The following is a 55354-nucleotide window of genomic DNA, read 5'->3' as shown; positions in this document are numbered from 1 at the left end:
GCAATGTCACCTGTCCCTGGAGGTAAATCTAATAATAAATAATCTAATTCTCCCCATTCAACTTCTGTAAAGAAGCTTGTCAACATTTTACCAAGCATGGGGCCACGCCAGATAACTGGTGAATTATCCTCAACAAAGAATCCCATTGAGATTACTTTAACCCCTAATCTTTCTACAGGAATAATACGTTCTCCTTGTACCGTAGGACGCTGTGTAATCCCCATCATATCCGGAACGCTAAATCCGTAAATATCAGCGTCAATTAAACCTACTTTTTTTCCTAAACGTGCTAGAGATATCGCTAAATTTACAGAAACCGTTGATTTCCCTACGCCACCCTTACCACTCGCAACTGCGATAAATTGCGGAGGGTTAAGACTCGTAAGTAAGTTACCATCGTTCTTTTGCTCAGCGCGAAATGGTGCTAATTCTTCAGGAGTAAATTCAATAAAGCGAATTCCTACTGTTGCAGCACCAATTTCTTTTAGTTTTTCAACGATAGTTGATTGTAATGAAAGTTGTTCGCTCGTACCTGTTTTAGCTACAGCAACTTTTACACTAATATGCTTTTTCTCTTCTTTGATTGAAATTTCTTTAATTGCATCTGTTTCGTTTAATGATCTGTTTAAAAATGGATCTACAATTTCCCCTACTGCATCTTTTACCTGTTGTTCCGTAAGCATATTCCCACCACCATGTTAAAAGTCATTTTCCACTTTTAGTATACCATACTCTAATACATACAAGGTTACATGTTACCCTATTTTGCTTTTTCACCTGCAAAATAGCGACTTACTCCTTCATAGATAGATTCTGATACCTTTTGCTGATACTTTTCAGTTTCTAACAGCTCACGTTCAGAAGGATTGGATAAAAACCCGACTTCAACTAAGGCACCCGGTGGATCTGCATGCTTTAATAAGTAGAGAGTTTGCATGACTTTAGCTTCTCTTGTTGTGTTCTCTAGGTTTGCTTTTAGTTCATTTTGAATTAACTTCGCTACTTGTTCATTCTCTTTTAAAGAACCATGGTAAAACGTTTGAGCACCTCTCCAAGCTGGAGATGGAATAGCATTAAGATGTATGGTTAAATACAAATCTGCATTTGATTCATTAATGATATCAAGTCGCTTTTTTAAATCTTCAACCTTACGCCTGCTATATCCTTTTGTTTCTTTTTTAGCTAAATCCTTGTCTGTTTCTCGCGTCAATATCACTAAAGCACCTTGTTCTTGAAGGTAATCTCTGAGTTCAAGTGACATTTTTAACGTAATATCTTTTTCCAACGTTTCTTTTCCACCAACAGCTCCACCGTCAGGACCTCCATGACCAGGGTCAATTACAATGATTTTCCCGCTTAGAGGCAAAGAGAAAGAGCCTGACGATATCTTGGTACCAAATTGATATTGAATGATAAATGCAATAACAACAAACGCTAATAGCCCGCTTATAATTTTTACTTTAGACAAAAAATCCCCTCCCATTCCCACATACCTATTTACTTCTATATGGGACAAGGGGGCAATTTATGATTATTTTTCAACTAAGGCGAAGACGATGTCTACGAATACCCGTTTCGTATCCTTCATTCCACCACTCTTCTACATAAGACTGGCACAGATAATAAAGGCTGTCCTTAGAAACTTCATTTGAAGCGGAACATAGTACTTCAAATAGCGTGTCTGCTAACAGTTTCTCTTCATTTACACTGCGCAGCTTTGATTGTTCTGCTGTTTCTCCCCAAGTGAAAAACTTACTTGTTCTTGCTCCTAGCAAAAACGATTCGATAGCAATATCCATACAGTACTCTTCAACGTGGTATTCGCTCATCACATGCCACTGAAAAATAGGTCGGAATGTTTTATCAGCTTTTCTGTGTAGTTCCTCAATGGACAAATCTCGTAAGATTTTGCGCTCATACTTCATTTCTTTTTCGTATCGCTTCTCTTTAAACGTGTTCGCTTCATACATAAATATGCAAGACTCCTTTTTCTCATATTGTCTACACAACCTGTAATCTCATTCATTAAAAGCTAAGACAATATAAAAAAACCCTCGGTCTTTGAGACCAAGGGCTGAAACGATAATAGAAATTAACGTTTTGAGAACTGAGGTGCACGACGAGCGCCTTTAAGACCGTATTTTTTACGTTCTTTCATACGAGCGTCACGAGTTAATAGGCCAGCGCGTTTTAATGTTACGCGGTATTCTGGATCAGCTTCTAATAAAGCACGAGAAATACCGTGACGGATAGCACCAGCTTGACCTGCGTAACCTCCACCATCAACGTTTACAAATACGTCATAGTTACCTACAGTTTCAGTTAAAGCAAGTGGTTGCTTTACTACTTCACGTAGTGCAGCGAATGGGATGTACTCTTCGATTTCACGACCGTTAATTACAACGCGACCGTTACCTGGTACTAAACGTACACGAGCAACAGAGCTTTTACGACGACCAGTTCCATAATATTGTACCTGTGCCAAGATAATAACCTCCTTATTAATTATCCGCGAAGTTCGTAAACTTCTGGTTTTTGAGCTTCATGTGGATGTGTGTTACCAGCATATACATGAAGTTTTTTGAACATTTGACGACCTAAGCTACCTTTTGGAAGCATGCCTTTGATTGCTAATTCAAGCATTTTTTCAGAGTAGTTAGTACGCATTTCTAATGCTGTACGTTGCTTTAAACCACCTGGGTGCATGCTGTGACGGTAGTAAATCTTGTCAGTTAATTTCTTACCTGTTAATTCGATTTTCTCAGCATTGATAAGGATAACGTTATCACCAGTATCAACGTGGGGTGTAAAAGTTGGTTTATGTTTACCGCGTAAGATAGATGCTACTTCACTAGCAAGACGACCTAAAGTTTTACCTTCAGCATCAACAACATACCATTTACGCTCTACTTCGTTTGCTTTCGCCATGAAAGTTGTACGCATGAGTTTCCCTCCTAATTTTCATCAATAATAAAATTATTTCAACCTTATATTTCAACACGATTAATTTCCGGGGCTAACCGTGGGGTTAAAATACATACCATATGATATATTATATGTTTACACTACTAATGTCAAGAAAATGTTACACCAGGTTTAGTTGTCATAGAAAACTTGCCACAAATAGAGCCCTTCCGCCGGAGCTGTTTTCCCCGCTAAAGGCCGTGATTTGCTCTCTAATACTGCTTTTATATCAACAGGATCTATTTTACCTTGTCCTACATCTAACAATGTACCAACAAGAATACGTACCATATTGTATAAGAAGCCATTTCCCTTAAACGTAAGTACAAGTTGGTTACCCTCTTCGACCAAATCTATATTATAGATTGTCCGCACCTTATCTTCCACTTCTGTTTTTGCAGAACAAAAACTCGTAAAATCATGAGTGCCGATGAGATAATGACTTGCTTCTTTCATCTTCATGTAATCAAGCTTATAAGGATAGTGGTATGCATAATAACGAGTGAAAGGATTGCGATTTTCCTGCCTATCAATATAATAACGATACTCTTTCGCCTTCACATTGAAACGAGCGTGAAACTCAGAATCGACTTCACTTACATACTTAATTACAATATCATCTGGGAGCATTGAATTCAATGCTTTTTTCCACTTATTGAGTGGAATATTTAGGTCTGTATCAAAGTGAATAACTTGACCTTCAGCATGAACCTGTGCATCCGTTCGACCAGATGCATAAATGGTTATTTTCCTTTTATGCATCTGTGTTAAAACCTTCTCTATTTCACTTTGAACTGTTCGTTTCTCCGGCTGTACCTGATACCCAGCAAAAAGAGAACCATCATACGCCACGATACATTTTAAGCGTTTCATTTTTTTCACCAAACCAGTTTAATTTCGAATAAATAATAGACCCACGGCTAAACAAACGAGCGTAATCAGCATAATGGTATCAGCTGCTCCCCAGGTTAGCTGTCGATACTTTGTACGCCCTTCTCCCCCTCTATATCCTCTAGCCTCCATTGCAATGGCTAGCTCTTCAGCTCGCTTAAACGAGCCAATAAAAAGTGGGACAAGCAACGGAACTACTGCTTTTAGTCGATCCATAATAGGTCCGCTACTAAAGTCGACACCACGAGCTGTTTGAGCCTTAATAATTTTATCTGTTTCATCCATTAAAGTAGGAATAAAGCGTAATGATATAGACATCATTAATGCTAGTTCATGAACAGGGAATTTTAGCTTCTTTAAAGGGCCTAGTAAACTCTCAATACCATCTGTTACTTGAATTGGCGTTGTTGTTAACGTCAGCAAAGTGGTAATTAAGATTAAAAATAAAAAGCGCAGAGATATTAATAACCCTTGAATAACTCCACCTTGATGGACAGATAAGAAGCCTAATTCAAGCAAGACAGGTCCTTCTTTAGTCATAATGATATGCAAGATAAACGTAATAATAATAATCCATATAACCGGCTTTAAGCCTCGTAGGATAAATGAAAATGGAACCTTGCTCATAAAGACCAACAGGGCTGTATAGGCTCCTAGTAACACATAACCACCTGCATTATTAGCCAGGAAAACGATTAGGATATAAGCAAATACGAGTAAAAGCTTAGCTCGAGGGTCCATTCTATGAACAACTGACTCCCCCGGGACATACTTCCCTATAATCATGGAATTCATCATGGCTTCTCACCCTTTAACATTAATCCTTGTACCTGCTGAATAACCTCTTGAAAAGTGAGGGGAACCTGATTATCTCTACGCTTGAATTTTTCTTGTAGCTTTAAGGAGAAACGAAGCGTCTCAGGAACCTGTAGTCCGTATTCATTTAATTTCTCATATTGACTGAATACTTCTTTAGGCGTACCTTTAATAGCAATAGTTCCTTTATTCATAACCAAGACTTCATCTGCATACATTGCAGCATCTTCCATGCTATGAGTAACCAGAATTGTTGTAAGGCCCTTTTCTTTATGAAGCGTATAAAGCATATCCATAATCTCTTTTCGACCTCTTGGATCTAAACCTGCTGTTGGTTCATCTAAAACAAGAACTTCAGGTTCCATTGCTAAAATTCCAGCAATAGCTACCCTTCTCATTTGCCCTCCACTCAAATCAAATGGAGAACGCTGCAACATATCTTGTGATAGGCCTACTAATTCAATTAGCTCTCTTGCTTTTTTCTGTGAATCTTCCAAGCTTGCTCCGTAATTCATTGGCCCAAAGCATATATCCTTCTCAATTGTTTCTTCAAACAGCTGATGCTCTGGAAACTGAAAAACGACTCCTACCTTTTGACGAATCGGCTTTAATTGCTTTTCCTTACGGTTAGATTCTATGGTACGAGCTCCGATTGTAATGGAGCCAGACGTAGGCTTTAAGAGAGCATTTAGATGCTGAATAACCGTTGATTTACCAGAACCCGTATGCCCGATTACTGCTAGAAACGTCCCAGATTTAATAGTGAGGTTTAAATCATGGAGCGCCATGCGTTCAAAAGGAGTATTTAGTTGATAACGATGCTCTACGTCTTTGAATATAATGTCCATAGTTCGTTCACCAAGTCCTCATCCGTTAAATGAATTTTTGATAGCGGAATGCCTAAAGATGCAATCTTTTCACTTAGCTTCACTGAAAATGGTAAGTCCAAGCCAATTCTCGTTAACTCAGAGCCTAAAGCAAAAATTTCCCTAGGTTCTCCACTCGCAAAAACTTTTCCTTTGTTTAAAACAATTACACGATCAGCCATAGCTACCTCATCTAAATCATGAGTAATGGAAATAACCGTGAGTTTTTTTTCTTCTTTTAATTTTCGAACAGTTTCAAGTACTTCGGTTCTACCTATCGGATCTAACATTGAAGTAGCTTCATCTAAAACAATAATATCTGGCTGGACTGCTATAATACCTGCAATAGCCACACGCTGCTTTTGGCCTCCAGATAAGGAATGTGGCTCTTGATTAACATAATCGCTCATATTGACGAGCTGAAGAGCTTCAGGAATACGCTGAGCCATTACCTCGTATGGAATACCGTTATTCTCTAAGCCAAATGCAATATCGTCTTGTACAGTAGAGCCTACAAATTGGTTATCAGGGTTTTGAAACACCATTCCAATCTGTTTACGAATTTCCCAGATAGTATCAGCATCAAGAAACGTATCCATCACTTTAACACATCCAGATTCCGGAAGAATCAAACCATTTAAAATTTTTGCCAGCGTTGATTTACCCGAGCCATTATGCCCCGCAATTGCCAACCATTCACCTTTATAAGCAGAGAAACTAATTTGATCGAGTGTTAGATCATCATTTGACTCATAGCGAAAACATAAATTCTTTACTTCAAGTGATGTCTCTTTCAACGTAACGATCCCTCTAATCTTTACTCTTCATATAAAAAGGTTGAAGAGTTAATGGTATAAAAAAAGGGCAACGACTAGTTTCAAACTGTCTCGCCCTTTTCCACATGTATAAATTATTAAACTAATTCAATGATAACGACTGGAGCACCGTCACCACGGCGTGGTCCAACTTTTAAGATACGAGTGTAACCGCCTTGGCGATCTTCATATCGAGTAGCGATATCGCTGAATAGTTTTTGTAATGCGCTTTGGTTAGCTTCTTCGTTAGCTACTTCATTACGGATGTAAGCTGCAGCTTGACGACGAGCATGTAAATCTCCACGTTTACCTAAAGTAATCATTTTTTCAACAGTTGAACGTAACTCTTTAGCGCGAGCTTCAGTAGTTTGGATACGCTCGTTGATGATTAAATCAGTTGTTAAATCACGAAGAAGCGCCTTACGTTGTGCGCTTGTACGACCTAATTTACGGTAAGACATGTGAGGTCCCCTCCTTTGTTAAGTAGTTAAACAGATTAATAAGATATCAATCGTCTTTACGTAAGCCTAAGCCCAGCTCTTCAAGTTTAGCTTTCACTTCTTCTAAAGATTTGCGGCCTAAGTTACGAACTTTCATCATATCTTCTTCTGTTTTGTTAGCAAGCTCTTGTACAGTGTTAATGCCTGCACGTTTTAAGCAGTTATAAGATCGAACAGATAAATCTAGTTCCTCGATAGTCATCTCAAGAACTTTTTCTTTCTGATCTTCTTCTTTTTCTACCATAATCTCTGCTTTTTGGGCTTCATCAGTTAAGTTAACAAAGATGTTTAAGTGCTCAGTTAAGATCTTTGCACCTAAAGCTACTGCTTTTTCTGGCTCGATGCTTCCATCAGTCCATACATCAAGTGTTAACTTATCATAATTCGTCATTTGCCCCACACGAGTATTTTCTACATAATACGAAACACGCGTAACAGGAGTATAAATAGAATCAATTGGAAGAACTCCAATTGGTTGGTCTTCACGCTTGTTTGCATCGGCAGGATTATAACCTCGACCAGTGCGAGCAGTTAGTCTCATACGGAAATGAGCATCTGATTCAAGTGTAGCAATATGAAGATCTGGATTTAGAACTTCAATATCACTATCTGCTTGAATATCAGCAGCCGTGACAGTACCAGGACCTTTAACATCAATCTCAAGAGTTTTCTCTTCATCAGAGTAAATCTTTAACGCCAATTTCTTAACGTTTAAAATGATGTTTGTTACATCTTCAACAACCCCAGGGACTGTTGAGAATTCATGTAATACACCTTCAATTTGAATAGATGTTACAGCTGCACCAGGGAGTGAGGATAATAGGATACGACGTAAGGAGTTACCCAAAGTAGTACCATATCCACGCTCAAGTGGTTCGACGACGAATTTACCGTACTTTCTATCATCGCTGATTTCTACCGTTTCGATTTTTGGCTTTTCAATCTCTATCATAATAAACCCTCCTTCAAAACGTCGAAACCTCGGCTAGACTGAGTCTTCTCAAGGCCTAACCGAAATTCCCTATTAGACAGTTCCCGAATGTGCACAACAAATGAAAAAACATTTCGTTGCATGAATAAATTCTATACCATCATCATTATCGACAATTGTACAGAATCTATACATATTAATTATACACGACGACGTTTTGGCGGACGGCATCCGTTATGAGGAACAGGAGTAACATCTTTAATAGCTGTTACTTCTAAACCTGCAGCTTGAAGAGCACGGATAGCAGCTTCACGACCTGCACCAGGTCCTTTTACTGTTACTTCTAAAGTTTTCATACCATTGTCCATTGATACTTTAGCAGCTGTTTCAGCAGCCATTTGAGCAGCAAATGGAGTAGATTTACGAGAACCTCTGAAGCCAAGTGCACCTGCACTAGACCAAGCGATCGCATTACCGTGAACATCTGTAATAGTTACGATAGTGTTGTTGAACGTAGAACGAATGTGAGCAACACCAGATTCAATATTCTTTTTCACGCGACGTTTACGTGTATTAGTTTTACGTGCCATCTGTTAATGACCTCCCTTACTAATTATTTCTTCTTGTTCGCTACAGTACGGCGTGGGCCTTTACGTGTACGAGCATTGTTTTTACTGTTTTGACCACGAACTGGTAAACTACGACGGTGGCGGATACCACGGTATGAACCAATCTCAATTAAACGTTTGATGTTTAAAGAAACTTCACGACGAAGATCGCCTTCTACTTTATAGCTATCTAAAATATCACGAATTTTACCTAATTCTTCTTCTGTTAAGTCACGAACGCGAGTATCTTCAGAAACTCCAGCTTCAGCTAGAACTTTTTCAGCAGTTGGACGACCAATACCGAAAATGTATGTTAAAGAAACGACTACGCGTTTGTCACGAGGAATATCAACACCAGCAATACGTGCCATGTGAACAGTGCACCTCCTTATGATTAACCTTGTTTTTGTTTATGCTTAGGGTTTTCACAAATTACCATTACTTTCCCTTTTCTGCGGATTACTTTACATTTTTCGCAGATCGGCTTTACCGATGGTCTGACTTTCATGTTTCATACCTCCTTGATAGTACGGAGTGCATAGGTTTTATTTGAAACGGTACGTAATTCTACCGCGAGTTAAATCGTATGGTGATAATTCTACAGTTACTTTGTCACCAGGTAAAATGCGAATGAAGTGCATACGAATCTTACCAGATACATGAGCAAGTACTGTATGACCATTTTCTAATTCTACCTTGAACATTGCATTAGGTAAAGTCTCTAGGACTGTACCTTCTACTTCAATTACATCGTCTTTTGCCATTAAAGTGCTCTCCTTTCTTTGCAACAGTAACAAGCTATCATTAATTGACTTAAAAAGAACCTGTTCTGAACATCCGGAGATCGTAATCATTAAATTCAAGATGGATCACGTTTGTAATATACATCTTTACCATTTTAACAGCAATTCAGACGAAAAACGAGCATCGTGAATTTAGATAATTACTGTTTAACTGTCCAGTGCATCTAGCGAGGAATGGATAGAGATAACCTTAACTACCAACTACAGCGTTGTTAGAATTTCATATCCCGTCTCAGTGATTGCAATTGTATGTTCGAAATGCGCACACATCTTTCCGTCGACTGTTACAACAGTCCAGTTATCAGATAATGTTTTGACATATCGAGTTCCAGCGTTCACCATTGGCTCTACTGCCAACACCATGCCTGGACGTAGACGCGGTCCTTTATTTGGTGGACCATAATGTGGAATCTGCGGATCCTCATGTAAATCTTGGCCAACACCATGACCAACATATTCTCTTACAATTGAAAAGTTTTGAGATTCTGCATACGTTTGAATAGCATGTGAAATATTCGATAATCGATCGCCGGGCTTAGCTTGCTCTAAGCCTTTATAAAGAGATTGCTCTGTGACATCTAGAAGCCGTTGATTTTCTTCTGAAATCTTTCCAACTCCGTACGTCCAAGCAGAATCACCGTGATAGCCATTGTATTTAGCACCAATATCAATGCTGATGATATCTCCTTCTTGCAGCTTTCTGTTTCCTGGAATACCATGAACTAATTCTTCGTTTACAGAAGCACAAATACTACCGCGAAAACCATTATACCCTTTAAAAGACGGAATTGCATCATGTTGACGAATAAATTTTTCAGCAATTGCATCCAATTCTTCCGTCGTAATACCAGGTTGAATATGTTTTTTTAACTCTTGATGAGTTAAAGCTACAATTTTCCCTGCTTCACGCATGATTGCAATTTCACGCGGCGTCTTGCAAATGATCATTGCTTGACTCCCCCGAGTAAATTACGGATGTCGTCAAATACAACGTTAATGTCTTGATTACCATTAATATTGCGTAAATAACCTTTTTCTTCATAGAAATGAAGTAATGGTTTTGATTGTTCAACGTTAACTGAGAGTCTAGTTGAAACAGTTTCCTCATTATCATCTGCACGCTGGTACAGCTCTCCCTCACACTTGTCACAAACGCCTTCTTTAGCAGGAGGGTTGAATACAAGGTGGTAAGTAGCTCCACAGTCTTTACAAATGCGACGCCCTGTAAGGCGTTCCATAAGGATACTTTCATCTACATCAATATTAATAACATAATCAATCTTTTTGTTTAATTCTTCTAAGATTGTTTCAAGAGCGTCTGCCTGTGCTACTGTTCTTGGGAATCCATCAAGTAAAAAGCCATTTTCACAATCTTGTTTGTTTAAACGTTCACGAACAATACCGATTGTTACTTCATCTGGTACAAGATTACCTTGATCCATAAATGATTTAGCTTTTAAGCCTAGAGGCGTTCCTTCTTTAATTGCAGCTCGGAACATATCTCCTGTTGAGATATGAGGGATATCGTAATGCTCAACGATCTGTTCTGCTTGAGTACCTTTCCCAGCACCAGGAAGGCCCATTAACACTAAATTCATTTTTTGCTTCCCCCTCAGTATCTATCTGTTTAATGGGAAAGCAAGCTGCTTCCCACTAAACCCTTTATTTAATAAACCCTTTATAATGTCGTTTCACTAATTGACTCTCAAGCTGTTTCATTGTCTCAAGAGCTACACCGACAACGATTAACAAACTAGTACCACCAATCTGTGCAGACTGAGGTAAATTTGCAACCTGGATAAAAATCACTGGTAGTACAGCAATTAACGCAAGGAAAATTGAACCGATTAATGTTAAGCGGTACAACACTTTTGTTAAATATTCTTGTGTGCTTTTACCAGGGCGAATACCTGGAATGTATCCACCTTGCTTCTTCAAGTTTTCTGCTACTTGCTCTGGGTTAACCTGAACAAATGTATAGAAATATGAGAAAGCAATGATTAACGCAACATATACTATCATACCAATTGGCTGAGTATAGTCAAACGTCTTTTGAATCCAATCTGTCACATCATTCGGACCGAAGAATGATGCAATCGTTGGTGGAGTAATAATGAATGAAACTGCAAAGATAACAGGAATAACCCCAGCAGCATTTACTTTTAACGGTAAATGTGTGGACTGACCACCCGTAGGATTACGACCGGCTGAACCCTTTGCATATTGAATAGGTATTTTTCGTAAAGCTTGTTGGAAATAAATAACACCAACTACAATAGCTAATACAGCAAGTGCAATTAAAACAACTGTCACAATACGAATAAATAACTGATCCCCAACATCTTCGAATTGCTGAGCGTAGATCTGGTTGAGTGTTGTAGGGATCCCAGCAGCGATACCAGCAAAGATAATGATGGAAATACCATTACCGACGCCTTTCGCTGTAATCTGTTCGCCTAACCACATTAAGAACGCTGTTCCTGCCGTTAGTACGACAGCAATTAAAAGATAAGTAGCGACTCCGGGATTAGCAATTAATTGCCCACCCGACATATTGTTAAATCCTATAGACATACCTAATGCCTGGATAAATCCAAGCACAATTGTTCCGTAACGAGTTACTTGGGCAAGTTTACGACGCCCAACCTCTCCTTGCTTTGACCATTCTGTAAACTTAGGTACAACATCCATCTGCAATAATTGAACGATGATGGATGCTGTAATATAAGGCATAATGCCCATTGCAAGTATAGAGAAGTTTTGAAGAGCCCCACCGCCAAATGTATTTAGAACTCCAAATACATTTAACTCGTCTTGCAACTTCAGTACATCCGTATTAACACTAGGTACAGGAATAAAAGTACCAATTCGGAAAATAACTAACATTAACAATGTGAAAAAGATTTTTTGTCTAATTTCACGTACGCGCATTAAATTGGAGATTGTTTGAAACATTATTAGATCACCTCTGCAGTTCCGCCAGCAGCTTCAATAGCTTCTTTAGCAGATGAGGAGAACTTAGCAGCTTTAACAGTTAGCTTAGTAGATAATGTACCGTTACCAAGCACTTTAATACCAGCCTTCTCTTTGCTTACTAAACCAGTTTCAATTAATAGTTCTGGTGTTACTTCAGTTCCATCTTCAAAACGATTTAAAGCTTCAAGGTTAACGATCGCATACTCTTTGCGATTGATGTTAGTGAAGCCACGTTTTGGAAGACGACGAAATAAAGGCGTTTGACCACCTTCGAATCCAGGTCTTACGCCACCGCCAGAACGAGCGTTTTGCCCTTTGTGACCTTTACCTGAAGTCTTTCCGTTACCTGAACCAGTACCACGACCTACACGGTTACGCACTTTACGTGAACCTGCAGCTGGTTGTAATTCATGAAGTTTCATTCCGGAGCACCTCCTTAGAGTGACAATTTATAATTATTGCTCTTTTACTGTAACAAGGTGAGCTACTTTGTTAATCATACCGCGAATTGCAGGATTATCGTCTTGAACGACAGTTTGGTTTACTTTACGTAAGCCAAGTGTACGAACAGTTACACGTTGATCTTCTGGACGACCAATTACGCTACGAGTGAGGGTAATTGCTAATTTGTTTGCCATTCTGTGTCCCTCCTTATCCTAACAGTTCTTCTACAGACTTACCACGTAGTTTTGCAACTTCTTCTGCACGTTTTAGGTTAGCTAAACCGTTAAGAGTTGCACGTACCATGTTAATTGGAGTATTTGAACCTAAAGATTTAGATAGAATATCACTTACGCCAGCTAATTCTAATACCGCACGAACTGGACCACCAGCGATAACTCCCGTACCTTCAGAAGCAGGTTTCAAGAAAATTTGACCTGCACCAAATTGTCCAAGGATTTCGTGTGGAATTGTAGTACCAACCATAGGTACAGTGATTAAGTTTTTCTTCGCATCTTCAATTGCTTTACGGATTGCATCTGGTACCTCTTGTGCTTTACCAGTACCAAATCCAACATGACCGTTTTTGTCACCAACTACTACTAAAGCAGCAAAGCGGAAACGACGTCCACCTTTAACAACTTTAGCTACGCGGTTAACGGTAACAACACGTTCTTCAAGCTCTAATTTATTTGGATCAATACGACGCATGATTTTCCCTCCTTTTACAATTAGAATTGTAATCCAGCTTCACGAGCAGCGTCAGCTAAAGCTTTTACGCGACCATGATATAAATAACCGCCACGATCGAATACTACTTCTTTCACGCCATTTTCTACTGCGCGTTTAGCAACTAATTCGCCAACTTTTGTAGCAGCTTCAACGTTACTAGTACTTTCTAAAGAAAGATCTTTATCTAAAGTAGACGCACTAGCGATTGTTACTGAATTTAAATCGTCAATGACTTGTGCATAAATATGTTGGTTAGAACGGTACACGTTTAAACGTGGACGAGTTGCAGTACCAGACAATTTAGCACGAACACGAGCATGTCTTTTCTTACGAACTTTGTTCTTATCTTGCTTCGTGATCATTTCGGTCACTCCTTTCTTTTACCTAACTGGCATTACTTCTTAGCAGTTTTACCTTCTTTACGACGAACATATTCACCTTCATAACGAATACCTTTACCTTTGTAAGGCTCTGGTGGGCGAACGTCACGGATATTTGCAGCTAATGCACCTACACGCTCTTTATCGATACCTTTAATAACAATTTTAGTTTGAGAAGGAACCTCAACTTCGATACCTTGCTCTGGAGTGATCTCAACTGGATGAGAGTATCCAACACTCAATACTAATTTGCTACCAGATTTTTGCGCACGGTAACCAACACCGACTAATTCTAAACCACGTTCGAAACCATTTGTAACACCTTCAACCATGTTACCTAATAGGCTACGAGTAGTTCCGTGAAGAGCACGGTGCTCCTTGTTGTCGCTAGGACGAGTTACAACTAATACGTTATCTTCAACTTTGATTTCAATCTCAGGGTGGAATGTACGAGTCAATTCACCCTTTGGCCCTTTTACAGTTACAGTGTTGTTTTCGTTTGTAACTGTAACACTTGCAGGAAGTTCTAAAGGCTTTTTACCAACACGTGACATAACTTACACCTCCATTCACTTTAAAAACTTATTACCAAACGTATGCTAATACTTCTCCACCTGTTTGTTTTTGACGAGCTTCTTTGTCAGTTAAAACACCTTGAGAAGTAGAAACGATTGCAATTCCTAAACCGTTAAGTACACGAGGTACTTCGTTTGTTTTTGCATATACACGTAGACCAGGTTTACTGATACGTTTTAAGCCTGTAATTACACGCTCATTGTTTGCACCGTATTTTAAGAAGATACGGATGATACCTTGTTTGTTATCTTCGATGTATTCTACATCACGCACAAAACCCTCACGCTTAAGGATTTCTGCAATTTGCTTCTTAATGTTAGAAGCAGGAACTTCGATTTTTTCATGACGAACCATGTTCGCATTGCGGATACGAGTTAGTAAATCTGCAATAGGATCAGTCATTACCATATTAATTTACCTCCTTCCCAAACTTGGGTTTTACCAACTAGCTTTTTTAACACCAGGAATTTGACCTTTATAAGCAAGCTCACGGAAACAAATACGGCAAAGCTTGAATTTACGTAGTACTGAGTGTGGACGTCCACAACGTTCGCAACGTGTGTACTCTTGTACTTTGAACTTCTGCTGGCGTTTTTGCTTCGCAATCATTGATTTTTTAGCCACATTTTCGCCTCCTCTGCTTAACGTTGGCAGTTATTACTTCTGGAATGGCATACCGAACTGAGTTAAAAGCTCACGAGCTTCTTCATCAGTGTTTGCTGTTGTAACAATAACGATATCCATACCACGAACTTTGCTCACTTTATCATAATCGATCTCTGGGAAGATCAATTGCTCTTTAACACCTAATGTGTAGTTTCCACGACCATCAAATGCTTTTTTAGATACTCCACGGAAATCACGTACACGTGGAAGTGAAACTGAAACTAATTTATCGAAGAACTCATACATGCGCTCGCCGCGTAAAGTTACTTTAGCACCGATTGGCATACCTTCACGTAGACGGAAACCTGCAATAGATTTCTTAGCACGAGTTACGATAGGTTTTTGACCAGTGATGTCAGCTAATTCTTCAACAGCGTTATCTAAAGCTTTTGAGTTAGAAACAGCCTCACCGATACCCATGTTAATAACGATCTTTTCGATCTTTGGCACTTGCATTACAGATTCATAATTAAACTTGCTCACTAGAGCAGGTGTAATTTCTTTTGTAAATTTCTCTTTAAGACGGTTCATGTGAACTATACCTCCCTTCACATTTCAATAATTATTTATCTAAAGTTTCACCAGATTTTTTTGCTACACGTACCTTTTTGCCGTCGATTACTTTGTAACCAACACGTGTTGGCTCACCAGATTTCGGATCTAATGGCATTACGTTAGATACGTGGATAGGTGCCTCTTGGCTAACGATTCCACCTTGTGGATTTACTTGAGAAGGTTTAGAGTGTTTTTTCACTACGTTTACGCCTTCTACAAGTACACGGTTTTTCTTTGGAAAAGCAGCAAGTACTTCGCCTTGTTTGCCTTTATCTTTACCAGAGATAACCACTACTTTGTCGCCCTTTTTTACATGCATCCTATTCGCACCTCCTTAAAAGGCATTTTGTTTTTATTCATTAATATATAATTAGATAACTTCTGGAGCTAAAGATACGATCTTCATGAAGTTGTTGTCACGTAATTCACGAGCAACTGGTCCAAAGATACGAGTACCACGTGGACTCTTATCGTCACGGATGATTACGCAAGCATTTTCGTCAAAACGGATATATGAACCGTCGTTACGACGAACACCGCGTTTTGTACGTACTACTACTGCTCTAACAACGTCACCTTTTTTAACAACGCCTCCTGGTGTTGCTTGTTTCACCGTACAAACGATAACATCACCAATATTAGCTGTCTTACGACCAGAACCACCTAATACTTTGATAGTAAGTACTTCACGCGCACCAGAGTTGTCTGCAACTTTTAAACGAGATTCTTGTTGAATCATGTACGAAACCTCCCTTCGGATGAATCATTCTTATCCGATCTGTCTTTCACTATTAGATAATAACAGCTTCTTCTACAACTTCTACTAGACGGAAACGTTTAGTAGCTGATAACGGACGAGTTTCCATGATTTTCACGATATCGCCCACTTTAGCTGTGTTATTCTCATCGTGAGCTTTGAACTTTTTTGAGTACTTTACACGTTTACCGTAAAGCGAATGCTTTTTGTATGTTTCTACAAGAACAGTAACAGTCTTATCCATTTTGTCAGAAACTACGCGGCCAGTGTAAACTTTACGTTGATTGCGTTCACTCATTCTGAAAGCCTCCTCTCAGACTTATTATTTATTAGCAGCGATCTCTCTTTCACGAACTACAGTCTTCATGCGAGCAATCGCTTTGCGTACTTCGCGAATACGAGTAGTATTCTCTAATTGTCCAGTCGCTAATTGGAAACGAAGGTTGAATAACTCTTCTTTTAAAGCTTTAACTTTTTGTTCAATTTCGGCAGTGGTAAGGTCACGAATTTCATTAGCTTTCATTAGATTCACCACCAATTTCTTCACGTTTTACAAACTTACACTTTACTGGTAGCTTGTGAGCTGCTAAACGTAATGCTTCACGAGCAACTTCTTCAGATACGCCTGAGATTTCAAACATTACTTTACCAGGCTTAACAACAGCTACCCAACCTTCAGGTGCACCTTTACCAGAACCCATGCGCACTTCTAGTGGTTTAGCAGTATAAGGTTTAGAAGGGAAAATTTTAATCCATACTTTACCGCCACGTTTCATGTAACGAGTCATAGCGATACGAGCAGATTCGATTTGACGGTTTGTAATCCAAGAAGCTTCTAAAGCTTGTAAACCGAACTCACCGAAGTGTACTTCAGTACCACCTTTTGCACGTCCTCGCATTTTTCCGCGGTGTTCGCGACGATATTTAACGCGTTTTGGCAATAACATTATTATTTTCCTCCTTCCTCAGATTTCTTTTTAGTAGGAAGGACTTCTCCACGATAGATCCATACTTTCACGCCAAGCTTACCGTAAGTTGTATCTGCTTCAGCATGAGCATAATCGATATCAGCGCGAAGTGTATGAAGTGGAACTGTACCTTCACTATAGTATTCAGAGCGAGCAATGTCAGCTCCGCCTAGACGACCAGATACCATTGTTTTGATACCTTGTGCACCAGCACGCATTGTGCGTTGAATTGATTGCTTTTGCGCACGACGGAATGATACACGATTTTCAAGTTGACGAGCGATGTTTTCAGCAACAAGCTTAGCATCTAAGTCAGCTCTTTTAATTTCTAAAATGTTGATGTGTACACGCTTGCCTGTTAATTGGTTAAGAGCTTTACGAAGTGCTTCAACTTCAGTACCACCTTTACCAATTACCATACCAGGTTTTGCAGTGTGGATCGTTACGTTTAAACGGTTAGCAGCACGTTCGATTTCTACTTTAGAAACAGCTGCATCGTTAAGACGTTTAGCGATATATTCACGTACTTTTAAGTCTTCATGTAATAAGTCAGCATAGTCTTTACCAGCGAACCATCTTGATTCCCAATCACGGATGATGCCGACGCGTAGACCAACTGGATTTACCTTTTGACCCATGAATTATCCCTCCTTCTTTTCTGATACCACGATTGTAATGTGGCTTGTGCGTTTGTTAATTTGGCTTGCACGACCTTGAGCACGTGGACGGAAACGTTTTAAAGTTGGACCTTCGTCAACAAAAACTTCAGAAACAACTAAGTTGTTAGCGTCCATTTCATAATTGTGTTCTGCATTGGCAATAGCAGATTTTAATAGTTTCTCAACAACCGGAGAAGCAGCCTTAGGCGTGTGAAGTAGCACTGCTAATGCTTCACCCACTTGCTTACCTCGAATTAAATCTACAACTAAACGAACTTTACGAGGAGCAATACGTACTGTTCTCGCAACAGCTTTAGCTTGCATTTAAAAGCCTCCTCTCATATTAGCGTCTTGTTTTCTTATCGTCACTTGCGTGACCTTTATAAGTACGAGTTGGTGCGAATTCACCAAGTTTATGACCTACCATATCTTCAGTTACATAAACAGGTACATGTTTACGACCGTCATATACAGCAATAGTGTGACCAATGAATTGAGGAAAAATAGTTGAACGACGAGACCAAGTCTTAACAACTTGTTTGCTGTCTGTTTCATTTAACTTCTCAATTTTATTAATTAAGTGTCCATCAACAAAAGGTCCTTTTTTTAAGCTGCGACCCATAAGTGAACCTCCCTTCGTGATTGTTCTACGGTTCGCTTGAACCGTAGCTCAATCCCGTTATTTTTTACGACGACGAACGATAAATTTATCGGATTTATTTTTCTTCTTACGAGTTTTAAATCCAAGTGTTGGTTTGCCCCATGGACTCATTGGAGACTTACGTCCGATAGGTGAACGTCCTTCACCACCACCGTGTGGGTGATCATTAGGGTTCATTACAGAACCACGAACAGTTGGACGAATACCTAACCAACGAGAACGACCAGCTTTACCAATGTTGATTAGTTCGTGTTGTTCATTACCTACTTGACCTACAGTAGCGCGGCAAGTAGCTAGGATCATGCGAACTTCACCAGAAGTTAAACGTACTAATACGTATTTACCTTCTTTACCAAGTACTTGTGCAGAAGCACCCGCTGAACGTACTAATTGTCCACCTTTACCTGGTTTTAATTCGATGTTGTGTACTACTGTACCAACAGGAATGTTTGCTAGTGGAAGAGCGTTACCTACTTTAATGTCAGCTTCAGTACCTGACATAACTTCCATACCTACTTTAAGGTTTTTAGGAGCAAGAATGTAACGTTTTTCACCATCAGCATAATTGATTAATGCGATGTTTGCTGAACGGTTTGGATCATACTCGACTGTAGCAACGCGTCCAGGTATTCCATCTTTATCACGTTTAAAGTCGATGATACGGTATTGACGTTTGTGCCCACCACCTTGGTGACGAACAGTGATTTTACCTTGGTTGTTACGACCACCTTTGCGTGTAACAGGTGCAAGTAACGATTTTTCTGGTTTGTCAGTAGTGATTTCAGCGAAATCTGAAACCGACATACCACGACGACCATTTGAGGTTGGTTTGTACTTTTTAATCGCCATCTCAATTTCCCTCCTTCTCTATTAATCTTAAGCTTCGAAGAATTCGATTTCGTTGCTTTCTTGAGTTAGCGTTACTACCGCTTTACGACGACGGTTTGTAAGACCGCTATAACGACCTACACGTTTGAATTTACCTTTGTAGTTCATGATGTTTACTTTTTCAACTTTTACGTCAAAGATTCTTTCGATCGCATCTTTAACTTCAGTTTTATTAGCTTTTACATCAACTTCAAAAGTGTATTTCTTCTCAGTCATTAAGTCTGTTGAACGTTCTGTAATTACGGGGCGCTTAATAATATCACGAGGATCTTTCATTATGCAAGCACCTCCTCTACTTTTTCAACTGCGTCTTTAGTGATTACAAGCTTATCGTGATTAACAACGTCTAATACGCTTAATCCGTTAGCTGTAACAACTGTTACACCAGGAATGTTACGTGCTGAAAGTGCAACATTTTCGTTAAGATCAGCAGTTACTACTAATGCTTTGCGCTCTACTGTTAGGTTTTTAAGAACTGCTACCATCTCTTTTGTTTTTGGAGCATCAAAAGATAAAGCTTCAAGTACAACAATGCTGTTATCTTGAACTTTTGTAGATAAAGCAGACTTAATAGCTAAACGACGAACTTTTTTAGGTAATTTGTAGCTATAGCTTCTTGGAACTGGACCAAATACTACGCCACCACCACGCCATTGTGGAGAACGGATAGATCCTTGACGTGCACGACCAGTACCTTTTTGACGCCATGGCTTACGACCACCACCACGTACTTCAGAACGATTTTTTACTTTAGAAGTACCTTGACGCATCGCTGCACGTTGCATGATGATTGCATCAAAAAGTACTTTGTTATTAGGTTCGATACCGAATACGGCATCTTGTAATTCGATTTCACCAACGTTTTTACCGTCTTGGTTAAACAATGCTACTTTTGGCATTGGTTATTCCTCCTTTCTCGAAGAATTATTATTTAGATTTAACCGCAGATTTCACAGTTACTAGAGATTTTCTAGCTCCTGGCACGTTACCTTTTACTAATAAAAGGTTGCGTTCTACGTCAACTTTTACGATTGATAAGTTTTGAACTGTAATGCGCTCTCCACCCATGCGTCCTGGTAATAATTTACCTTTGAATACGCGGTTTGGAGCAACAGGACCCATTGAACCTGGGCGACGGTGGTAACGAGAACCGTGAGACATTGGTCCACGAGATTGTCCGTGGCGTTTAATAGCACCTTGGAAACCTTTACCTTTTGAAACTCCTGTTACATCGATTACATCGCCTTCTGCGAAAATATCAACCTTGACTTCTTGACCAACTTCATATTCTGAAGCGTTCACTCCGCGTAACTCACGGATGAAGCGCTTAGGAGCAGTATTAGCTTTAGAAGCGTGTCCTTTAGCAGGTTTGTTAGATAATTTCTCACGAATATCTTCAAAACCTAATTGGATTGCTTCGTAACTGTCTGTCTCAGCGTTTTTAACTTGAAGAACTACGTTTGGAGTAGCTTCAATTACTGTTACAGGGATTAAATCACCGTTTTCAGCGAATACTTGAGTCATACCGATCTTTCTTCCTAAGATTCCTTTGGCCATTAGTCACACCTCCTAAGTATGTCTTCATTCTTTATTTTAAATTAAAGTTTAATTTCGATATCTACACCAGATGGTAAATCTAAACGCATTAATGAATCAACAGTTTGTGGTGTTGGATTCACGATATCAATTAAGCGTTTATGCGTGCGCATTTCGAATTGCTCACGAGAATCTTTATATTTGTGCACAGCACGTAGAATTGTATAAACTGATTTCTCAGTTGGTAACGGAATCGGACCAGATACTGTAGCGCCAGAGCGTTTAGCAGTTTCTACGATTTTCTCAGCTGATTGATCAAGAATTCTGTGATCGTATGCTTTTAAACGAATGCGAATTTTTTCTTTTGCCATTATTTTCCCTCCTTTTTCGCCTATCTTTCTAAATAGACATTCTCCGCGGAAATTTCCCCACACTCGCCATGGCAAAGCGGCCGGGTGTGTCGGCAACCTTCCGCATCATCGCAGTCAAAGACCAACATTCTTATTGTACTAAAAATGGGTCGGTATTGCAACAGTCTTTTATATAAAATATAAAACTTTTTTTTCTGTTGCGCACTTTTTTCATTATATATAAAACAAATACACAATGCAAGTGTAATCATAAATTCTCTATTTACCTTTTATGACCAAAAAAAAGAAGCAGGAAATCCTGCTTCTTTTTTAAAGAGTAAAAGATTACTCAGTGATTGTAGCTACAACGCCAGCGCCTACTGTACGTCCACCTTCACGGATTGAGAATTTAGTACCTTCTTCAATCGCGATTGGAGCAATAAGTTCAACAGTCATTTCGATGTTGTCGCCAGGCATTACCATTTCTACGCCTTCTGGTAAGTTACAAATACCAGTTACATCAGTTGTACGGAAGTAGAACTGAGGACGGTAGTTGCTGAAGAATGGAGTGTGACGTCCACCTTCTTCTTTAGAAAGAACGTATACTTCAGCTTTGAATTTAGTGTGTGGAGTGATTGTACCTGGTTTAGCTAGTACTTGTCCACGTTGGATATCTTCACGAGAAACACCGCGAAGTAAAGCACCGATGTTGTCACCAGCTTCAGCATAGTCAAGAAGCTTACGGAACATTTCTACACCAGTTACAGTAGTAGATTTTGATTCTTCAGCTAAACCGATGATGTCTACAACGTCACCAACTTTAACTTGTCCACGCTCAACACGACCAGTAGCAACTGTACCACGACCAGTGATTGAGAATACGTCCTCAACTGGCATCATGAATGGTTTTTCAGTGTCACGCTCTGGAGTTGGGATGTACTCATCAACAGCGTCCATAAGCTCGATGATTTTAGCTTCCCAATCAGCATCTCCTTCAAGAGCTTTAAGAGCAGAACCTTTGATTACCGGTACATCGTCACCTGGGAAGTCGTATTCAGAAAGAAGGTCACGTACTTCCATTTCTACTAATTCAAGTAACTCTTCGTCGTCTACCATGTCACATTTGTTTAAGAATACAACTAGGTATGGAACACCTACTTGACGAGAAAGAAGGATGTGCTCACGAGTTTGTGGCATTGGGCCATCAGCAGCAGATACTACTAAGATACCGCCATCCATTTGTGCAGCACCAGTGATCATGTTTTTAACGTAGTCAGCATGTCCTGGGCAGTCAACGTGTGCATAGTGACGAGTGTCAGTTTCATACTCAACGTGTGCAGTTGAGATTGTGATTCCACGCTCGCGCTCTTCTGGAGCAGCGTCGATCATGTCATAAGCCATAGCTGCACCTTTACCGCTTTTCTTAGCAAGTACAGTAGTGATAGCAGCTGTTAAAGTTGTTTTACCATGGTCAACGTGACCAATTGTACCAATATTGGCATGTGTTTTTGAACGGTCGAATTTTTCTTTACCCATTCGTAACGCCTCCTTAATTTCTTATAATGTAAATTTATGAGGCCGTGAAAAGGAATCAACTCCACTTTCACAGCGTACATAAGTAGTTATACTTTAATAAAGAGTGAAAATCAATTATTCACCTTTATTTTTTTTAATAATTTCTTCTGAAATAGACTTTGGTACTTCTTCATAATGATCAAAGTGCATTGAGTAGTTTCCACGACCTTGAGTATTAGAACGTAATGCAGTTGCATAACCAAACATTTCAGAAAGTGGTACGAATGCGCGTACTACTTGAGCGTTTCCGCGAGCTTCCATACCTTCTACACGTCCACGACGAGAAGTGATGTCACCCATGATGTCACCTAAGTACTCATCAGGAATTACAACTTCAACTTTCATCATTGGCTCAAGAATAACTGGGTTACATTTTGAAACTGCGTTTTTAAGTGCCATAGAAGCAGCAATTTTAAACGCCATCTCACTTGAGTCAACGTCATGGTAAGAACCGTCTACTAAAGCAGCTTTAACATCGATTACTGGGTAACCTGCTAATACACCGTTTTGAAGTGCATCTTCAAGACCAGCTTGAACTGCAGGGATGTATTCACGTGGAACTACACCACCAACAATTTTGTTTTCGAATTCGAAGCCTTTACCTTCTTCGTTCGGTTCAAACTCAATCCAAACGTGACCGAATTGTCCACGACCACCAGATTGACGTGCAAATTTACCTTCAACTTTCGCAGAACCGCGGAAAGTTTCACGGTATGCTACTTGAGGAGCACCAACGTTAGCTTCTACTTTGAACTCGCGACGCATACGGTCAACGATGATATCTAAGTGAAGTTCACCCATACCAGAGATGATGATTTGACCAGTCTCTGTGTTAGTTTCCGCACGGAAAGTTGGATCTTCTTCTTGTAGTTTTTGAAGAGCAGTTGTCATCTTATCTTGGTCAGCTTTTGACTTAGGCTCAACAGATAATGAAATAACTGGCTCTGGGAACTCCATAGACTCAAGAATAACAAGATTCTTTTCATCACATAAAGTGTCACCAGTAGTAGTATCTTTCAAACCTACAGCAGCAGCGATATCTCCAGCATATACAGCTGAAATCTCTTCACGAGAGTTAGCATGCATTTGTAGGATACGTCCTACACGCTCACGCTTACCTTTTGTAGAGTTCTGTACATAAGAACCAGAGTTAAGAATTCCAGAATATACGCGGAAGAATGTTAATTTCCCTACGTATGGATCTGTCATTACTTTAAACGCTAAAGCTGAGAATGGAGCGTCGTCGCTAGATGGACGTACAACTTCTTCATCAGTATCAGGAGTGATACCTTTGATTGCTGGTACATCTGTTGGAGCTGGTAAGTAATCTATTACCGAGTTCAACATTAATTGTACACCTTTGTTTTTGAACGCTGATCCACAAAGAACTGGGAAGAATTCAACGTCACAAGTACCTTTACGGATAGCAGCTTTTAGTTCTTCAACGCTAAGCTCGCCTTCTTCAAGATACTTCATCATTAATTCTTCATCAAGTTCTGCAGCAGCTTCTACAAGTTTAGCATTATATTCTTCAGCTAATTCTTTGTATTCTTCTGGGATCTCAATTTCTTGAATATCAGTTCCTAGGTCATTACCGTAGTGGTAAGCTTTCATTTCCACTAAGTCAATGATTCCCGTGAATTGATCTTCAGCACCGATTGGCAATTGGATTGGGTGAGCATTTGCACCTAAACGATCATGAATCGTTTTAACAGAGTACAAGAAGTCAGCACCGATTTTATCCATTTTGTTTACGAATACTACACGCGGTACACCGTATGTAGTAGCCTGACGCCATACAGTTTCTGTTTGAGGCTCAACACCAGATTGAGCATCAAGAACTGCCACCGCACCATCAAGTACACGAAGTGAACGTTCAACTTCTACAGTGAAGTCTACATGTCCAGGAGTATCGATGATGTTAACACGGTGACCTTTCCAAGAAGCAGTTGTTGCAGCAGACGTGATTGTAATACCACGCTCTTGCTCCTGCTCCATCCAGTCCATTTGGGAAGCTCCTTCATGAGTTTCACCAATTTTATGGATACGACCAGTATAATAAAGAACACGCTCAGTTGTTGTTGTTTTACCAGCATCAATATGAGCCATGATACCAATATTACGAGTGTTTTCTAAGGAGAACTCTCTTGCCATGTTAGGTATTTCTCCTTCCATATTATAATTATAATTAGTTTTTTAAGTTGATTCGTTAAAAGATTACCAACGGTAGTGAGCAAACGCTTTGTTCGCTTCTGCCATTTTATGAGTATCTTCACGTTTCTTAACTGCAGCACCAGTGTTGTTAGCTGCGTCAAGGATTTCGTTAGCTAAACGCTCTTCCATCGTTTTTTCTCCACGAAGACGAGCATAGTTTACTAACCAACGAAGACCTAGAGTTGTACGACGCTCTGGACGTACTTCTACAGGAACTTGGTAGTTAGAACCCCCTACACGGCGTGCTCTAACTTCTAATACAGGCATGATGTTTTTAAGAGCTTGGTCGAATACTTCCATAGCTTCTTTACCACTGCGCTCTTGTACTAGATCGAATGCTCTATAAAGAATAGCTTGTGATTTACCGCGCTTTCCATCAAGCATCATTTTGTTGATTAAGCGTGATACAAGCTTTGAATTGTAAATTGGATCTGGTAATACGTCTCTCTTTGCAACAGGACCCTTACGTGGCATTCTAATTTCCTCCTTTCACTTATGAGAATAATTCTATTTGTTGTTTATATTATTTTTTAGCTGCTTTTGGTCGCTTAGTACCATATTTAGAACGACCTTGCATACGGCCATCCACACCAGCAGTATCTAACGCACCACGTACGATATGGTAACGTACCCCTGGTAAATCTTTTACACGTCCACCGCGGATAAGTACCACGCTGTGTTCTTGTAAGTTGTGACCAATACCTGGGATATAAGCAGTAACCTCGATACCGTTAGTTAAACGTACACGAGCATATTTACGAAGAGCCGAGTTCGGTTTCTTCGGTGTCATAGTACCCACACGTGTACATACACCACGTTTTTGTGGAGAAGATTGGTTAGTTTGAGCTTTTTTAAAGCTGTTGTAACCTTTGTTTAAAGCAGGTGAGTCAGATTTTTGAACCTTGCTCACACGACCTTTACGGATTAGTTGATTAATAGTAGGCATTTAAATTTCCTCCTTTCAGCTTTTGTAAGACCACACATCCAGGTGGTTCATTTTTTAGCAAAAAACAAAGTTTTTGAACACTAGTCCAAAAACGTGTTAACTAATAATTGCAACAGCTGCCGCATCTACTTCTATTCCACAAGCTTTTCCAAGCTCTTTCATAGAGTTAACAAAACTGTAAGGGGTGTTTTCTTGCACAGCAACTTTCACTACCAAGTCGGTAATGTAGGTGTCTGCATTATCCGCAAGTATAACTTCCTTTACAATTCCTTTTTTTAAAGCTTTCACTGTCTGCTTAGTTCCTACAATAATATGATCAGCCTGTGATACTTTTTCATAAGACATTATCATATCCTCCAAAGCAACAGGTAGTTTATAGGAGCACCTTTGATATAGTATCATTCCCTAGAATGGATGTCAACTGCACGATGCAGTTTTTTTAAAAAAACATCCATTCTAGAAAAATGACTACTTATTAATCGATTGTTACTGGCTCTTCAACCTGATTTTTAACTGGTTCAGCATTACGATATCTATTCATACCAGTACCAGCAGGAACAAGTTTACCAATAATAACGTTCTCTTTAAGACCTAATAGTTCATCACGTTTTCCTTTAATAGCTGCATCTGTAAGAACACGAGTAGTTTCTTGGAATGATGCTGCTGATAAGAAGGAATCCGTTTCAAGAGATGCTTTTGTGATACCAAGTAGTACAGGTCGACCAGTAGCTGGACGATTGCCCTCTAGTAACACTTTTTCGTTAGCATCAGTGAATTGGTGAATATCTAATAGTGAACCTGGTAATACATCTGTATCTCCAGAATCCATTACTCTCACTTTACGAAGCATTTGGCGTACCATTACTTCAACGTGCTTATCACCAATTTCTACCCCTTGCATACGGTATACTTTTTGTACTTCACGTAGCAGGTATTCTTGAACAGCAGTGATATCTTTTACTTTTAATAACTCTTTCGGATCAATTGAACCTTCTGTTAACTCTTGACCACGAGCAATCTCTTGGCCTTCAGCTACCTTCAAGCGTGCACTGTAAGGAGCTGTGTAAGAGCGTGTTTCAATGTCACCTTGAACTGTAATTTCATGCTGACGGTCACGTCCTTCAGTAATTGAAGTAACGGTACCTTCGATTTCTGAAATAACAGCTTGGCCTTTAGGGTTACGAGCTTCAAAGATCTCTTGGATACGAGGTAAACCTTGAGTGATGTCATCTCCGGCAACCCCACCAGTATGGAATGTACGCATCGTTAACTGTGTACCTGGCTCACCGATTGATTGAGCAGCGATAATACCAACTGCTTCACCAACTTCAACTTCTGAACCAGTTGCCAAGTTACGTCCGTAACATTTTTTACATACTCCATGACGAGTGTTACAAGTAAACGCAGAACGAATCCATACTTCTTCAACACCAGCATTTACAATTTCTTCAGCTAGATCTTCTGTAATTAATTCATTTTCTGCTACAAGTACTTCGTTTGTTTCTGGATGAACAACAGTTTTACGTGCATAACGTCCAATTAGACGCTCATCCAGCTTTTCGATTTCCTCCGTGCCTTCTTTGATTGCAACAGCCAAGATTCCTCGGTCTGTACCGCAATCATCATCACGAACGATAACATCTTGAGCCACATCAACAAGACGGCGAGTAAGATAACCTGAGTCAGCTGTTTTAAGGGCTGTATCAGCAAGACCTTTACGCGCACCGTGAGTAGAGATAAAGTATTCTAATACTGTTAAACCTTCACGGAAACTTGATTTGATTGGTAACTCGATGATACGTCCAGACGGGTTAGCCATCAGACCACGCATACCAGCAAGCTGCGTGAAGTTAGATGCGTTACCACGGGCACCAGAGTCACTCATCATAAAGATTGGATTTCGTTTATCTAAGGATTCCATCAGCTTACCTTGGATAACGTCTTTCGCACTACTCCAAATTGAGATTACGCGATCATAACGCTCATCTTCAGTAATTAAACCACGACGGAATTGTTTTAGAACATTATCTACTTTAGCTTGCGCTTCTTGTAAGATAACTTCTTTTTCACCTAATACAACGATATCTGCTACACCAACTGTAATACCAGCTTTAGTAGAATATTTGAAACCTAAGTCTTTCATGCGATCAAGCATTTTAGACGTTTCAGTAATCTTAAAGCGTTTGAATACTTCAGCAATGATATTACCTAAGATTTTTTTCTTAAATGGTGCAATTGCAGGTTGATTTTTAATGAATTCTTTTACGTCAGCACCTTTTTCAACAAAGTATTTATCCGGTGTCTTAACTTCAAGGTTTTCTCTTGTTGGTTCGTTAATATACGGGAATGATTCCGGTAAGATTTCGTTAAATACAAGCTTACCTACAGTCGTCACTAACAATTGTTGATTTTGTGCTTCAGTAAATGTTTGGTTATTTAAAGAACCAGCGTATACACCAACACGAGTATGTAAATGTACATATCCGTTTTGGTATGCCAGCAACGCCTCATTTGTATCTTTAAATACCATACCTTCACCCACTGCGTCTTCACGCTCAAGTGTTAAGTAGTAATTACCTAATACCATATCTTGAGATGGTGTAACAACTGGTTTACCATCTTTTGGATTCAGGATGTTTTGCGCTGCTAACATTAAGATGCGCGCTTCTGCTTGTGCTTCTGCAGATAACGGTACGTGAACGGCCATTTGGTCACCATCAAAGTCCGCATTGTATGCTGTACATACAAGTGGATGTAGACGGATTGCACGACCTTCTACTAATGTAGGTTCAAACGCTTGGATACCAAGTCTGTGAAGCGTAGGTGCACGGTTTAACAGAACTGGATGCTCTTTAATAACCGATTCTAATACGTCCCATACTTCAGGTTGAACGCGCTCGATTTTACGTTTCGCACTCTTGATGTTATGAGCTAAACCACGCTCAACTAACTCTTTCATAACAAACGGCTTAAATAGTTCTAACGCCATTTCTTTTGGTAAACCACATTGATACATCTTTAAGTTCGGTCCTACAACGATTACAGAACGCCCAGAGTAGTCAACACGTTTACCCAGTAAGTTTTGACGGAAGCGTCCTTGCTTACCTTTTAACATATGTGAAAGAGATTTTAACGGACGGTTACCAGGACCTGTTACAGGGCGCCCACGACGACCGTTATCGATTAAAGCATCTACAGCTTCTTGAAGCATACGCTTTTCGTTTTGAACGATAATGCTAGGAGCTCCAAGATCTAGTAAACGTTTTAAGCGGTTGTTACGGTTAATTACACGACGATATAAATCATTTAGGTCAGAAGTTGCAAAACGTCCACCATCTAATTGAACCATTGGACGAAGTTCCGGTGGGATAACCGGTAAAACATCTAAGATCATCCAAGAAGGCTCATTACCAGAGTGACGGAAAGCTTCCAACACTTCTAAACGCTTAATTGCACGTGTACGACGTTGACCTTGAGCAGTTTTAAGCTCTTCTTTTAGAGCATCTACTTCTTTGTCAAGATCGATGTCTTGTAATAATTTCTTAACAGCTTCCGCACCCATCGCTGCATGGAAAGTTTTTCCATACTTTTCACGATATGCACGATATTCTTTTTCAGATAATAGCTGTTTCTTTTCAAGCGGTGTATCACCAGCATCTGTTACAACATATGAAGCAAAATAGATAATTTCCTCTAGCGCACGAGGGGACATGTCTAAGACAAGTCCCATGCGGCTAGGGATACCTTTGAAGTACCAAATATGTGAAACAGGTGCAGCTAGTTCAATATGTCCCATACGTTCACGACGTACTTTTGCTCTTGTTACTTCTACTCCACAGCGGTCACATACTACGCCTTTGTAACGAACGCGTTTGTATTTACCACAGTGGCACTCCCAGTCCTTTTGTGGACCAAAGATGCGCTCACAAAACAAACCATCTTTTTCAGGTTTTAATGTACGATAGTTGATCGTTTCCGGTTTTTTTACCTCACCGTATGACCAAGAGCGAATTTTATCTGGCGAAGCTAGACCAATTTTCATATACTCAAAGTTATTTACATCTAGCAAGGAGCCTACCTCCCTTTTAATCTACAGGTTTTTTCCCTTAACGTGCGTATACTTTTATATGAAAGTAATTCCTTACTCTTTGATAACAGGGTCTTTTTGACCTTCAGAAATTCCTTCTGGTTCTATATCAGACATAATAGATTCGGATTGTTGTTCTTGATCATCCTCTGAATCTACAATGTCAATCTCTTGCTCATCAGCTGAAAGCATTTTTACATCCATACCTAAACTTTGTAATTCTTTAATTAATACTTTGAATGATTCAGGTATACCTGGTTCTGGAATATTTTCGCCTTTTACGATGGCTTCATATGTTTTCACACGACCAACAACATCATCCGACTTCACAGTTAGAATCTCTTGTAGCGTATAAGCAGCACCGTATGCTTCCAGCGCCCATACTTCCATCTCTCCAAAACGTTGTCCACCAAATTGCGCTTTACCACCTAATGGCTGTTGGGTAACAAGTGAATATGGTCCAGTAGAACGTGCGTGAAGCTTATCGTCTACCATGTGAGCAAGTTTAATCATGTACATAATACCTACTGATACACGATTATCGAAAGGTTCACCTGTACGACCATCGTATAATACAGTTTTCGCATCACGTGACATGCCTGCCTCTTCAATCGTCGCCCAAACATCTTCTTCACGAGCACCATCAAATACTGGAGATGCAACATGAATTCCGAGTTTACGAGCCGCCATACCTAAATGAAGCTCTAATACTTGCCCGATGTTCATACGAGAAGGTACCCCTAGTGGGTTTAACATGATATCGATTGGAGTTCCATCTGGTAAGTAAGGCATATCTTCCTCTGGTAAAATACGCGAGATTACACCTTTGTTACCGTGACGACCGGCCATTTTGTCACCTTCAGAAATTTTACGCTTCTGAACGATATACACGCGAACAAGTTGGTTTACACCTGGTGGTAACTCATCGCCATCTTCACGATTGAAGACTTTAACATCAAGGATAATTCCGCCTCCACCATGTGGTACACGTAATGAAGTATCGCGAACCTCACGTGCTTTTTCACCAAAGATTGCATGTAATAAGCGCTCTTCAGCTGTTAGTTCCGTAACACCTTTAGGCGTTACTTTACCAACTAAAAGATCACCATCTTTAACTTCGGCACCAATGCGAATGATACCACGCTCATCTAGGTTACGAAGAGCATCTTCACCCACGTTTGGAATATCACGTGTAATTTCTTCTGGTCCTAGTTTCGTATCACGAGACTCAGACTCATATTCTTCAATATGAACAGAAGTATATACATCGTCTTTTACAAGACGTTCACTCATGATAATAGCATCCTCATAGTTATATCCGTCCCAAGTCATGAAACCTACTAAAACGTTACGTCCTAATGCAAGCTCTCCTTTTTCCATAGAAGGGCCGTCAGCTAGGATTTCACCTTTTACAACTTCATCGCCAACTGAAACAATTGGACGCTGGTTGTAGCAAGTACCTTGGTTCGAACGAACAAACTTAAGAAGCTTGTATTTATCTAAGTTACCTTTAACTTTTTGCCCGTCTACCTCTTCATAACGACGAACAAAAACTTGTTTTGCTTCCACGCGCTCAACAACACCAGGGTGCTTACAGATAACTGCAGCTCCTGAGTCTTTACCAGATACATATTCCATACCTGTTCCAACAAGTGGCGCTTCTGGGTTTAACAACGGTACTGCTTGACGTTGCATGTTGGCACCCATTAATGCACGGTTTGAGTCATCATTCTCTAAGAATGGAATACAAGCTGTTGCCGCGGATACTACTTGCTTTGGTGATACGTCCATGTAATCTAAACGATCACGACGGATAACTGTATTTTCACCACGGAAACGGGCTACAACATTTTCATCTAAGAAAGAACCATCTTCACCTAAGCGCGCATTCGCTTGAGCAACTACATAGTTATCTTCTTCATCAGCAGTTAAGTAATCAATTCTCGACGTAACTTTACCTGTTTCAGGATCAATACGACGATATGGCGTTTCAATAAAGCCGAATTTATTTACTTTTGCATAAGAAGATAATGAGTTAATTAACCCAATGTTTGGTCCCTCAGGCGTTTCGATTGGACACATACGACCATAGTGAGAGTAGTGAACGTCACGAACTTCGAATCCAGCACGCTCACGAGTCAAACCACCTGGTCCTAATGCAGACAGACGGCGCTTATGTGTCAATTCAGCTAACGGGTTTGTTTGGTCCATGAACTGAGAAAGCTGAGAGCTACCAAAGAATTCTTTAATAGCAGCAATTACAGGGCGAATATTGATTAACTGTTGAGGAGTAATTGTGTTCGTGTCTTGAATAGACATTCTCTCACGCACAACACGCTCCATACGAGATAAACCAATACGGAATTGGTTTTGCAACAATTCCCCTACAGAACGAAGACGACGATTTCCTAAATGGTCGATATCATCTGTATCCCCTACTTGGTGAAGTAAATTAAAGAAGTAGCTAATTGATGCTAGAATATCAGCCGGTGTAATATTCTTTACTTCTTCTGTCACGTAAGCATTACCGGAAACTGTAATAACTTTCTCTCCATCCGGATCGTTTGGAGCATAAATCTTGATAGATTGTAACGTGACATTGTCTTCTAAAACTCCGCCAACTGGGCTATAAGTTTTGAAGTTTACTCCACTTTCAAGCATTGGAATTAAGCGATCTAATGTACGACGATCAATCATTGCACCTTTTTCAGCAATAATTTCACCCGTTTCATGATCAACTAATGTTTCTGCTAATTTTTGATTAAACAAACGATGTTTAATATGAAGCTTTTTATTAATCTTGTAACGACCAACGTTTGCTAAATCATAGCGCTTTGGATCAAAGAATCGAGATACAAGCAATGATTTTGCATTTTCTACAGTTGGTGGCTCACCTGGACGTAAGCGCTCATAGATTTCTAGTAGCGCTTTTTCTGTACTTTCCGTGTTATCTTTTTCAAGCGTGTTACGGATGTACTCATTATCTCCAATTAGATCAATAATCTCTTGGTCTGAACCAAAACCTAACGCACGTAACAGTACTGATACTGGAAGTTTACGAGTACGATCAATACGCACATAAACGACGTCTTTTGCATCAGTTTCATATTCTAACCATGCTCCACGGTTTGGAATAACAGTAGCTGTATATCCCTTTTTACCATTTTTATCTACTTTTCCACTGTAGTAGACGCTTGGTGAACGTACCAATTGTGATACGATAACGCGCTCAGCACCGTTAATAACAAACGTACCAGTTTCCGTCATCAATGGGAAATCACCCATAAACACATCTTGGTCTTTTACTTCACCTGTTTCTTTATTAATTAAACGCACCTTAACACGAAGAGGTGCTGCATAAGTTACATCACGTTCTTTAGACTCTTCTACTGAATACTTTGGCTCACCTAAGCTGTAGTCAATAAATTCTAGTGATAAATTACCAGTAAAATCATCGATTGGAGAAATATCCTGGAACATTTCTCGTAATCCTTCATCTAAAAACCATTGGTATGAAGCCGTTTGAATCTCGATTAAGTTTGGTAATTCTAGAACCTCACTGATACGAGCATAACTTCTGCGCTGGCGGTGGCGTCCATACTGAACTAGTTGACCTGTCAACTGATTCACCCCTCAAATCAAGCGTTATTATTCAAGACATATAATAAACTATTGTTTATTATTGAACAAAAGAAAAATGGTTTCTTTAAATAGAAAACCACAATTTCATAAAACGTACTATTGATTTTATTAGTTTTCCCATACATTCTCAAATTATACGTGCAATTTTATGTATAACAGAGGCCTATATGGAATATTTATATATTGGCATTTTATAATGCTAACATACTAAAAAATATTAGTCAACATTTTTTAGCACGTATGATATAATAGCCTTTTTTCTTTTCTACTACCTCTACTTCTTCAAATAGAGACTCTAGTTTCATTAAAGCGGAAGGAGCTCCCTGTTTCTTTTGAATCACGACCCATAATTCACCTTGTTCAACGAGATGGCTATATGCCCCTTCAAGAATTTCGTGTACAATTTTTTTACCAGCACGAATTGGTGGGTTCGTAAGAATAGTAGAGAAATGATCAATTTTCACATTGCTATAGCAAGAGCTCTGATAAATTTGAACATTATCAATCCCATTAGCTTTTGCATTCTTTTCTGATAAAGCTAATGCGCGCTCGTTAACATCAACCATATGCACTTGCTCATCCGGATGAAGTTTAGCCATCGCTAAACCGATAGGACCATATCCACAGCCGACGTCTAGAATAGGACCTTTTACGTTATTAACCTCAAAGCTGTCAATTAGCACTCGAGAACCAAAATCAACTTCTTTTTTAGAGAAAACACCATGATCGCTAGTGAAACGAAAAGATTGTCCTCGAAGTTCAAACGAAAATGTCTCTTCATTACTGCTAGCCGATGGTGTGTTTGAAAAATAGTGTTCTGTCAACTGAACTCCTCCTTCTAAAAGGCATCCTCTAATACTATAAACGAATAGAGAAACAGAAGCAAAAAAGCTCGCTTGAATAAGCGAGCTTTTTCATATCAAATGTTAAGTAATAATTACTTAACTTCTACAGAAGCGCCAACTTCTTCAAGTTTAGCTTTTGCTTCTTCAGCTTCTTCTTTAGAAATACCTTCTTTAAGAGCTTTTGGAGCGTTATCAACGATTTCTTTAGCTTCTTTTAAGCCAAGACCAGTGATTTCACGTACTACTTTGATAACTTTGATTTTTTGGCCGCCAGCACTTTCAAGTACTAGGTCAAATTCAGTTTTCTCAGCAGCAGCTTCACCAGCAGCACCGCCAGCTACAGCTACAGGAGCAGCAGCAGTTACGCCAAATTCTTCTTCAATTGCTTTTACTAAATCGTTAAGTTCTAAAACAGTCATATTTTTAACTGCTTCAATGATTTGTTCTTGAGTCATTGTTAATTTCCTCCTTGTGATTGTGTTATATATAACAGACTAAATTATGCACCTTGTTCTTCTTTTTGATCTGCCACAGCTTTTGTAGCAAGAGCAAGGTTGCGGATTGGAGCTTGAAGAACGCTAAGTAACATAGAAAGTAAGCCTTCGCGAGATGGAAGTTCAGCAATAGCTTTAATTTCATCAACAGTTGCTACATTACCTTCGATAACACCAGCTTTAATTTCTAACGCTTCGTGTTCTTTAGCGAAGCTGTTAAGAATTTTAGCTGGAGCAATAACGTCTTCTCCACCAAATGCAATTGCGTTTGGACCAACTAGCGCTTCGTTAAGGCTGTTTAGTTCAACCTTTTCTACAGCACGGCGAGTTAAAGTGTTTTTGTATACTTTGAACTCAATTCCCGCGTCACGTAATTGCTTACGAAGTTCAGTTACTTCAGCAACATTTAACCCACGGTAGTCAACTACGATTGCTGATCCACTTGCTTTAAGCTTGTCAGCAATTTCATCAACAACTTGTTTCTTTTGTTCAATTACGTTGCTCATTTTTACACCTCCTGTAGATTTCCTTCCGTACACTCATACAAGGTGCAAATAAAACACCTCCATGACAACTAAGACATGGAGGTGTTATAAGCGAATCAGAACGTTCACTAATTTATCACACACACCTCGGTAGGAAATTAAGCCTTACAGGCACCTACTGTCTACGGTACAAATGTTATTTTTTTAACAACATTATCTATTGTAATCAGTTGGACTCAGAAAGTCAACACCAATTTATTTCCAATAATTAGTTAGCTGCGCTGAAAGTTGCGATATCAACTTTGATACCAGGGCCCATAGTTGAAGATACAGCTAAGTTCTTCATATATGTTCCTTTTGCAGCTGCAGGCTTAGCTTTTTGCATAGTTTCGAAGATTGTAGTGAAGTTTTCAATTAACTTGCTATCTTCGAATGATACTTTACCGATTGGTACGTGGATGTTACCAGCTTTATCAACGCGGTATTCTACTTTACCAGCTTTGATTTCATTAACAGCTTTCTCAACATCGAATGTTACAGTACCAGTTTTAGGGTTTGGCATTAAGCCTTTTGGTCCTAATACACGACCAAGTTTACCAACTTCACCCATCATGTCTGGTGTAGCAACGATTACGTCAAATTCAAACCAACCTTGTTGGATTTTGTTGATGTAATCAGAATCGCCAACGTAGTCAGCTCCAGCAGCTTCTGCTTCTTTCGCTTTCTCACCTTTAGCAAATACTAATACACGTTGAGTTTTACCAGTACCATTTGGAAGTACTACTGCACCACGAATTTGTTGGTCAGCTTTCTTAGGGTCAACGCCTAAACGGAATGCTACTTCAACAGTTGCATCAAATTTAGTTGTGTTTGTTTTCTTTACTAATTCAATTGCTTCTTGAACTGAGTAAGCTTGTGTACGATCTACAAGCTTCGCAGCTTCAACGTACTTTTTACCTTTTTTAGCCATTTTGTTTTCCTCCTTATGTGGTATTAACGGAATAACCTCCCACTAATAAAGGTTGCGAAACGGAAGCTATCCCTATCTCGCAACCTTCTAACACCTAATCATTTGGGATTAGTCTTCAACTACGATTCCCATGCTACGTGCTGTACCTTCTACCATACGCATTGCAGACTCAACGTTAGCAGCGTTTAGGTCAGGCATTTTTGTTTCAGCAATCTCACGTACTTTGTCACGCTTGACTGTTGCAACTTTATTACGGTTTGGTTCACCAGAACCTGACTCAATACCAGCCGCTTTCTTAAGTAATACAGCAGCAGGTGGAGTTTTCGTAATAAATGTAAATGAACGGTCTTCAAATACCGTAATTTCAACAGGAATGATTAAACCAGCTTGATCAGCTGTGCGAGCGTTAAATTCTTTACAGAATCCCATGATGTTAACACCGGCTTGACCTAATGCAGGACCAACTGGTGGTGCTGGGTTTGCTTTACCAGCAGGAATTTGTAATTTTACAAGTTTAATTACTTTTTTAGCCACGAGACACACCTCCTTAAGTCCGTGATGTGGTAATAGGGCGATGCCCTCCCACTCCAAGTTCTTTATATATAAAATAAAGAAATAGTTGTTTTAGTCTCAAGATTGAGACATACTGACTTATGAAATATTAACATTAAAACAGATGAAATGCAAGGTTTTAAAAGTTATATTTTTTCAATTTGTGTAAACTCTAACTCAACAGGTGTTTGACGTCCGAACATATCAACATGAACTTTAATTTTGCGCTTGTCCGTATCAATTTCTTCGATTGTGCCTTCAAAGTTCGCAAACGGACCTTCTTTAACTAGAACCGTTTCTTTTAACTCAAAGTCAAATTCAGCATGACTTTCATCCATACCCATTTGCTTTAAAATCATTTCTACTTCTTCTGGTAATAGAGGTGTCGGTTTAGAACCTGAACCGGCTGACCCAACGAAACCTGTTACACCAGGAGTGTTACGTACCACGTACCATGAATCATCTGTCATAATAATCTCTACTAACACATAACCTGGAAATACTTTCTTCTTTGTTATCTTTTCTTTATTGTTTTTAATTTCTCTTTCTTCTTCTTCAGGTACCACCACGCGGAAGATTTTATCTTGCATGCCCATTGTTTCTACACGCTTTTCTAAATTCGTCTTTACTTTATTCTCATACCCTGAATAAGTATGAACAACATACCAATTTTTCTCCATTTTTGAGGACGTAATGTCCTTCCCTCCCAGCTTCCTATAAAGTGTTCAAGTATCTATTGCACAGAAGATGAACTAGAACCTTCACCTGTTCTAGTTCATATCATTCTCAAAACAAATTAAAAAACCCGTACCCGGGCTTTTTAAGAAGAAATCATCATTTAGTTTCATTATACCATGATTATCATTAAATTATTCAAGGGATTAAACGAATCAATGATGAGATTCCATAATCGACAACTGCGAAAAAGACGGTCATGAAAATAACTGTAGAAACAACTGTAATTGTATAGCGAACTAGTTCATTTCGTTTAGGCCAGCTGACCTTCTTCATTTCACGACCAACGTCACGCAAAAATTTCCCTACACGGTTCATGTTTGTAACCTCCATTAAAATAAAAGGGGTATTAATCTGTGCAGCTTTTTAATCTATTTTGTTTCACGATGCTGGACATGTGAGTTGCAAGATTTGCAAAACTTCTTCATCTCTAAACGAATGTTGCTTTGCTCTGTACTTTTCATCGTTGTATAGTTGCGACTACCACATTCTACACATGCCATTACAACTTTTTTACGCATTTTGTTAGCCACCTATATAAGTGATAATGTCTATAAGAAAGTATCACACACTTTCTTCCTGTGTCAATACAGGCTACGTGGTAATTTCACGGATTTCTAAGTAGCGCTCTAGCTTACGTTTAACTCGCTGCAACGCATTATCGATTGATTTTACATGGCGGTTTAGATCTTCTGAGATTTCTTGGTAAGAGCGACCGTCTAAATACAATACGAGTACTTTTCTTTCTAAATCACTCAAAAGCTCTGCCATCTTTAATTCAATATCATCGAACTTTTCTCTATTAATCAAGAGTTCTTCTGGGTTCATGACCTTGGTTCCCGAAATAACATCTAGCAATGTTCGATCAGATTCCTCATCGTAAATAGGCTTGTCCAACGACACATAAGAATTTAGCGGAATATGCTTTTGTCTTGTAGCCGTTTTAATCGCTGTGATGATTTGCCTGGTAATACATAGTTCAGCAAACGCTTTAAATGAAGTAAGTTTATCTTCTCTAAAGTCACGAATAGCTTTATATAACCCTATCATGCCTTCTTGAATAATATCTTCTCTATCTGCCCCTATTAAAAAGTACGACCGTGCTTTAGCTCGAACAAAATTCTTGTACTTGTGAATCAAATACTCTAATGCATCAATGTCACCTTTATGCACAAGCTCGACAACTTCTTCATCTTCTTGTTGTTCGAAATGAGCATGAAGTTTTCTTCCATAGTTATCGCCCATATCGATCCCCCTGACCGCACAGTAGATAGAAATATTATACAGTAGCTAATTCTCCACCGTCAACAGCCTCACTTCTCGCCGCGTCTCCATTTTTCGAAAATTTCAGCAACTCCGTCAGGCAATTTAATCCTTGCCGCTGGCTTTTGCGTTTGAATGGACTTTACTTCAATTTTGATAAATCTCTCAATCTCTTGAATTTCATTATACAATTCCCGGGCGGATTTCCGTAATGCTCCTTGACCAAATATCGCCCACTGTTCAGTAAAATCTGATGTCGCAACATGGACCTGTGTCGCTACGTTATTTAAATCTTGAGCCAATTTTTCAATATACTCATCAGCTGTTTCATTTTCACGTGTAAAAACGACTTCAATTTTATAGTTATGAGCTTTCTTTTCAATTCCTTGAACCATATGTGCGTCAAATACCACAATGACGCGGTAGCCTGTATAAGCTTGGTACTCAGCAAGCTTTTCAATAAGCAAATCTCGGGCTCCCGCTAAATCATGGTCACGTAGATTTCGTAAGTTAGGCCATGCACCAATCATGTTATAACCATCTACTAATAAAATATCCATTTTATCTTCCTAATGGGTGACGTTTACGATACACTTCATACATCAATAAACTTGCTGCTACTGATGCATTTAAGGATGTTACGTGACCAACCATCGGAAGCCTTACTAAAAAGTCACACTTTTCTCGAACAAGGCGACTCATTCCTTTACCTTCACTTCCAATAACTAAAGCTAGTGGCATTGTACCATCTAAGTTTCGATAGTCATCGCTTTCTTTTGCATCTGTACCAGCTACCCATACTCCCCTTTCCTTTAATTCATCAATAGTGCGAGCTAAGTTCGTTACGCGAGCAACTGGAATATGTTCAATAGCTCCAGTTGATGATTTAGCTACAGTTGATGTCAACCCCACAGATCTGCGCTTTGGAATAATAATCCCGTGAGCACCAACTGCATCTGCTGTTCTCATAATTGAACCTAAGTTATGCGGGTCTTCTAACTCATCTAGTACTAAAAAGAAAGGATCTTCATTTTTTTGTGCTGCTTTTTCAAACAGTTCATCAATTTCAGCATATGAATACGCCGCAACTAGAGCTAATACACCTTGATGCGTGCCTTGAACCATTTGTTCAATTTTCTTTTTAGGCACATACTGGACTAATACGCCGTTTCGTTTAGCAAATTTCACAATTTCTCCCATGGATCCCCCCTGAGAGCCCTCTGCAATCCATAACTTGTTAATTTCTCTTTCTGATTTTAATGCTTCTAATACGGCATTTCGTCCGATAATATAATCCTGCTGCTGCATATTAATTTCCTCCCTCTCCTTCAAAAATGAAAGAGATTGCTTTTGTAATAATTTCCTGAGCACGCTCATGGTTACCCAATAAGTAATGATAGCCAACTAACGCTTCAAACGCTGTGCTATAGCGGTACGTTTGTACATCCGTGTTTTTAGGAACTGTGCCTGATTTTGCATTACGTCCTCTTCTTAGCACCGCTAGCTCTTCATCATCTAAGAACTCAATTTCTTTAAAATGATAGACAATCTGAGCTTGAGCTTTAGCTGAAACATATTTTTTCGCTTTGTTATGAAGCTGGTTAGGGCGTACTGTCCCTAACCCAAGCAAATGTTTCCTTACATGCAAGTCGAATACTGCATCACCCATATAAGCTAATGCTAGGCTATTCAACTGCTTCACATCTAACTTTTTTTCAGTCATTAAACAATCATCCTCTTTTCCAACGCGTTCCTTGAGCCGTGTCCTCTAAAATAATATTCTTAGCTTTTAATTCATCGCGAATCTGATCAGCTAATTTAAAGTCACGGTTTTTACGAGCATCAATTCGCTGTTGAATGAGATTTTCAATTTCCTCATCTACTAATTCTTGAGCGTCAAATGTTAAGCCTAAAGCTCCACCTAATTGGTTAAATTCATTAATGAATGCTTCAATTACTTCTTTTGATGTTGTCTTTTCGAGTAGATATACATTTGCTTGCTTAGCCAGTTCGAATAGCACTGAAATAGCATTTGCTGTATTAAAGTCATCATCCATCTCTTTAATAAAACTGTTATGAAGCTCATCAATGTTAGTTAGCCATTCTGAATTACCGTCGTTTAAGTCTGTTGCTGCCTCTAAACGGTGCTTTAAGTTCACATAAGCTGTTTGTAAACGCTCATAGCCTTTTCGAGTATTTTCAAGGATTTCTTCGTTATAATTAATTGGGTGACGGTAATGTACTGATAGAATAAAGAATCTTAATAGTGATGGGTCGTGCTTTTGAATGATGTCGTGTACAAGTACAAAGTTTCCTAATGACTTCGACATTTTTTCGTTATCAATATTAATATAACCATTATGCAACCAATATTTCGCAAATGTCTTACCCGTCAATGCTTCAGACTGTGCAATTTCGTTTTCATGATGAGGAAACGATAAGTCCTGACCGCCGGCATGAATGTCGATTGTATCTCCTAAGTATTTACGAGCCATCGCTGAGCACTCGATATGCCAACCTGGTCTTCCTTGCCCCCATGGACTATCCCATGCAATTTCACCATCTTTTGCCGCTTTCCATAACGTAAAGTCTAACGGATCTTCTTTCTTTTCTCCAACTTCAATACGAGCACCTGATTGCAGCTCATCAATTGATTGATGTGAAAGCTTTCCGTAACCTTCGAACTTTCTTGTGCGGTAATAAACGTCTCCATCTGACTCATATGCATAGCCTTTTTTAACTAGCTCATCAATAAAATCAATAATAATATCCATATTCTCTGTTACGCGAGGATGTATAGTCGCATGTTTGCAGCCAAGTGCTGTCGTATCCTCAAAATAAGCGTTAATAAATCGTTCTGCAATCGTTGGTACATCTTCACCCAGCTCTTTAGCTGCTCGAATTAGCTTGTCATCAACATCTGTGAAGTTTGACACATATTGTACTTCATACCCTCTAAACTCTAGATAGCGACGCACTGTATCGAATACAATGGCGGGTCTTGCATTTCCAATATGAATATAGTTATAAACAGTTGGACCACAGACATACATTTTAACCTTATTTTCCTCTAAAGGTGTAAACACTTCTTTTTGACGAGTTAATGTGTTATATAGCTTAATTGTCATGATAAATCTTCCCTTCTTTGAGCTGCTTGATTTCTTGTTGTAGTTCGCTTAATTGATGTTCAAGCTGCTTGAATCGCTCTGCATCTGGATCTGGTAAATCCTGATGATTTAAATCTTTAATACGAACTCCATTTTGAATGACGACTCGACCTGGTATTCCCACAACTGTTGAATTCTCAGGAACATCATTCAAGACAACCGACCCGGCACCAATTTTTGAGTTTTCGTTAATGGTAATGGACCCTAAAACTTTAGCACCCGTTGCAATAAGAACGTGGTCTTTAATCGTTGGATGACGTTTTCCTTTTTCTTTTCCCGTACCGCCTAAAGTTACTCCCTGATAAACCGTGACATTGTCTCCTATTTCGCAAGTCTCTCCAATTACGATTCCCATTCCGTGGTCAATAAAAAAGCGTCGTCCTATTTTTGCCCCCGGATGAATTTCAATTCCTGTAAAGAAGCGACTAACCTGTGAAATTACACGTGCTAAAAAGAACCATTTGCGTTTAAACAACGCGTGAGCTAAACGATGTGACCAAATAGCATGGAGCCCAGAATACGTTAAAATAACTTCGATGTAGCTCCTAGCAGCAGGATCTTGTTCAAATATCACCTCAATATCCTCTTTTAACATCTTTATCACCTTTTTCACCCCCCATTTTTTATAAAAAAAACGTCTCTGTGTCAACTGACACAGAGACGTTTCTTATACGCGGTTCCACTCTGCTTGAGTGCAGATACGCACTCCAACTCATCTCGTGTAACGGCGATACCCGCTCCTGCTTACTAACCTCAGTTTTCAACAGAAGTCTCTAAGGTGCATTTCAATAGGTATACGCATAGATTACTTTCAGCCGATGGTAATCCTCTCTAAAAAAGCGATAGCCTATTTACTTCTCCTTATCAACGATTTCAATATATATTAACTATATGGGTTTTAAACCAATTTGTTAACCAGAAACTTTTGCTAGACGAGCTAAAACTGTTGCTTTACCAAGTAGCGAAATAGCTTTTGGTAATTCTGGTCCATGTGTTTCACCCGTTGTAGCTACACGAATTGGCATAAATAGCTTCTTACCTTTATGACCTGTTGCTTTTTGAACAGCTTTTGTTGCTGCTTTAATCTCTTCGGGACTAAAAGTCTCCATTGCTTCAATTTCCGTTGCAAAAGCTTGCAATACCTCTGGCACCTGCTCTTCTGCAAGTACAGCTTTCGCTTCTTCATTATACTCAATTTCTGTTTTGAAGAACATTTCTGTTAGCTCCACGATTTCTGCACCGTAGCTCATTTGTTCTTGATAAAGGGCAATTAGTTCTTTTACCCACTTCGTTTGTTCTTCCGTCATTTGTTCTTCTACACGCCCAGCTTTTACGAGATGAGGAAGAGATAGATCTACAACTTCATCTAAATCAAGCTGCTTCATGTATTGATTGTTCATCCAACGAAGTTTATTCGTGTCAAATAATGCTGGTGATTTAGATAAACGAGCAGGATCAAAGATTTCAATAAATTGCTCTTTTGAGAAGATTTCTTCTTCCCCTACAGGTGACCATCCAAGCATTGCAATAAAATTGAACAGAGCTTCAGGTAAGTAACCTAATTCTTTATACTGCTCGATAAATTGGATAATGGACTCGTCACGCTTACTTAGTTTGCGACGACTTTCATTTACAATTAATGTCATATGTCCAAATACAGGCGGCTCCCAACCTAACGCATTATAAATCATAATTTGCTTTGGTGTATTTGAAATATGATCATCTCCACGTAAAACGTGCGTCATTTCCATTAGATGATCATCAATAGCTACAGCATAGTTATAAGTAGGCGTGCCATCTTTTTTCACGATAACATAGTCACCGATACCGTCGGATTCAAATGCTACTTCGCCTTTAACAATATCGTTGAACTTCACTACCGTACCCGTTGGAACTCGGAAGCGAATGCTTGGCTTGCGACCTTCTGCTACTAATTCTTTTTGCTGCTCTTCTGTTAAGTTACGGCATTTGCCTGAGTAGCGTGGCATTTGACCATTTTCAGTCTGCTCTTCACGTTCTTTTTCTAATTCTTCTTCTGTACAGTAGCAATAGTAAGCTGCACCTTTTTCTAATAGTTCGTCCGTATATTTTTGGTAAATTTCTGTACGTTCGGATTGACGATACGGGCCGTATTCTCCACCGATATCAATACTTTCATCCCAATCAATGCCTAACCACTTTAGATAGCGAAGCTGGCTTTCTTCTCCACCTTCAATGTTACGCTTTTGATCTGTATCTTCAATACGAATAATGAACTTACCGTTTTGATTGCGAGCAAATAAATAATTAAATAAAGCTGTTCGTGCGTTTCCGATATGAAGGTGCCCAGTTGGACTCGGTGCATAGCGAACGCGTACTTCTTTTGACATAAGTAGGATAACCTCCAGTTTATTTTACGTAAGTATGTAATTTATTATTTTTCGACATTATTAATTTTATCACCAAATGTAATTCTGTTAAAGACTCTGGGTTATTTTTGATATACTAACACCGCGGCTTGTGAAGCAATTCCTTCTTCACGACCAGTAAAGCCTAATTTTTCTGTCGTCGTTGCTTTAACATTAATCTGTGACACTTCAGCGTCTAATAGTTCGGCAATACGCTCTCGAATTGGCTGGATGTACGGTGCCATCTTAGGTTTCTGTGCAATAATTGTACAATCTACATTACTGAGCGCATAACCTTCTGCTTTCACTAGCTTCCACACATGTTGTAAAAGCTTAGCTGAATCTGCATCTTTAAACTCTGGATCCGTGTCTGGAAAATGCTTTCCAATATCCCCTTGAGCTATTGCTCCTAACAGTGCATCGGCAATCGTATGCAGAAGTACATCAGCATCAGAATGTCCCAGTAATCCTCTCTCATATGGGATTTCAATCCCTCCAATGATTAATGGACGTCCCGTTGCAAATTGATGAACGTCAAATCCTTGTCCAACACGTATATTCATTTCCTTCACCTCTTAGTTGTTTTGTTCCAACTTTGTTAAAATAGCTTCTGCATAAATTAAGTCTTCTGGTGTTGTTAATTTTATATTATCGTAGTCTCCTTGTACAATTGCTACTTCCTGACCTAGCTGTTCCACTAAGCTTGCATCATCTGTTCCTAGATAACCGTTTTCTTTTGCTACGTTATGAGCTCTTTGAATGGTAGACGAAAGAAAAGCTTGTGGGGTTTGAATAGACCACAAGCTAGAGCGTTCAATCGTTTCCACTACGATGTTGTTTTCTACTTTCTTAATCGTCTCTTTAACAGGAACGCCTAAAGTTGCCGCTTCTTTAACTGCCGCTTCTTCTACAAGTTTGTGGATATGGTGATGCTTCACAAATGGTCTAGCACCATCATGTATAAGAACCACATTAGACAGCTTAATGGCTTTCAACCCATTATACACGCTATGTTGGCGCTCTTGACCACCCGACACCACTGCCGTAACTTTACGCATCGGATATTGCTCTAAAAGTGATGTAATATCCTCTAGTTCTTGGTCATTAATAACTAAAATAATGCTATTACATGTATGATCAGTTTCAAATATATTTAGCGTATGAACAAGAAGAGGTACATTTCGAATTAATAGAAATTGCTTATTTCGCCCTGCTTTCATTCGCTTACCTTGTCCTGCTGCTAAAACAATTACATCGTATTGCATGTTCCTTCTCCCTTATAGCTGAAAATTAGAGGGCTTTTTCTAAGAGCTTAGGCTTAGCAAAAATCATTCGACCAGCTGATGTTTGAAGTACGCTTGTCACAAGTACATCGATTTGCTTACCGATATAGTTTCGGCCTTCTTCTACAACAATCATTGTACCATCGTCTAAGTAGGCAATACCTTGATTGTGTTCCTTACCGTCTTTAATGACAAGTACATTCATTTCTTCTCCTGGTAAAACAATTGGTTTGACTGCGTTTGCTAAGTCATTAATATTTAAAACCCCTACATTTTGCAGTTCGCATACTTTATTTAAATTAAAATCATTTGTCACGACGAGACCCGAAGTAACTTTTGCCAACTTTACAAGTTTACTATCTACTTCTTGAATATCTTCAAAATCACCTTCGTAAATCTCTACCTTCATAGACAATTCCTTTTGAATTCGATTTAAGATATCAAGACCTCGACGACCTCTATTGCGCTTTAAAACATCTGATGAGTCTGCGATATGCTGAAGCTCTTCTAACACAAATCGAGGAATGACAATGGTTCCATCTAAAAAACCAGTTTGACATATATCTGCAATACGTCCATCGATAATAACGCTTGTATCTAAAATTTTTAAAGACTGCAAGGATTGATTATTCTCTTGCTCTTCTTCCGAACCTTTTTTCTTACCAATACGAGTAGGTATCGAAAAAACATTGACCAACTCATCTCTCTTTTTAAACCCTACTTGAAAGCCTAAGTAACCTAATAAAATACTTAAAAAGATTGGTAAAACTGTACTAACTACCTGCAGCTGAATTTTCCCAAGGAACGTACCAACTAAATAGGCAACAATTAACCCTAATATTAAGCCTAAACTCCCAAATAAAACATCTGTTACCGGTGCCTTTACAAGAGACTCTTCGATGCGGCGAATAAAGCCTACAACATAATCTACTAACCAGAATGTTATGACAAAAAAGAGAATTGCACCTAAAGGGGCGTGAATGTATGACTTGTCTAATAATGCAATATCTTTTAGACTTAATAATTCAATAAGTTCTGGGATAAGAAAGATTCCTAATGTACCACCTGTTATGATAAAAAACAATTGAACAAAACGTTTTAACACGCCATCACCTCCTTTTATCATTATAAACAGTTTACAATGATTGAAACCTTTTATTTAATTGAAAACATAATTTGTAAACAAAATGTCCCTCTATTAGTATTTTCACAATATCCTAATCAAGATTAAAAAGTCAATTAATATCCTAGAGCTGACGGTTTAGCAAGTGTTGTTCCTTCAGTCGCTTTAGTCCTTGTTGAATTTTACGAGCACGTATTTCACCGATACCCTCTACTTCATCAAGCTCCTGAACAGTTGCATCTGTAATAGCCTTGAGGTCGCCTAATTCTTCAATTAAGTTCTCGATAATAATAGACGGTAGTCGCGGAATTTTATGAAGCATTCGATATCCTCTCGGAACAACTCCCTCTTCAAAGCTCGTATAAATTGGATAACCCATTAGCCGTAAGAGAGTTTGGTCATCTAGCAATACATTATTAGATGGCTGTTGCATCTTTTCAATTACTTTTGTTGGCTCTACGCTTGTATCATACATATAATCTTTCATTAACAAAATTGCTTCTTCTTCTAAGTGAGACAACAATTCATTCATCTGCAGACGAATTAATCGCCCTTCTGTTCCTAACTCCCTAATATAACTTAAAATTTCGTTTTTAATTCGCAATACCATCTCAATGCGATGCAAAGATTGTAACACGTCTGTATGAGTTACTTGTTCTTCAAACTCTAAAGCACTTAGGCTATTGATGGAATCATCTAAAACTGCTTTATATTTCTCCAACGTGCCAAGCGCTTGGTTCGCTTTTGCTAAAATAACGCTAATGTCTTTTAATACATATTGAGAAGAGTCTTTATACAGCGTAATAACATTTCGACGCTGTGAAATAGCAATAACCAGTACTCCTGATTGCTTGGCAACCCGCTCTGCTGTACGATGTCGCATACCGGTTTGCGAAGAAGGAGTAGATGGATCCGGCATTAATTGAGCATTTGCAAATAAAATTTTACTACCACTGTCATTTAAGATAAGCGCTCCATCCATTTTAGCCAACTCATATAAGTGAGCTGGTGTAAATGCACAATTAATTGAAAACCCTCCATCTACCATCTTTTTCACTTGATCATTGTACCCGATTACAATTAACCCGCCGGTCTTAGCTCTTAATACATTTTCAATACCATCGCGAAAAGGGGTTCCAGGAGCCACAAATTCTAGAATATCAGAGATTTGCTTTTGCTCTGTTATCTTTTCATCATTCATTCTTTTTAACCTCCTAACGTGTACTGTAACGCTTCTGACACAGTGGACACCCCTACTACGTCAATGCCTTCTGGTATTTTCCAACCACCTAAGTTTTTTTCAGGAACAATGATTCGCTTAAATCCTAATTTCACAGCTTCTTGCACTCGTTGTTCAATGCGAGACACTCTTCGAACCTCACCTGTTAATCCAACTTCTCCTACTACTACGTCTGTAGGGTTTGAAGGTGCATCTTTAAAACTCGATGCAATGCTAACCGCAACCGCCAAATCAATAGCTGGCTCATCTAACTTTACCCCACCTGCTACTTTTAAGTACGCATCTTGATTTTGCAACAGTAATCCTACTCGCTTTTCTAACACTGCCATAATAAGCGAGACACGGTTATGATCAAGTCCTGTAGACATTCTTCTAGGATTTCCAAAGCTTGTTGGGCTAATAAGTGCTTGTAACTCTACCAATACGGGACGAGTACCCTCCATCGAAGCCACAACGACAGAACCAGCTGCACCTTGAGATCGTTCTTCTAAAAAGATTTCAGATGGGTTGAGCACTTCCTCTAGACCACTTTCCTTCATTTCAAAAATACCCATTTCGTTTGTTGAACCAAAGCGGTTTTTTACTGCTCTTAAAATCCGGTACGTATGGTGGCGTTCTCCTTCAAAATACAAAACACTGTCTACCATATGTTCAAGTAACCTTGGACCTGCAATAGACCCTTCTTTGGTAACATGACCTACAATAAAAATAGCTATGCCGTTTGTTTTTGCAATTCGCATTAACTCTGCTGTACACTCGCGTACTTGAGAAACACTTCCGGGCGCTGATGTAACGTCACCGTGATAAATTGTTTGAATTGAATCAATGATAACAAGTTCTGGATTCATACTTGAGATAGCTTCTGTGATTGACTCTAAGTTTGTTTCTGCATGCACATACAAATCTTCCGCTTTAATACCTAAGCGATCTGCTCTTAGCTTTGTTTGCTTTGTTGATTCCTCACCAGATATATAAAGCACCTTATGCTTGTTCATAGCTAACTGAGCTGAAGTTTGTAGCAACAAAGTTGATTTACCAATACCAGGATCTCCCCCAATTAAGACTAGTGATCCTCTAACAATCCCTCCACCTAAAACACGGTTTAGCTCGGGTGACTTTGTATATATCCTTGGTTCAGTCGTTGATTCAATATTCGTAATGGATTGAGGCTTTTGCACCTTTGTAGACGTTGCGCCAGAAAAAGCTCCTCCTCGCCTTGAAGACTTTGTCTCTTCAATTTCTTCCACCATTGAATTCCAACTGCCACAGCCAGGACACTTTCCCATCCATTTAGCCGATTCATACCCACAATGTTGACATGAAAACTTTGTTTTTCTTTTACTCATTATTTAGTATAATCTCCTCGTTCTTTATAAAAGTCCTTGATGCTATTGTACACTATCTTTACATTGTAAATAAAAAATGGAGGCATACGTATTTTGTCGTATGCCCCACATGTTCTTAATTCTTTAGCTAATACTGCTCGGTGAAGATGACTTGACTGTAAAGTTTTCACCTTCTACATCTAACGTTACCTTTTGACCTTTTTGAATGACGCCTCTTAATAACTCCTCAGATAAACGATCTTCAACATGCTTTTGGATTGCTCGACGTAGAGGACGCGCCCCATACTCTGGGTCAAACCCTTCTTCTGCAATCTTATCAATTGCTGCCTTTGTTAATTCCAATTCAATTTCTTGTTCTTTTAAGCGTCTAGTTAATTGATCAGCCATTAGCTTTACAATTTCAGCTAGATGCGGTTTCTCTAACGAATGGAACACAATAATCTCATCAATACGGTTTAGGAACTCTGGACGGAAAGCACGCTTCATCTCACTCATAACTTTCCCTTTCATATCCTTATAATCCTGACCCTCTGCTTCAACCGTAAATCCAAGATGCTTGTTACGTTTTAACGTATCTGCACCAACATTTGAAGTCATGATTAGAATTGTGTTTCTGAAATCTACAGTGCGACCTTTTGAATCAGTTAAGCGTCCGTCTTCTAAAACTTGTAATAAAATGTTAAATACATCCGGATGCGCTTTTTCAATTTCATCTAGTAATACAACAGAGTATGGCTTTCTTCTAACTTTCTCCGTCAACTGGCCACCCTCATCATATCCAACGTAGCCTGGAGGAGAACCTACTAAGCGAGAAGTTGAGTGTTTTTCCATATACTCTGACATATCAATACGAATCATCGCATCTTCGTCACCAAACATTGATTCAGCTAAAGCACGAGCAAGCTCTGTTTTACCTACACCAGTTGGTCCCAAGAAAATAAATGAGCCTATTGGACGTTTTGGATCTTTCAAGCCTGCTCTTGCGCGACGAACAGCTTTTGCCACTGCTTTTACAGCTTCTTCTTGGCCAATGACACGAGAGTGTAAAATCTCTTCCATGTTTAGTAAACGCTCTGATTCTTCCTGAGCCAATTTCGAAACCGGCACTCCAGTCCAGCTAGATACAACCATCGCGATGTCTTCTACTGTAACAGCTGAATTCTCTTTACCTTGCTCTTGTTTCCAAGCTTTTTTAGTTTCTTCTAATTCTTCTCTTAAGCGTTGTTCTGTATCACGTAATGATGCAGCCTTTTCAAACTCCTGACTTTGGACAGAAGCATCTTTTTCATTTCGGATTGACTCTAGCTTCTGCTCTAACTCTTTCAAATTAGGCGGCGTCGTAAATGAACGTAAGCGAACTTTTGAACCAGCTTCATCAATTAAATCAATTGCTTTATCTGGTAAAAAGCGATCTGAGATATAACGGTCAGATAATTTTACTGCTTGTTCAATAGCTTCATCAGAAATTGATACGCGGTGATGAGCTTCATAACGATCTCTTAAGCCTTTTAAAATTTGGATAGATTCGTCTAGGGTTGGCTCATCAACTTGAATTGGCTGGAAACGACGCTCTAAAGCTGCATCTTTTTCAATATATTTTCGGTATTCATCTAAAGTAGTGGCACCAATACATTGTAATTCACCGCGTGCTAAAGATGGTTTTAGAATGTTTGAAGCATCAATTGCCCCTTCTGCACCACCAGCACCGATTAATGTATGCAGCTCATCAATAAATAGAATGATATTACCGGCTTGACGAATTTCATCCATTACTTTTTTCAAACGATCTTCAAATTCACCACGATATTTTGTTCCAGCAACTACGGTTCCCATATCTAGGGTCATAACGCGCTTATCTCGAAGAATCTCCGGCACTTCGTTGTTAACAATTTGCTGTGCTAATCCCTCTGCGATTGCTGTTTTACCCACACCTGGTTCACCGATAAGAACTGGGTTATTCTTTGTACGACGACTCAACACTTCAATAACACGCTGAATTTCCTTGCTACGCCCAATAACTGGATCTAGACTTCCTTCACGTGCTACCACTGTTAAATCACGAGCTAAACTATCAAGGGTTGGTGTATTTGCATTCGAAGTTCCACCACCTTGATGACTAGAAGCAGCTTCGTTACTACCTAACAGGTGCAATACTTGTTGACGAGCTTTATTTAAGCTCACTCCTAAATTATTAAGTACACGAGCAGCTACGCCTTCACCTTCACGAATTAATCCAAGTAAAATATGCTCAGTTCCCACATACGAATGACCTAATTTTCTTGCTTCATCCATTGAAAGTTCAATTACTTTTTTAGCGCGAGGTGTATAATGAATTGTTTGAGTTAACTCTTGACCTCTTCCAATAAGAGCTTCGACTTCTTTTTGAATTTTTTCTGTGCTTAACCCTAATGCAGATAATGCTTTTGCAGCAATACCGTCACCTTCACGTACAATACCTAATAAAATATGTTCAGTTCCAATATTGTTATGTCCAAGTCGTAAAGCTTCTTCTTGTGCTAACGCTAATACTTTTTGTGCACGCTCTGTAAATCTTCCAAACATCATACGGCTGTCACCCTCCACGTTAATCTATATTTTTAATATTACTAAGGCGATCTCTAATTAAGGTAGCTCTTTTAATATCTCGTTCATGGGCATCTAACGCAGAGCCTGAATACTGTTGTAAAAAGCCTGGCTGCGTCATAATAATGAGTTCATTCAAAATATTTTTGGATATGTTTGTAATATAACCTAAGTCAATCCCTAATCGAACATCTGACAAGCACTGAGACGCTTCTTTAGATTCAATTATGCGACTATGAGCTAATACTCCATATGAGCGATGAACGCGATCTTCTAACTCCAAATGAGACGTTTTAAGTAATGCATCTCTGGCAGATCTTTCTTGAGCAATTAATTGTGTTACAACACTATTCAAGTCTGACACAATATCAGCTTCAGATTTTCCTAACGTAATTTGGTTAGAAACTTGAAAGATATTACCTAATGCTTCGCTACCCTCTCCGTAAATTCCTCTTACAACTAAACCTAATTGATTAATTGCAGGAATAATTCGATGAATTTGACGAGTCATAACCAATGCAGGTACATGCATCATAACCGAGGCACGAAGCCCTGTACCAACATTCGTTGGGCAACTCGTTAAATAGCCTCTTTGTTCATCAAAAGCGTAGTCCACGCGATTTTCAATCCAATTATCTACTTCATTAGCTCGTTCTAATGCTTCGGATAATTGAAGACCTGGAAATAAACATTGTATGCGTAAATGATCTTCTTCATTAACCATAATACTTAAATCTTCTTGCTTTGATAAATAACAAGCCCCTGAATTAGATTCAGATAATTGAGGACTGATTAAATGCTTCTCCACCAGTACTCGTTTCTCCAGTGGCTTTAACTCACTCATTTTTAGAGAAGATAATTCACACTCTTCCATTTTCCTTATTTCTTCAAACACTTGATCAAAATTGTTTACAATTTCATCAGCTTTTTCTTTTACTAACATTGTAGGAAAAAGAAAATTTGTTAAATTTCTAGCTAGACGAATTCTGCTGCTTAGTACAATATCAGAGTCCGGTGCTTCTTGTTTCATCCAAGAGCTTACGGGATTTGTGAAGAATAGTTCAGACATGCGGCTATATCTCCTTTCCCGTAGAGTTATTGATTTTTTTCTCTAATAAGCGAATTTCATCTCGAAGCTCTGCAGCTTTTTCGAATTCTTCTTTTTCAATATACTCCTTTAAATTCAATCTCAGAGCCTGTAATTCCTTTTTTAAATGAAGATTACTTCCAATTCTCTTTGGAATTTTACCATGATGTAAATAATTCCCCCCATGTAACCTCTTCAAAAACGGAACAAGTGGTTGTTCAAAGGTTTCATAGCAGTTTGAACAGCCAAACCGACCAACTTTAGAAAATTGATGATACGTCATTCCGCATGTAGGGCAACGTAGTGGTTCATTTTTAATTGTATTCGGACCTGTAGCAGAAGGTTCAAAATTTAATAGTCCTGCTAATAGACTATTAATTGAAAAGCCTTGCTGAGATGATATAGAAAATACATCTCCACTCTCTGCAGCGCATTGTTCGCAAAGGTGTGCTTCTGTCTTATTCCCATTCACTACATTCGTAAAATGAAGTGTTGCAGGTCGAATCTCACATTGCTGACAAATCATGCAACCATCTCTCCCTGTCTACATAAAATCAATTCAATTAGCGATACCTTAATGAATTCAACATAGCTTTTAGTAATTTCGCTCGAAGTTCATCACGATATGGTAGCTCAAGGTCAATAACAGATCGATGAATAACGCTAAGCATTATCTTAGCTTCTCGCTCCGTAATAACTTTTTCTCCAACTAACCTAAAAATGACGCTTTCAGCATATGACTGTGAAATTTGAGATTCGATAAGATCGATGACTTGTTGAAATAAATGAGAAGCATTATGAGTTCGGACTTTAGCAATTCTGATAAAGCCACCTCCACCTCTCTTACTTTCAACCACATAACCTCTTTCAATCGTAAAGCGCGTATTAATAACGTAATTGATTTGAGATGGAACACATTGAAACTGATCTGCAATTTCGCTACGTTTAATCTCAACAATTTCTCTGTCACTTAATTCAAGCACTTCTTTTAAATACTGTTCAATGATGTCAGAGATATTTGGCACGTTGCACCCTCCTTCTGACTTTGACTATATTTGACCTTATTAAATTAAATATAAAAGGAAATGAAAAAAATTTCAACTATGTAGTTTGATAAGTTTTGCCTTACTTTTATGATTTCCACTAAAATAAGGTTCAAAACGTCATTTATTGAAATTAATGAGAAATAAAAAAAGGACTAGCTATAAGCTAATCCTTTTAAATAATATGCCTGGCAACGTCCTACTCTCACAGGGACAAAGTCCCAACTACCATCGGCGCTAGAGAACTTAACTTCCGTGTTCGGCATGGGAACGGGTGTGACCTCTCTGCTATCGCCACCAGACATGATTTGAGATTATTCTCTCAAAACTAGATAACATTTTGCTGAGTACTAGGTTTACTGTCTAGCTATGGCTCCTAATTAGTCGCCTTCGCTTTTCTAATTTGGTTAAGTCCTCGATCGATTAGTATCAGTCAGCTACACACGTCGCCGTGCTTCCACCTCTGACCTATCAACCTGATCATCTTTCAGGGATCTTACTAGCTTGCGCTATGGGAAATCTCATCTTGAGGGGGGCTTCATGCTTAGATGCTTTCAGCACTTATCCCGTCCACACATAGCTACCCAGCGATGCCTTTGGCAAGACAACTGGTACACCAGCGGTGTGTCCATCCCGGTCCTCTCGTACTAAGGACAGCTCCTCTCAAATTTCCTACGCCCACGACGGATAGGGACCGAACTGTCTCACGACGTTCTGAACCCAGCTCGCGTACCGCTTTAATGGGCGAACAGCCCAACCCTTGGGACCGACTACAGCCCCAGGATGCGATGAGCCGACATCGAGGTGCCAAACCTCCCCGTCGATGTGGACTCTTGGGGGAGATAAGCCTGTTATCCCCGGGGTAGCTTTTATCCGTTGAGCGATGGCCCTTCCATGCGGAACCACCGGATCACTAAGCCCGACTTTCGTCCCTGCTCGACTTGTAGG

Annotated in this window: 70 protein-coding genes, 2 rRNA genes and 2 other annotated features (2 of these 74 cut by a window edge); all 72 genes read right to left on the bottom strand. The window is 39.2% G+C overall.

The genetic code is table 11. The annotated features are described in order from the left end of the window. Positions 1 to 683: the 5' portion of an Mrp/NBP35 family ATP-binding protein gene (locus tag MKZ18_RS00875; RefSeq protein WP_025909760.1), read on the bottom strand. Its footprint begins 382 nt before the window's first position; 683 of the gene's 1065 nt are visible here — the first part of the coding sequence; the start codon lies at positions 681 to 683; its stop codon lies beyond the left edge, outside the window. A gap of 77 nt (positions 684 to 760) precedes the next feature. Next, positions 761 to 1483 (bottom strand): N-acetylmuramoyl-L-alanine amidase CwlD, encoded by a 723-nt coding sequence (gene cwlD / locus MKZ18_RS00870; protein WP_035320656.1) that lies wholly within the window; start codon positions 1481 to 1483, stop codon positions 761 to 763. Between the two features lie 55 nt (positions 1484 to 1538). Beyond that, on the bottom strand, positions 1539 to 1970 hold the full coding sequence (locus MKZ18_RS00865) for a DUF2521 family protein (protein WP_025909758.1): 432 nt from the start codon (positions 1968 to 1970) through the stop codon (positions 1539 to 1541). A gap of 122 nt (positions 1971 to 2092) precedes the next feature. Then, positions 2093 to 2485 carry a 30S ribosomal protein S9 gene (gene rpsI, locus MKZ18_RS00860; protein ID WP_025909757.1) on the bottom strand — a complete coding sequence of 131 codons (393 nt, stop codon included), beginning with the start codon at positions 2483 to 2485 and terminating at the stop codon, positions 2093 to 2095. A gap of 20 nt (positions 2486 to 2505) precedes the next feature. Then, positions 2506 to 2943 (bottom strand): 50S ribosomal protein L13, encoded by a 438-nt coding sequence (rplM, locus tag MKZ18_RS00855; RefSeq protein WP_025909756.1) that lies wholly within the window; start codon positions 2941 to 2943, stop codon positions 2506 to 2508. Between the two features lie 153 nt (positions 2944 to 3096). Beyond that, on the bottom strand, positions 3097 to 3837 hold the full coding sequence (gene truA / locus MKZ18_RS00850; RefSeq protein WP_025909755.1) for a tRNA pseudouridine(38-40) synthase TruA: 741 nt from the start codon (positions 3835 to 3837) through the stop codon (positions 3097 to 3099). 18 nt (positions 3838 to 3855) lie between these two features. Beyond that, entirely contained in the window at positions 3856 to 4653 is a 798-nt protein-coding gene (locus tag MKZ18_RS00845; RefSeq protein ID WP_025909754.1) for an energy-coupling factor transporter transmembrane component T family protein, read from the bottom strand. Beyond that, on the bottom strand, positions 4650 to 5519 hold the full coding sequence (locus MKZ18_RS00840; RefSeq protein WP_025909753.1) for an energy-coupling factor ABC transporter ATP-binding protein: 870 nt from the start codon (positions 5517 to 5519) through the stop codon (positions 4650 to 4652). The genes MKZ18_RS00845 and MKZ18_RS00840 overlap by 4 nt, the downstream gene beginning before the upstream one ends. Beyond that, positions 5495 to 6334 (bottom strand): energy-coupling factor ABC transporter ATP-binding protein, encoded by an 840-nt coding sequence (locus MKZ18_RS00835; RefSeq protein ID WP_025909752.1) that lies wholly within the window; start codon positions 6332 to 6334, stop codon positions 5495 to 5497. Before MKZ18_RS00835 ends, MKZ18_RS00840 begins: the two co-directional genes overlap by 25 nt. Positions 6335 to 6450: 116 nt before the next feature. Then, entirely contained in the window at positions 6451 to 6813 is a 363-nt protein-coding gene (gene rplQ / locus MKZ18_RS00830) for a 50S ribosomal protein L17 (protein WP_025909751.1), read from the bottom strand. Between the two features lie 46 nt (positions 6814 to 6859). Next, positions 6860 to 7804 (bottom strand): DNA-directed RNA polymerase subunit alpha, encoded by a 945-nt coding sequence (locus MKZ18_RS00825; protein ID WP_013054952.1) that lies wholly within the window; start codon positions 7802 to 7804, stop codon positions 6860 to 6862. A gap of 179 nt (positions 7805 to 7983) precedes the next feature. Further along, entirely contained in the window at positions 7984 to 8373 is a 390-nt protein-coding gene (gene rpsK / locus MKZ18_RS00820) for a 30S ribosomal protein S11 (RefSeq protein ID WP_025909750.1), read from the bottom strand. 23 nt (positions 8374 to 8396) lie between these two features. Next, positions 8397 to 8762 (bottom strand): 30S ribosomal protein S13, encoded by a 366-nt coding sequence (gene rpsM, locus MKZ18_RS00815; RefSeq protein ID WP_025909749.1) that lies wholly within the window; start codon positions 8760 to 8762, stop codon positions 8397 to 8399. 23 nt (positions 8763 to 8785) lie between these two features. Further along, complete coding sequence (gene rpmJ / locus MKZ18_RS00810) at positions 8786 to 8899, bottom strand: 50S ribosomal protein L36 (RefSeq protein WP_003156543.1); 114 nt, start codon at positions 8897 to 8899, stop codon at positions 8786 to 8788. A gap of 37 nt (positions 8900 to 8936) precedes the next feature. Then, a complete protein-coding gene (gene infA, locus MKZ18_RS00805; protein ID WP_025909748.1) occupies positions 8937 to 9155 on the bottom strand; it encodes a translation initiation factor IF-1 in 219 nt (72 codons plus the stop codon). 240 nt (positions 9156 to 9395) lie between these two features. Further along, complete coding sequence (gene map, locus MKZ18_RS00800; protein WP_025909747.1) at positions 9396 to 10142, bottom strand: type I methionyl aminopeptidase; 747 nt, start codon at positions 10140 to 10142, stop codon at positions 9396 to 9398. Continuing rightward, positions 10139 to 10792: an adenylate kinase gene (locus tag MKZ18_RS00795; protein ID WP_025909746.1), complete on the bottom strand. Its 654-nt coding sequence runs from the start codon at positions 10790 to 10792 to the stop codon at positions 10139 to 10141. Before MKZ18_RS00795 ends, map begins: the two co-directional genes overlap by 4 nt. Positions 10793 to 10856: 64 nt before the next feature. Then, a complete protein-coding gene (secY, locus tag MKZ18_RS00790; RefSeq protein WP_025909745.1) occupies positions 10857 to 12149 on the bottom strand; it encodes a preprotein translocase subunit SecY in 1293 nt (430 codons plus the stop codon). A 2-nt stretch (positions 12150 to 12151) separates the two neighbouring features. Continuing rightward, positions 12152 to 12592, bottom strand: a complete 441-nt coding sequence (gene rplO, locus MKZ18_RS00785; RefSeq protein WP_025909744.1) for a 50S ribosomal protein L15 — start codon at positions 12590 to 12592, stop codon at positions 12152 to 12154. 33 nt (positions 12593 to 12625) lie between these two features. Next, complete coding sequence (rpmD, locus tag MKZ18_RS00780; protein ID WP_025909743.1) at positions 12626 to 12808, bottom strand: 50S ribosomal protein L30; 183 nt, start codon at positions 12806 to 12808, stop codon at positions 12626 to 12628. Between the two features lie 13 nt (positions 12809 to 12821). Further along, positions 12822 to 13322, bottom strand: coding sequence for a 30S ribosomal protein S5 (gene rpsE, locus MKZ18_RS00775; RefSeq protein ID WP_025909742.1), 501 nt, complete (start codon positions 13320 to 13322; stop codon positions 12822 to 12824). 20 nt (positions 13323 to 13342) lie between these two features. Continuing rightward, complete coding sequence (gene rplR, locus MKZ18_RS00770) at positions 13343 to 13705, bottom strand: 50S ribosomal protein L18 (protein WP_025909741.1); 363 nt, start codon at positions 13703 to 13705, stop codon at positions 13343 to 13345. A 32-nt stretch (positions 13706 to 13737) separates the two neighbouring features. Further along, complete coding sequence (gene rplF, locus MKZ18_RS00765; protein ID WP_025909740.1) at positions 13738 to 14277, bottom strand: 50S ribosomal protein L6; 540 nt, start codon at positions 14275 to 14277, stop codon at positions 13738 to 13740. Positions 14278 to 14308: 31 nt separating this feature from the next. Further along, entirely contained in the window at positions 14309 to 14707 is a 399-nt protein-coding gene (gene rpsH / locus MKZ18_RS00760; RefSeq protein WP_025909739.1) for a 30S ribosomal protein S8, read from the bottom strand. A gap of 30 nt (positions 14708 to 14737) precedes the next feature. Further along, complete coding sequence (locus MKZ18_RS00755; protein WP_025909738.1) at positions 14738 to 14923, bottom strand: type Z 30S ribosomal protein S14; 186 nt, start codon at positions 14921 to 14923, stop codon at positions 14738 to 14740. 33 nt (positions 14924 to 14956) lie between these two features. Beyond that, entirely contained in the window at positions 14957 to 15496 is a 540-nt protein-coding gene (rplE, locus tag MKZ18_RS00750) for a 50S ribosomal protein L5 (RefSeq protein WP_025909737.1), read from the bottom strand. 31 nt (positions 15497 to 15527) lie between these two features. Beyond that, the gene (gene rplX / locus MKZ18_RS00745) at positions 15528 to 15839 is read right to left on the bottom strand and encodes a 50S ribosomal protein L24 (RefSeq protein WP_025909736.1); all 312 of its coding nucleotides are present in this window, start codon (positions 15837 to 15839) and stop codon (positions 15528 to 15530) included. A gap of 51 nt (positions 15840 to 15890) precedes the next feature. Then, positions 15891 to 16259, bottom strand: a complete 369-nt coding sequence (gene rplN / locus MKZ18_RS00740; RefSeq protein ID WP_025909735.1) for a 50S ribosomal protein L14 — start codon at positions 16257 to 16259, stop codon at positions 15891 to 15893. 52 nt (positions 16260 to 16311) lie between these two features. Continuing rightward, positions 16312 to 16575, bottom strand: coding sequence for a 30S ribosomal protein S17 (gene rpsQ / locus MKZ18_RS00735; protein ID WP_025909734.1), 264 nt, complete (start codon positions 16573 to 16575; stop codon positions 16312 to 16314). A 24-nt stretch (positions 16576 to 16599) separates the two neighbouring features. Next, positions 16600 to 16800 (bottom strand): 50S ribosomal protein L29, encoded by a 201-nt coding sequence (gene rpmC / locus MKZ18_RS00730; protein WP_025909733.1) that lies wholly within the window; start codon positions 16798 to 16800, stop codon positions 16600 to 16602. Continuing rightward, positions 16790 to 17224, bottom strand: a complete 435-nt coding sequence (rplP, locus tag MKZ18_RS00725; RefSeq protein WP_025909732.1) for a 50S ribosomal protein L16 — start codon at positions 17222 to 17224, stop codon at positions 16790 to 16792. The genes rpmC and rplP overlap by 11 nt, the downstream gene beginning before the upstream one ends. Before the next feature lie 2 nt (positions 17225 to 17226). Then, the gene (gene rpsC, locus MKZ18_RS00720) at positions 17227 to 17883 is read right to left on the bottom strand and encodes a 30S ribosomal protein S3 (protein ID WP_025909731.1); all 657 of its coding nucleotides are present in this window, start codon (positions 17881 to 17883) and stop codon (positions 17227 to 17229) included. A gap of 3 nt (positions 17884 to 17886) precedes the next feature. After that, positions 17887 to 18228 carry a 50S ribosomal protein L22 gene (rplV, locus tag MKZ18_RS00715; RefSeq protein ID WP_025909730.1) on the bottom strand — a complete coding sequence of 114 codons (342 nt, stop codon included), beginning with the start codon at positions 18226 to 18228 and terminating at the stop codon, positions 17887 to 17889. Positions 18229 to 18247: 19 nt separating this feature from the next. Then, positions 18248 to 18526, bottom strand: a complete 279-nt coding sequence (gene rpsS / locus MKZ18_RS00710; RefSeq protein WP_025909729.1) for a 30S ribosomal protein S19 — start codon at positions 18524 to 18526, stop codon at positions 18248 to 18250. Positions 18527 to 18583: 57 nt separating this feature from the next. After that, positions 18584 to 19414, bottom strand: coding sequence for a 50S ribosomal protein L2 (gene rplB, locus MKZ18_RS00705; protein ID WP_025909728.1), 831 nt, complete (start codon positions 19412 to 19414; stop codon positions 18584 to 18586). Positions 19415 to 19441: 27 nt separating this feature from the next. Then, a complete protein-coding gene (gene rplW / locus MKZ18_RS00700) occupies positions 19442 to 19729 on the bottom strand; it encodes a 50S ribosomal protein L23 (RefSeq protein ID WP_061784776.1) in 288 nt (95 codons plus the stop codon). Further along, the gene (rplD, locus tag MKZ18_RS00695; protein WP_025909726.1) at positions 19729 to 20352 is read right to left on the bottom strand and encodes a 50S ribosomal protein L4; all 624 of its coding nucleotides are present in this window, start codon (positions 20350 to 20352) and stop codon (positions 19729 to 19731) included. The genes rplW and rplD overlap by 1 nt, the downstream gene beginning before the upstream one ends. Before the next feature lie 28 nt (positions 20353 to 20380). Further along, complete coding sequence (rplC, locus tag MKZ18_RS00690; RefSeq protein ID WP_025909725.1) at positions 20381 to 21010, bottom strand: 50S ribosomal protein L3; 630 nt, start codon at positions 21008 to 21010, stop codon at positions 20381 to 20383. 41 nt (positions 21011 to 21051) lie between these two features. Further along, entirely contained in the window at positions 21052 to 21360 is a 309-nt protein-coding gene (gene rpsJ, locus MKZ18_RS00685) for a 30S ribosomal protein S10 (protein ID WP_061784777.1), read from the bottom strand. A gap of 324 nt (positions 21361 to 21684) precedes the next feature. Then, on the bottom strand, positions 21685 to 22875 hold the full coding sequence (gene tuf / locus MKZ18_RS00680; protein ID WP_025909723.1) for an elongation factor Tu: 1191 nt from the start codon (positions 22873 to 22875) through the stop codon (positions 21685 to 21687). Positions 22876 to 22989: 114 nt separating this feature from the next. Beyond that, entirely contained in the window at positions 22990 to 25068 is a 2079-nt protein-coding gene (fusA, locus tag MKZ18_RS00675) for an elongation factor G (RefSeq protein ID WP_025909722.1), read from the bottom strand. Positions 25069 to 25131: 63 nt separating this feature from the next. Further along, positions 25132 to 25602, bottom strand: a complete 471-nt coding sequence (gene rpsG / locus MKZ18_RS00670; protein WP_013054923.1) for a 30S ribosomal protein S7 — start codon at positions 25600 to 25602, stop codon at positions 25132 to 25134. A gap of 49 nt (positions 25603 to 25651) precedes the next feature. Next, complete coding sequence (rpsL, locus tag MKZ18_RS00665) at positions 25652 to 26074, bottom strand: 30S ribosomal protein S12 (RefSeq protein ID WP_025909721.1); 423 nt, start codon at positions 26072 to 26074, stop codon at positions 25652 to 25654. A 96-nt stretch (positions 26075 to 26170) separates the two neighbouring features. Beyond that, positions 26171 to 26419 carry a 50S ribosomal protein L7ae-like protein gene (locus tag MKZ18_RS00660; protein ID WP_025909720.1) on the bottom strand — a complete coding sequence of 83 codons (249 nt, stop codon included), beginning with the start codon at positions 26417 to 26419 and terminating at the stop codon, positions 26171 to 26173. Between the two features lie 130 nt (positions 26420 to 26549). Then, positions 26550 to 30143 (bottom strand): DNA-directed RNA polymerase subunit beta', encoded by a 3594-nt coding sequence (gene rpoC / locus MKZ18_RS00655; RefSeq protein WP_025909719.1) that lies wholly within the window; start codon positions 30141 to 30143, stop codon positions 26550 to 26552. 72 nt (positions 30144 to 30215) lie between these two features. Further along, the gene (gene rpoB, locus MKZ18_RS00650) at positions 30216 to 33782 is read right to left on the bottom strand and encodes a DNA-directed RNA polymerase subunit beta (protein WP_025909718.1); all 3567 of its coding nucleotides are present in this window, start codon (positions 33780 to 33782) and stop codon (positions 30216 to 30218) included. 242 nt (positions 33783 to 34024) lie between these two features. Further along, a complete protein-coding gene (locus MKZ18_RS00645) occupies positions 34025 to 34627 on the bottom strand; it encodes a class I SAM-dependent methyltransferase (RefSeq protein WP_061784778.1) in 603 nt (200 codons plus the stop codon). Positions 34628 to 34740: 113 nt separating this feature from the next. Then, complete coding sequence (gene rplL, locus MKZ18_RS00640; protein ID WP_013054917.1) at positions 34741 to 35103, bottom strand: 50S ribosomal protein L7/L12; 363 nt, start codon at positions 35101 to 35103, stop codon at positions 34741 to 34743. A 44-nt stretch (positions 35104 to 35147) separates the two neighbouring features. Then, positions 35148 to 35648, bottom strand: coding sequence for a 50S ribosomal protein L10 (gene rplJ, locus MKZ18_RS00635; protein ID WP_025909716.1), 501 nt, complete (start codon positions 35646 to 35648; stop codon positions 35148 to 35150). A 41-nt stretch (positions 35649 to 35689) separates the two neighbouring features. Next, positions 35690 to 35833, bottom strand: a sequence feature (ribosomal protein L10 leader region). A 62-nt stretch (positions 35834 to 35895) separates the two neighbouring features. Continuing rightward, positions 35896 to 36597 carry a 50S ribosomal protein L1 gene (rplA, locus tag MKZ18_RS00630; protein ID WP_025909715.1) on the bottom strand — a complete coding sequence of 234 codons (702 nt, stop codon included), beginning with the start codon at positions 36595 to 36597 and terminating at the stop codon, positions 35896 to 35898. Positions 36598 to 36705: 108 nt separating this feature from the next. Continuing rightward, complete coding sequence (gene rplK / locus MKZ18_RS00625) at positions 36706 to 37131, bottom strand: 50S ribosomal protein L11 (protein ID WP_025909714.1); 426 nt, start codon at positions 37129 to 37131, stop codon at positions 36706 to 36708. 164 nt (positions 37132 to 37295) lie between these two features. Then, complete coding sequence (gene nusG, locus MKZ18_RS00620) at positions 37296 to 37829, bottom strand: transcription termination/antitermination protein NusG (protein ID WP_025909713.1); 534 nt, start codon at positions 37827 to 37829, stop codon at positions 37296 to 37298. A gap of 193 nt (positions 37830 to 38022) precedes the next feature. Continuing rightward, the gene (gene secE / locus MKZ18_RS00615) at positions 38023 to 38202 is read right to left on the bottom strand and encodes a preprotein translocase subunit SecE (RefSeq protein ID WP_025909712.1); all 180 of its coding nucleotides are present in this window, start codon (positions 38200 to 38202) and stop codon (positions 38023 to 38025) included. A gap of 53 nt (positions 38203 to 38255) precedes the next feature. Beyond that, a complete protein-coding gene (rpmG, locus tag MKZ18_RS00610) occupies positions 38256 to 38405 on the bottom strand; it encodes a 50S ribosomal protein L33 (protein WP_025909711.1) in 150 nt (49 codons plus the stop codon). Between the two features lie 73 nt (positions 38406 to 38478). Beyond that, positions 38479 to 39129 carry an RNA polymerase sporulation sigma factor SigH gene (gene sigH, locus MKZ18_RS00605; RefSeq protein WP_025909710.1) on the bottom strand — a complete coding sequence of 217 codons (651 nt, stop codon included), beginning with the start codon at positions 39127 to 39129 and terminating at the stop codon, positions 38479 to 38481. A gap of 68 nt (positions 39130 to 39197) precedes the next feature. Continuing rightward, the gene (locus MKZ18_RS00600) at positions 39198 to 39707 is read right to left on the bottom strand and encodes an NYN domain-containing protein (protein WP_025909709.1); all 510 of its coding nucleotides are present in this window, start codon (positions 39705 to 39707) and stop codon (positions 39198 to 39200) included. 1 nt (position 39708) lies between these two features. Beyond that, positions 39709 to 40455, bottom strand: a complete 747-nt coding sequence (gene rlmB, locus MKZ18_RS00595) for a 23S rRNA (guanosine(2251)-2'-O)-methyltransferase RlmB (protein WP_025909708.1) — start codon at positions 40453 to 40455, stop codon at positions 39709 to 39711. A 1-nt stretch (position 40456) separates the two neighbouring features. Next, on the bottom strand, positions 40457 to 40870 hold the full coding sequence (locus MKZ18_RS00590; RefSeq protein ID WP_061784779.1) for a Mini-ribonuclease 3: 414 nt from the start codon (positions 40868 to 40870) through the stop codon (positions 40457 to 40459). 7 nt (positions 40871 to 40877) lie between these two features. Next, positions 40878 to 42275: a cysteine--tRNA ligase gene (gene cysS, locus MKZ18_RS00585; RefSeq protein WP_025909706.1), complete on the bottom strand. Its 1398-nt coding sequence runs from the start codon at positions 42273 to 42275 to the stop codon at positions 40878 to 40880. Further along, the gene (gene cysE / locus MKZ18_RS00580) at positions 42265 to 42918 is read right to left on the bottom strand and encodes a serine O-acetyltransferase (protein ID WP_025909705.1); all 654 of its coding nucleotides are present in this window, start codon (positions 42916 to 42918) and stop codon (positions 42265 to 42267) included. Before cysE ends, cysS begins: the two co-directional genes overlap by 11 nt. 49 nt (positions 42919 to 42967) lie before the next feature. Beyond that, positions 42968 to 43191 (bottom strand) — a binding site (T-box leader). 34 nt (positions 43192 to 43225) lie between these two features. Further along, positions 43226 to 44683, bottom strand: coding sequence for a glutamate--tRNA ligase (gene gltX / locus MKZ18_RS00575; protein WP_061784780.1), 1458 nt, complete (start codon positions 44681 to 44683; stop codon positions 43226 to 43228). Between the two features lie 101 nt (positions 44684 to 44784). Next, positions 44785 to 45264 carry a 2-C-methyl-D-erythritol 2,4-cyclodiphosphate synthase gene (ispF, locus tag MKZ18_RS00570; RefSeq protein WP_061784781.1) on the bottom strand — a complete coding sequence of 160 codons (480 nt, stop codon included), beginning with the start codon at positions 45262 to 45264 and terminating at the stop codon, positions 44785 to 44787. 12 nt (positions 45265 to 45276) lie between these two features. Beyond that, a complete protein-coding gene (ispD, locus tag MKZ18_RS00565; protein WP_025909702.1) occupies positions 45277 to 45966 on the bottom strand; it encodes a 2-C-methyl-D-erythritol 4-phosphate cytidylyltransferase in 690 nt (229 codons plus the stop codon). A 25-nt stretch (positions 45967 to 45991) separates the two neighbouring features. Further along, entirely contained in the window at positions 45992 to 47089 is a 1098-nt protein-coding gene (locus MKZ18_RS00560) for a PIN/TRAM domain-containing protein (RefSeq protein ID WP_061784782.1), read from the bottom strand. Positions 47090 to 47231: 142 nt separating this feature from the next. Then, positions 47232 to 48308 (bottom strand): DNA integrity scanning diadenylate cyclase DisA, encoded by a 1077-nt coding sequence (gene disA / locus MKZ18_RS00555; protein WP_061784783.1) that lies wholly within the window; start codon positions 48306 to 48308, stop codon positions 47232 to 47234. Positions 48309 to 48313: 5 nt separating this feature from the next. Continuing rightward, positions 48314 to 49693, bottom strand: a complete 1380-nt coding sequence (radA, locus tag MKZ18_RS00550; RefSeq protein WP_025909699.1) for a DNA repair protein RadA — start codon at positions 49691 to 49693, stop codon at positions 48314 to 48316. Positions 49694 to 49816: 123 nt separating this feature from the next. After that, entirely contained in the window at positions 49817 to 52258 is a 2442-nt protein-coding gene (clpC, locus tag MKZ18_RS00545; protein WP_061784784.1) for an ATP-dependent protease ATP-binding subunit ClpC, read from the bottom strand. Positions 52259 to 52277: 19 nt separating this feature from the next. Beyond that, positions 52278 to 53345 carry a protein arginine kinase gene (locus tag MKZ18_RS00540; RefSeq protein ID WP_025909697.1) on the bottom strand — a complete coding sequence of 356 codons (1068 nt, stop codon included), beginning with the start codon at positions 53343 to 53345 and terminating at the stop codon, positions 52278 to 52280. Positions 53346 to 53349: 4 nt separating this feature from the next. Continuing rightward, positions 53350 to 53889, bottom strand: coding sequence for a UvrB/UvrC motif-containing protein (locus tag MKZ18_RS00535; protein ID WP_025909696.1), 540 nt, complete (start codon positions 53887 to 53889; stop codon positions 53350 to 53352). Positions 53890 to 53926: 37 nt separating this feature from the next. Next, positions 53927 to 54388, bottom strand: a complete 462-nt coding sequence (locus MKZ18_RS00530) for a CtsR family transcriptional regulator (protein ID WP_061784785.1) — start codon at positions 54386 to 54388, stop codon at positions 53927 to 53929. Between the two features lie 204 nt (positions 54389 to 54592). After that, positions 54593 to 54708, bottom strand: a 5S ribosomal RNA gene (gene rrf / locus MKZ18_RS00525). A 101-nt stretch (positions 54709 to 54809) separates the two neighbouring features. After that, positions 54810 to 55354, bottom strand: a 23S ribosomal RNA gene (locus tag MKZ18_RS00520); it runs 2390 nt beyond the window's last position.

Source organism: Priestia sp. FSL W8-0001, assembly GCF_038050335.1.
In the GTDB taxonomy this organism is placed as follows: Bacteria; Bacillota; Bacilli; order Bacillales; family Bacillaceae_H; genus Priestia; species Priestia flexa.
Note: the sequence above shows the minus strand (reverse complement) of the source record. Positions and strands in the feature narration are given on the sequence as shown.

What these genes read in the sequence shown, in the direction of transcription:
- MKZ18_RS00535 (WP_025909696.1), bottom strand. Translation starts at nt 53,889, where the DNA reads ATGATTTGTCAGCAATGTGAGATTCGACCTGCAACACTTCATTTTACG.
- rplD (WP_025909726.1), bottom strand. Translation starts at nt 20,352, where the DNA reads ATGCCAAAAGTAGCATTGTTTAACCAAGACGGTAAAAACGTTGGTGAA.
- rplE (WP_025909737.1), bottom strand. Translation starts at nt 15,496, where the DNA reads ATGAACCGTCTTAAAGAGAAATTTACAAAAGAAATTACACCTGCTCTA.
- rpsJ (WP_061784777.1), bottom strand. Translation starts at nt 21,360, where the DNA reads ATGGCAAAAGAAAAAATTCGCATTCGTTTAAAAGCATACGATCACAGA.
- rpmJ (WP_003156543.1), bottom strand. Translation starts at nt 8,899, where the DNA reads ATGAAAGTCAGACCATCGGTAAAGCCGATCTGCGAAAAATGTAAAGTA.
- ispF (WP_061784781.1), bottom strand. Translation starts at nt 45,264, where the DNA reads ATGAATATACGTGTTGGACAAGGATTTGACGTTCATCAATTTGCAACG.
- rpsC (WP_025909731.1), bottom strand. Translation starts at nt 17,883, where the DNA reads ATGGGTCAAAAGGTAAATCCAGTTGGTCTACGCGTCGGCATCATCCGT.
- rpsQ (WP_025909734.1), bottom strand. Translation starts at nt 16,575, where the DNA reads ATGAGTGAACGCAATCAACGTAAAGTTTACACTGGCCGCGTAGTTTCT.
- tuf (WP_025909723.1), bottom strand. Translation starts at nt 22,875, where the DNA reads ATGGGTAAAGAAAAATTCGACCGTTCAAAAACACATGCCAATATTGGT.
- rpmG (WP_025909711.1), bottom strand. Translation starts at nt 38,405, where the DNA reads ATGCGTAAAAAAGTTGTAATGGCATGTGTAGAATGTGGTAGTCGCAAC.
- rpsH (WP_025909739.1), bottom strand. Translation starts at nt 14,707, where the DNA reads ATGGTAATGACTGATCCTATTGCAGATTTACTAACTCGTATCCGCAAT.
- disA (WP_061784783.1), bottom strand. Translation starts at nt 48,308, where the DNA reads ATGAATGATGAAAAGATAACAGAGCAAAAGCAAATCTCTGATATTCTA.
- rplJ (WP_025909716.1), bottom strand. Translation starts at nt 35,648, where the DNA reads ATGAGCAACGTAATTGAACAAAAGAAACAAGTTGTTGATGAAATTGCT.
- rplB (WP_025909728.1), bottom strand. Translation starts at nt 19,414, where the DNA reads ATGGCGATTAAAAAGTACAAACCAACCTCAAATGGTCGTCGTGGTATG.
- MKZ18_RS00825 (WP_013054952.1), bottom strand. Translation starts at nt 7,804, where the DNA reads ATGATAGAGATTGAAAAGCCAAAAATCGAAACGGTAGAAATCAGCGAT.
- rplL (WP_013054917.1), bottom strand. Translation starts at nt 35,103, where the DNA reads ATGACTCAAGAACAAATCATTGAAGCAGTTAAAAATATGACTGTTTTA.
- rpsS (WP_025909729.1), bottom strand. Translation starts at nt 18,526, where the DNA reads ATGGGTCGCAGCTTAAAAAAAGGACCTTTTGTTGATGGACACTTAATT.
- rpsL (WP_025909721.1), bottom strand. Translation starts at nt 26,074, where the DNA reads ATGCCTACTATTAATCAACTAATCCGTAAAGGTCGTGTGAGCAAGGTT.
- MKZ18_RS00845 (WP_025909754.1), bottom strand. Translation starts at nt 4,653, where the DNA reads ATGATGAATTCCATGATTATAGGGAAGTATGTCCCGGGGGAGTCAGTT.
- secE (WP_025909712.1), bottom strand. Translation starts at nt 38,202, where the DNA reads ATGAACCGTGTAGGGAAATTTTTGCGTGACGTTGGTCGTGAAATGAAG.
- rplO (WP_025909744.1), bottom strand. Translation starts at nt 12,592, where the DNA reads ATGAAACTTCATGAATTACAACCAGCTGCAGGTTCACGTAAAGTGCGT.
- rplP (WP_025909732.1), bottom strand. Translation starts at nt 17,224, where the DNA reads ATGTTATTGCCAAAACGCGTTAAATATCGTCGCGAACACCGCGGAAAA.
- nusG (WP_025909713.1), bottom strand. Translation starts at nt 37,829, where the DNA reads ATGGAGAAAAATTGGTATGTTGTTCATACTTATTCAGGGTATGAGAAT.
- rplM (WP_025909756.1), bottom strand. Translation starts at nt 2,943, where the DNA reads ATGCGTACAACTTTCATGGCGAAAGCAAACGAAGTAGAGCGTAAATGG.
- rplA (WP_025909715.1), bottom strand. Translation starts at nt 36,597, where the DNA reads ATGGCTAAAAAAGGTAAAAAGTACGTTGAAGCTGCGAAGCTTGTAGAT.
- rplX (WP_025909736.1), bottom strand. Translation starts at nt 15,839, where the DNA reads ATGCATGTAAAAAAGGGCGACAAAGTAGTGGTTATCTCTGGTAAAGAT.
- gltX (WP_061784780.1), bottom strand. Translation starts at nt 44,683, where the DNA reads ATGTCAAAAGAAGTACGCGTTCGCTATGCACCGAGTCCAACTGGGCAC.
- rpmC (WP_025909733.1), bottom strand. Translation starts at nt 16,800, where the DNA reads ATGAAAGCTAATGAAATTCGTGACCTTACCACTGCCGAAATTGAACAA.
- rlmB (WP_025909708.1), bottom strand. Translation starts at nt 40,455, where the DNA reads ATGCAGCAGCAGGATTATATTATCGGACGAAATGCCGTATTAGAAGCA.
- MKZ18_RS00795 (WP_025909746.1), bottom strand. Translation starts at nt 10,792, where the DNA reads ATGAATTTAGTGTTAATGGGCCTTCCTGGTGCTGGGAAAGGTACTCAA.
- rplV (WP_025909730.1), bottom strand. Translation starts at nt 18,228, where the DNA reads ATGCAAGCTAAAGCTGTTGCGAGAACAGTACGTATTGCTCCTCGTAAA.
- rpsG (WP_013054923.1), bottom strand. Translation starts at nt 25,602, where the DNA reads ATGCCACGTAAGGGTCCTGTTGCAAAGAGAGACGTATTACCAGATCCA.
- MKZ18_RS00600 (WP_025909709.1), bottom strand. Translation starts at nt 39,707, where the DNA reads ATGGATATTTTATTAGTAGATGGTTATAACATGATTGGTGCATGGCCT.
- ispD (WP_025909702.1), bottom strand. Translation starts at nt 45,966, where the DNA reads ATGCAATACGATGTAATTGTTTTAGCAGCAGGACAAGGTAAGCGAATG.
- MKZ18_RS00540 (WP_025909697.1), bottom strand. Translation starts at nt 53,345, where the DNA reads ATGTCTGAACTATTCTTCACAAATCCCGTAAGCTCTTGGATGAAACAA.
- MKZ18_RS00660 (WP_025909720.1), bottom strand. Translation starts at nt 26,419, where the DNA reads ATGTCTTATGAAAAAGTATCACAGGCTGATCATATTATTGTAGGAACT.
- rplW (WP_061784776.1), bottom strand. Translation starts at nt 19,729, where the DNA reads ATGAAAGATCCTCGTGATATTATTAAGCGCCCCGTAATTACAGAACGT.
- cwlD (WP_035320656.1), bottom strand. Translation starts at nt 1,483, where the DNA reads ATGGGAGGGGATTTTTTGTCTAAAGTAAAAATTATAAGCGGGCTATTA.
- rplC (WP_025909725.1), bottom strand. Translation starts at nt 21,010, where the DNA reads ATGGCCAAAGGAATCTTAGGAAGAAAGATCGGTATGACTCAAGTATTC.
- infA (WP_025909748.1), bottom strand. Translation starts at nt 9,155, where the DNA reads ATGGCAAAAGACGATGTAATTGAAGTAGAAGGTACAGTCCTAGAGACT.
- rpsE (WP_025909742.1), bottom strand. Translation starts at nt 13,322, where the DNA reads ATGCGTCGTATTGATCCAAATAAATTAGAGCTTGAAGAACGTGTTGTT.
- radA (WP_025909699.1), bottom strand. Translation starts at nt 49,693, where the DNA reads ATGAGTAAAAGAAAAACAAAGTTTTCATGTCAACATTGTGGGTATGAA.
- rplQ (WP_025909751.1), bottom strand. Translation starts at nt 6,813, where the DNA reads ATGTCTTACCGTAAATTAGGTCGTACAAGCGCACAACGTAAGGCGCTT.
- cysS (WP_025909706.1), bottom strand. Translation starts at nt 42,275, where the DNA reads ATGACAATTAAGCTATATAACACATTAACTCGTCAAAAAGAAGTGTTT.
- rpsM (WP_025909749.1), bottom strand. Translation starts at nt 8,762, where the DNA reads ATGGCACGTATTGCTGGTGTTGATATTCCTCGTGACAAACGCGTAGTC.
- map (WP_025909747.1), bottom strand. Translation starts at nt 10,142, where the DNA reads ATGATCATTTGCAAGACGCCGCGTGAAATTGCAATCATGCGTGAAGCA.
- rpsK (WP_025909750.1), bottom strand. Translation starts at nt 8,373, where the DNA reads ATGGCACGTAAAACTAATACACGTAAACGTCGCGTGAAAAAGAATATT.
- rplF (WP_025909740.1), bottom strand. Translation starts at nt 14,277, where the DNA reads ATGTCACGTGTTGGTAAAAAGCCTTTAGAACTTCCTGCAAGTGTTACA.
- MKZ18_RS00590 (WP_061784779.1), bottom strand. Translation starts at nt 40,870, where the DNA reads ATGACTGAAAAAAAGTTAGATGTGAAGCAGTTGAATAGCCTAGCATTA.
- MKZ18_RS00865 (WP_025909758.1), bottom strand. Translation starts at nt 1,970, where the DNA reads ATGTATGAAGCGAACACGTTTAAAGAGAAGCGATACGAAAAAGAAATG.
- rplR (WP_025909741.1), bottom strand. Translation starts at nt 13,705, where the DNA reads ATGATCACGAAGCAAGATAAGAACAAAGTTCGTAAGAAAAGACATGCT.
- sigH (WP_025909710.1), bottom strand. Translation starts at nt 39,129, where the DNA reads ATGGGCGATAACTATGGAAGAAAACTTCATGCTCATTTCGAACAACAA.
- secY (WP_025909745.1), bottom strand. Translation starts at nt 12,149, where the DNA reads ATGTTTCAAACAATCTCCAATTTAATGCGCGTACGTGAAATTAGACAA.
- rplN (WP_025909735.1), bottom strand. Translation starts at nt 16,259, where the DNA reads ATGATTCAACAAGAATCTCGTTTAAAAGTTGCAGACAACTCTGGTGCG.
- rpmD (WP_025909743.1), bottom strand. Translation starts at nt 12,808, where the DNA reads ATGGCAAACAAATTAGCAATTACCCTCACTCGTAGCGTAATTGGTCGT.
- truA (WP_025909755.1), bottom strand. Translation starts at nt 3,837, where the DNA reads ATGAAACGCTTAAAATGTATCGTGGCGTATGATGGTTCTCTTTTTGCT.
- fusA (WP_025909722.1), bottom strand. Translation starts at nt 25,068, where the DNA reads ATGGCAAGAGAGTTCTCCTTAGAAAACACTCGTAATATTGGTATCATG.
- MKZ18_RS00840 (WP_025909753.1), bottom strand. Translation starts at nt 5,519, where the DNA reads ATGGACATTATATTCAAAGACGTAGAGCATCGTTATCAACTAAATACT.
- clpC (WP_061784784.1), bottom strand. Translation starts at nt 52,258, where the DNA reads ATGATGTTTGGAAGATTTACAGAGCGTGCACAAAAAGTATTAGCGTTA.